At 74.5% G+C, this 54595-nt stretch carries 5 protein-coding genes; all 5 read left to right on the plus strand.

Annotated elements, in window-relative coordinates:
* On the plus strand, nucleotides 1-7352 hold a 7352-nt coding region (locus tag IE317_RS38725), incomplete at its 5' end, for a type I polyketide synthase (RefSeq protein WP_191316348.1).
* Between the two features lie 27 nt (nucleotides 7353-7379).
* A complete protein-coding gene (locus IE317_RS38730; RefSeq protein WP_373309227.1) occupies nucleotides 7380-17339 on the plus strand; it encodes a type I polyketide synthase in 9960 nt (3319 codons plus the stop codon).
* Nucleotides 17340-17392: 53 nt separating this feature from the next.
* On the plus strand, nucleotides 17393-27307 hold the full coding sequence (locus IE317_RS38735; protein ID WP_191316350.1) for a type I polyketide synthase: 9915 nt from the start codon (nucleotides 17393-17395) through the stop codon (nucleotides 27305-27307).
* Nucleotides 27304-40989: a type I polyketide synthase gene (locus IE317_RS38740; RefSeq protein WP_373309226.1), complete on the plus strand. Its 13686-nt coding sequence runs from the start codon at nucleotides 27304-27306 to the stop codon at nucleotides 40987-40989. Before IE317_RS38735 ends, IE317_RS38740 begins: the two co-directional genes overlap by 4 nt.
* Nucleotides 40990-41187: 198 nt before the next feature.
* Nucleotides 41188-54595: type I polyketide synthase (locus IE317_RS38745; protein ID WP_191316352.1), on the plus strand; the 13408-nt coding region annotated here is incomplete at its 3' end.

The raw sequence follows: 54595 nt of genomic DNA on the forward strand, positions 1-54595 counted from the left end.
CCTCGCGCGCGGGCGAGGCCGCCCCCGGTGCGGCCGAGCTGGCCGCCGAGCTGCGTGCGCTCGGCGCCGAGGTGACGATCGCGGCGTGCGACGTCGCGGACCGGGACCGGCTCGCCGAGGTGCTGCGTGAGCTGGCGGAGCGCGGCGAGCCGGTGCGGGCGGTGCTGCACGCCGCGGGCGTCGACGGCGTCGCCGCCCTCGCCGACACCACGCCCGAGGAGTTCGCCCGCGTCACCGCGGCCAAGGTCCGCGGGGCCGTCAACCTGCACGAACTGCTCACGGACACCGAACTCGACGCGTTCGTCCTGTTCTCCTCCAACGCCGGGGTGTGGGGCGGTGGCGGGCAGGGCGCATACGCCGCCGCCAACGCCTTCCTCGACGCGCTGGCCGAACGCCGCCGTGCCGACGGGCTGACCGCGACCTCGGTCGCGTGGGGCGCGTGGGCGGGCGACGGCCTCGCCGCGACCGACGTCGCGGAGCGGCACCTGAGCCGGCGCGGGGTGCGGGGGATGGCACCCGAGCTCGCCGTCCTCGCGCTGGCGCAGGCCATCGAGCACGACGAGACGTTCCTGGCCGTCGCCGACGTCGACTGGGGGCTGTTCGCGCCGAGCTTCGCGGCCGCCCGACGGCGGCCGCTGCTCGACGAGCTGCCGGAGGCCGTCCGCGCCCTGCGGGACGCCGAGCCCGCCGACGACCCGGCCGGCCCGTCGCTCACGTCCCGGCTGGCCGGGCTGCCGGCCGGGGAACGACGGCGGGCACTGCTCGAGATCGTCCGTGCGCAGGCGGCCGCGGTGCTCGGGTTCGACACCCCGGACGCGGTCGACGCCGATCGGGCGTTCCGCGAGCTCGGCTTCGACTCGCTCACCGCCGTCGAGCTGCGCAACCGCCTCGCCGGCGAAACCGGGCTGCGGCTGCCGACCACGCTCGTGTTCGACTTCCCGTCCGCGGCCCGGCTCGCGCAGCACCTCGCCGAGCTCGTCGCGGGCGAGCCGGCCGGGCGGGCCGCGCCGCCGGTGGTGGCGGTCGCCCCGGACGAGCCGATGGCGATCGTCGGCATGAGCTGCCGGTACCCCGGTGACGTCCGGTCGCCCGAAGACCTGTGGGACCTGGTGTTCCGCGGCGAGGACGCGCTGGGGGAGTTCCCGGCCGACCGGGGCTGGGACCTCGCCGGCCTCGACGACCCGAAGGCGAAGGACTACGCGCGGGTCGGGGCGTTCGTCCACGACGCCGCCGAGTTCGACCCGGCGTTCTTCGGCATCTCGCCGCGCGAAGCGACCGCCATGGACCCGCAGCACCGGCTGCTGCTGGAGACGGCGTGGGAGGCGTTCGAGCGGGCCGGGATCGATCCGCTGTCGGTGAAGAACAGCGCCACCGGCGTCTTCGTCGGGTGCGGCAGCCAGCACTACGGCGCCGGGCTGCGCGAGGTTCCCGAGGAGCTGCGCGGGCACCTGCTCACCGGCGGGTCGAGCGCGGTCGCGTCCGGCCGGATCGCCTACACGTTCGGGCTGGAAGGCCCCGCTGTCACGGTGGACACGGCGTGCTCCTCGTCGCTGGTCGCGCTGCACCTGGCCGCGCAGGCGCTGCGGCAGGGCGAATGCACGATGGCGCTGGCCGGCGGGGTGAGCGTGATGGTCACCCCCGGCGCCTACGCCGAGTTCGGCCGGCAGGGCGGGCTCGCCGCGGACGGCCGGATCAAGGCGTTCGCCGACGGCGCCGACGGCACCGGCTGGGGCGAGGGGGCCGGCATGCTGCTGCTGACCCGGCTGTCCGAAGCCCGGCGCCGGGGCTACCCCGTGCTCGCCGTCGTGCGGGGGTCGGCGGTGAACTCCGACGGCGCCTCCAACGGGCTCAGCGCGCCGAACGGCCCTTCGCAGCAGCGGGTCATCCGCCAGGCGCTCGCGAACGCCGGCCTGCAGCCGTCCGAAGTGGACGCGGTGGAAGGCCACGGGACCGGAACCGCGCTCGGCGACCCGATCGAGGCGCAGGCGTTGCTGGCCACCTACGGCGAGGACCGGGACCGGCCGCTGTGGCTCGGTTCCGTCAAGTCGAACATCGGGCACACGCAGTCCGCCGCCGGCGCGGCCGGCGTGATCAAGATGGTGCAGGCCCTCCGCAACGAGGTGCTGCCACGCACCCTGAACGTCGACGCCCCGTCGGCCCAGGTCGACTGGAGCGCCGGAGACATCGAGCTGCTGACCGAGCCGGTGCCGTGGCAGCGCAACGGACACCCCCGCCGGGCCGGGATCTCCGCGTTCGGGGTCAGCGGGACGAACGCGCACGTGATCGTCGAGGAGGCCCCGGCGCCCGGCGAGCCCGAGGTGGCCGAGCCGGAGCCCGCCGTCGGCGTGGTTCCGCTGGTGGTGTCGGGCCGTGGTGGCCCGGCCCTGCGGGCGCAGGCGGCGCGGTTGCTGTCGTTCGTGGACGGTCGGCCGGACCTGGGAGTGGCGGAGCTGGGTGCGGCGCTGGTGTCGTCGCGGGCGGTGTTCGAGGACCGTGCGGTGGTGCTGGCGGCCGACCGGGCCGGGGCGTTGACCGGTCTGGCCGCGCTGGCGAACGGCGAGCCGGTTCCCGGTGTGGTGCCGGGGACGGTGTCGGGTGGTCGTTCGGCGTTCCTCTTCTCCGGCCAAGGTGCGCAGCGGCTCGGTGCCGGACGGGAGCTGTATGAGTCGTTCCCGGTGTTCGCCGAGGTCGTGGATGCGGTGTGCGCGCAGGTTGAAGGCCTGCGTGAGGTGATGTTCGGCGAGGATGCCGAGTTGTTGAACCAGACGATGTATGCGCAGGCGGCGTTGTTCGCGGTCGAGGTCGGGTTGTTCCGCTTGGTCGAGTCGTGGGGTGTGACACCGGATTTCCTGGTGGGGCACTCGATTGGTGAGCTGTCGGCGGCCCATGTTGCGGGTGTCTTCTCTTTGGAGGATGCCTGTGTGCTGGTGGCGGCGCGTGGCCGGTTGATGCAGGCGCTGCCCGCGGGTGGGGTGATGGTGGCGGTACAGGCCACCGAGGCCGAGGTCTCAACGCTGTTGGTGGATGGTGTGTCGATCGCGGCGGTGAACGGGCCGTCGTCGGTGGTGCTCTCGGGTGACGAGGATGCGGTCGAGTCGGTCGTCAAGCAGTTCGGGGGTCGCAAGACCCGCCGGTTGTCGGTGAGCCATGCGTTCCACTCGGCCCGCATGGAACCGATGCTGGAAGAGTTCCGTCGGGTCGCGGAAACCCTTACCTATCAAGCTCCTTCGATTTCGGTCGTGTCCAATGTGACCGGGACCCTGGCCGAAGACCTGACCTCACCGGACTATTGGGTCCGGCACGTGCGCGGAACCGTCCGCTTCCACGACGGCGTGACCTACTTGGCCGATCAAGGCGTGACCCGGTTCCTGGAGTTGGGTCCGGATGGTGTGCTCACGGCGATGGCAGCGGAGTCCGTTGAGGGCACGTTGGTTTCGGCGCTGCGGAAGGACCGCGCGGAGGAAGAAAGTCTGCTGACGGTGGTGGCGTCGCTGTACGTCGCCGGGCAGGACGTGGACTGGACGACGCTGTTCACCGGCACCGCCCGGGTCGACCTGCCCACCTACGCCTTCCAGCGTCAGCGCTACTGGATCGACGCACCGGCGGGCTCGCTCGACGCGAGCGGCCTCGGGCTGACCGCGACCCGGCACCCGCTGCTCGGCGCGGCCGTGCCGCTCGCCGAGTCCGGCGGGCTCGTGTTCACCGGCCGCCTCTCGGTGGCGACGCACCCGTGGCTCGCCGACCACGTCATGCTCGGCAGCGCGCTGCTGCCCGGCACGGCCTTCCTCGAACTGGCCGTGCGCGCGGGCGACGAGGTCGGTTGCGCCCAGGTGGAGGAGCTGACGCTCGCGGCGCCGCTCGTGCTCCCCGGCGACGGGAGCGTGCGGCTCCAGGTCGTCGTCGGCGAGCCGGACGACGACGGGGCACGCAAGCTCACCGTCCACTCGCGACAAGACGACGACGCGCCGTGGACACTGCACGCCACCGGCGTGCTCGTCCCGCAGGCCGTCGCCCCGGACACGCGGCCGGTGCACTGGCCGCCGCGGGACGCCGAACCGATCGACCTCGACGGCTTCTACGACCGCGGCGAGGACTCCGGTGCCCAGTACGGGCCGAGCTTCCAGTGCCTGACGTCGGCGTGGCGGCTCGGCGACGAGGTGTACGCCGAGGTCGCGCTGCCCGAGCGGGCCGCGCGCGACGCCGCCTCGTTCGGCCTGCACCCGGCACTGCTCGACGGGGCCCTGCAGGCCCTGGTCTTCCTGCCGCTCGCCGACGGCGGAACCGGGCGGCTGCCGTTCTCGTGGTCGGCGGTCTCGCTGCACGCCGGCGGCGCGTCGAGCCTGCGGGTCCGCCTGGCGAAGGCCGGCCCCGAGTCGCTCTCCCTCGCCGTGGCCGACCCGGCCGGCCGCCCGGTGGCCTCGATCGGCTCGCTCGTGCTGCGCACGGTGCAGGCGATCGAGCTCCGGCACCGGCCGCTCGACTCGCTGTACCGGCTCGCCTGGCACCCGCCGGCGACCGAACCCGATGCCGGCGTCCGTGACTGCGTCGTCCTTGGTGACGACCAGCTCAAGTTGGCGGGCCGGGTGGGTGCCGAGGCGGAGGCGACCTCCCACCGCACCCTGGCCGACCTCGCCGCGGCGATCGACGGCGGCGCCCGCCCCGGCCTCGTGTTCGTGCCGTGCGTGCTGAACGGGCACGCCACCGGCCGCGTTCCCGCCGACGTCCGGACCGCCGTCGGCGGGGTGCTCGACCTCATGCGCGACTGGCTCGCCGACGACCGGTTCACCGGCGCGAAGCTCGCCTTCGTCACCAGGGGAGCGGTCGCCGCGCTGCCGGGCGAGGGCATCCGCGACCTGGCGTTCGCCCCAGCGTGGGGCCTGCTCCGCACGGCGCAGGCCGAACACCCGGACCGGTTCGTGGTCATCGACATCGACGACGAGGAAGCCTCCGTCGCCGCGTTGTTCGCCGCGATCGCCTCCGGCGAGCCCCAGCTGGCGGTGCGCGCGGGCGAACTGTCCGTGCCCCGGCTCGAGCGGGCCGGCACCGGGCTCCTCGAACCCCCGGCGGGCGGCCGGCCGTGGCGGCTGGACAGCACCGACAAGGGCACGCTGGACAACCTCCGCCCGTTGCCCGCGCCCGAGGCCGCCGCGCCCCTGCGCGCCGGCGAGGTGCGCATCTCGATGCGCGCGGCCGGCGTGAACTTCCGCGACGTCCTCAACGCGCTCGGCATGTACCCGGGCGAGGCGGGCCCGATGGGGCTCGAGGGCGCCGGGGTGATCGCGGAGGTCGGCCCGGGTGTCACCGGGTTCGTCCCCGGCGACCGCGTCCTCGGCATGTTCCACGGGGCGTACGGCCCGCTGGTGGTCGCCGACCACCGCATGGTGGTGCGGATGCCGGCCGGCTGGTCGTTCACCGACGCGGCGTCGCTGCCGATCGCGTTCATCACCGCCTACTACGCCCTCGTCGACCTCGCCGGGGTGCGGCCGGGCGAGTCGGTGCTGGTGCACTCCGCCGCGGGCGGGGTCGGCATGGCCGCGGCGCAGCTGGCCCGGCACCTCGGCGCCCGGGTCTTCGGCACCGCCAGCCCCGGGAAGTGGGGGGCGCTGCGCGAGCTCGGCCTCCCCGACGACCGCATCGCTTCCTCGCGCACGCTCGAGTTCGCCGAGACGTTCCGGAAGACCAACCGCACCGGCGTCGACGTCGTGCTGAACTCGCTCGCGGGTGAATTCGTCGACGCGTCCTTCGACCTGCTGGCCGACGGCGGCCGGTTCGTCGAGATGGGCAAGACCGACGTCCGGGCCGACGGCCGGCCCGGCCTGCGGTACCACCCGTTCGACCTCGGCGACGCGGGTCCCGACCGGATCGGCGAAATCCTCGCCCATGCCGTCGACCTGGTCGAACGCGGTGTGCTGCGGCCCCTTCCGGTGACGTCGTGGGACATCCGCCGGGCGCCGGAGGCGTTCCGGCACATGAGCCAGGCCAAGCACATCGGCAAGGTGGTGCTCACCCTGCCCGCGCCGCTCGACCCGGCGGGCACGGTGCTGGTCACCGGCGGCACCGGCGGCCTCGGCGCCCACGTGGCCCGGCACCTGGTCACCGAACACGGCGCGCGGAGGCTGCTGCTGCTCAGCAGGCGCGGTGTCGGCGCACCCGGCGCGGCGGAGCTGGCCGCCGAGCTGACCGGGCTCGGCGCCGACGTCACGATCGCCGCCTGCGACGTGGCCGACCGCGCCGAACTGGCCGCCGTGCTGGCCCGGGTCCCCGCCGAACACCCGCTGACCGGGGTGGTGCACACCGCGGGCGTGGTCGACGACGGCGTGCTCACCGCGCTCGACGCCGACCGCCTCGAACACGTGCTGCGGCCGAAGGTCGACGCCGCGGTCAACCTGGACGAGCTGACCGCCTACGACGACCTCGCGCTGTTCGCGCTGTTCTCCTCGGCCGCCGGGATCCTCGGCAACGCCGGGCAGGGCAACTACGCCGCGGCCAACGCGTTCCTCGACGCGCTCGCGGCGCACCGCCGGGCGGCCGGCCGCACCGTCACTTCGCTCGCCTGGGGCCCGTGGTCCGGCGGCGGGATGGCCGGCGAGCTCGGTGCGGCCGACGTGCGGCGGATGGCGGCATCGGGTGTGAAGCCGTTCGACGTCGCCGACGGCCTGCGGGCGTTCGACGACGCGCGGCAGCTCGACCTCGCCCTGGTCGTGCCCATCCGGCTCGACCCGGCCCGGCTGGGCGCGACGGCACCGGCACCGCTGCGCGGGCTCGTCCGCCCGGCCCGCGGCGCCGCGCGGCCCACCGCGTCGGGGGCGGCGAGCGGGGGTCCCGCGTTCGCCGAGCGGCTCGAGTCGCTGCCGGAGAAGGACCGCGGCCCGGCCGTGCTCGACCTGGTGCTGGCCGAGGCCGCCGCGGTGCTCGGGTACGCCCCGCACGAGGCCGTGCCCGCCGAACGCGGGTTCATGGAGATCGGGTTCGACTCGCTGACCGCCGTCGAGCTGCGCAACCGGCTCAGCGGCGCCACCGGGCTGAAGCTGCCGGCGACGACGTTGTTCGACTACCCGGCCCCGGTTTCGCTCGCGGCGCACCTGCTCGGCGAGCTGGCACCGCACCTCGACCCGGCCGGTGCCGGGGAGCCGGCCGTGCACGCCGAGCTCGACCGGCTCGCGGAGCGGCTGTCGGCCACGGCCGGCTCGGTCGAACACGAGGAGCACGACCGGATCGGCGCCCGGCTGCGTGCCCTGCTGTCGACGTGGAACGGAACGCGGCGCACCGGCGAAGGCACTTCCGCGGCCGAGGCCCTCAGCGGCGCCTCGACCGACGAGATCTTCGATTTCATCGACAGGGAGTTCGGCTGAATGTCCTCAGACGGATCTGAACGGAAGCTGGTCGAGTACCTCAAGCGGGTCACCACCGACCTGCACGAGACGAGGGCCCGGCTCCAGGAGCTGGAGGCGAGCGGCACCGAGCCGATCGCCATCGTCGGGATGAGCTGCCGGTTCCCCGGGGGCGCGAACTCGCCGGAAGAGCTGTGGCGGCTCGTCGACGAGGGGATCGACGCCGTGTCGCCGTTCCCCGGCGACCGCGGCTGGGACACCGCGGGCGTCTACGACCCCGACTCCGTCCGGCCCGGAACGTCCTATGTGGACCAAGGCGGCTTCCTCGACGACGTCGCCGGATTCGACCCGGCGTTCTTCGGCATCTCGCCCCGCGAGGCGGCGGCGATGGACCCGCAGCAGCGGTTGCTGCTCGAGACCGCGTGGGAGGCGATCGAGCGCGCCCGCATCGTGCCCGCGTCGCTGCGCGGCAGCCGGACCGGTGTCTTCACCGGGGTCATGTACGCCGGTTACGCCACCGACCTGCCGGGCCTTTCGGAGGAGGTGCTGGGGCACCTCGGCAACGGCAACCTGCCCAGCATCGCCTCGGGCCGGGTGGCCTACGCGCTCGGTCTCGAAGGTCCGGCCGTCTCGGTCGACACGGCTTGCTCCTCTTCGCTCGTCGCGCTGCACCTGGCCGTGCAGGCGCTGCGCAAGGGCGAATGCTCGCTCGCGCTCGCGGGCGGCGTCACGATCATGTCCTCGCCCGGCGGGTTCGTCGAGTTCAGCCGCCAGCGCGGGCTCGCGCGGGACGGCCGCTGCAAGGCCTTCTCCGACGACGCCGACGGCACCGGCTGGGGCGAAGGCGCCGGGATGCTGCTGCTCGAACGGCTCTCGGACGCGCAGCGGCGCGGCCACCCCGTCCTGGCCGTGGTCCGCGGCTCCGCCGTCAACTCCGACGGCGCGAGCAGCGGGCTCACCGCGCCGAACGGGCCGTCGCAGCAGCGGGTGATCCGGCAGGCGCTCGCGGACGCGGGACTCGCGGCGTCCGATGTGGACGTCGTCGAGGCGCACGGCACGGGCACCGCGCTCGGCGACCCGATCGAGGCGCAGGCGCTGCTCGCCGCCTACGGGACGGGCCGGGACCGGCCGCTGTGGCTCGGGTCGATCAAGTCGAACATCGGCCACACCCAGGCCGCCGCCGGCGTCGCCGGGATCATCAAGCTGGTGCAGGCGCTGCGCCACGAGACGGTGCCGCGCACCCTGCACGTCGAGCGGCCCACCACGCACGTGGACTGGTCTTCGGGTGCCGTGCGGCTGCTCACCGAACCGCAGCCGTGGCCGTCGGGCGACCGCGTCCGGCGCGCCGCGGTGTCGTCGTTCGGGGTCAGCGGCACGAACGCGCACGTGCTCGTCGAGCAGGCCCCCGAGCCGCCCGCGCCCGGCCCGGTGCCGGACACCGGCCCCGTGGTGGCCTGGCCGCTGTCCGGCCGGTCGGCGGACGCGCTGCGGGCACAGGCCGCGGCCCTGCTGGCGCAGGTGAACCGGACCGGCCATCGCCCGGTCGACCTCGGCTTCTCGCTGGCGACCTCGCGATCGGCCTTCGAGCACCGCGCGGTCGTCGTCGGGTCGACGCGGGCCGAGCTGGGCTCGGGGCTCGCGGCGGTGGCCTCGGGCGGGGCCGGCGTCACCCAGGGCGTGGCGGACGTGACCGGCCGGACGGTGTTCGTGTTCCCCGGCCAGGGCACGCAGTGGGCCGGGATGGCCACCGAGCTGCTGGGGAGCTCCGAGGTGTTCGCGGCGCGGATGCGGGAGTGCGCCGACGCGCTCGCCGAGTTCGTCGACTGGTCGCTGCCGGACGTGCTGGCCGACGCGGAGATGCTGGAACGCGTTGACGTCGTGCAGCCGGCGTCCTTCGCCATGATGGTCTCGCTCGCCGCGCTGTGGCGGGCGCACGGGATCGAACCGGACGCCGTCATCGGTCATTCGCAGGGCGAGATCGCCGCGGCGTGCGTGTCCGGGGCACTCTCGCTCGCCGATGCCGCGCGGATCGTCGCGCTGCGCAGCCGGGCGATCGGCGAGGTGCTGTCGGGCGACGGCGGGATGGTGTCGATCGCACTGCCCGAAGCCGCTGTCGCCGAACGACTTGCCCGCTGGGAGACGCGGATCTCGATCGCCGCCGTCAACGGCGTGTCCTCGACGGTCGTGGCCGGCGAGCCCGCCGCGCTGGACGAGCTCGTGGCCGCGTGCGAAGCCGACGGCGTCCGGGCGAAGCGGATCGCGGTCGACTACGCGTCGCATTCGGCCCAGGTCGAACGGATCGAAGAGCGGCTGCTGGCCGCGCTCGCCCCCGTCGCCCCGCGGGCCGGCGAGGTGCCGCTGTTCTCCACCGTGCACGGCCGGTGGCTCGACACCGCGACGATGGACGCCCGGTACTGGTACACCAACCTGCGGCAGCCGGTGCGGTTCGAGACGGCGATCCGCGCGCTGGCGGCCGAGGGCTACTCCGCGTTCGTCGAGGTCAGCTCGCACCCGGTGCTGACCGTCGGGGTGCAGGAAACGCTCGAGCGGGGCACGACCGGCCCGGCGGTCGCCGTCGGGACCCTCCGCCGCGGCGATGGCGGCCGCGACCGGTTCCTGACGTCGCTGGCCGAGCTGTACGTCCGCGGCGTGGCGCCGGACTGGGACGTCGTGTTCGCCGGGCACGAAGCCCGGCTGGTCGATCTGCCGACCTACGCGTTCCAGCGGGAGCGGTACTGGCTGGAGCCCGGCGCGGACGCGGCCCCGGCCGACCCGGTCGACGCCGAGTTCTGGGCGACCGTCGAGAGCGACGACGTCGAGCAGCTGTCCCGCGAGCTCGGTGTCGGCGAGGCGGAGCTCGGCACGGTCCTGCCCGCGCTGTCGGCGTGGCGACGGCGACGGCTCGAACGGTCCACAGTGGAGGGCTGGCGGTACGGGGTTTCGTGGTCGCTCGTGTCGCGGGACGAGGCCCGGCTGTCCGGTCGCTGGCTCGTGGTGACGTCCGGTACCGAGCGGCAGGCCCGGCTCGTCGAGGGCTTGTCGGCGGCCGGTGCCACCGTGGTGCCGCTCGACGCCGGTGAGGTCTGCCGCGAGCGCCTGCAAGCGGCCGCCGGTGACGAAGCCGTGAGCGGGGTGCTGTCGCTGCTCGCGCTCGACGAGACGCCGGACGCGGAGTTCACCGAGCTGCTCACGGCGAGCGTCGCCCTCGTGCAGGCGCTCGGGGCCGCCGGGCTCGACGCGCCGCTCTGGCTCGCCACCACGGGCGCGGTGTCCACCGGACGCGGTGACCTGGTGACGGCACCCCGGCAGGCGCAGCTCTGGGGACTCGGCCGGACGGCCGCGCTGGAGCTGCCCGGCCGGTGGGGCGGCCTGGTCGACCTGCCCGCGGAACCGGGCGAGCGCACGGTGGGACGGCTGTGCGCGGTCCTGTCCGGTACCGCGGGCGAGGACCAGGTCGCGGTCCGGGAATCCGGCGTGTTCGGGCGGCGGCTGACCAGGGCCGCCGCGCCAGCGGCCGAGTGGCGGCCGCGCGGGACCGTGGTGATCACCGGTGGCACCGGCGCGCTCGGTGCCCGGGTCGCCCGCTGGGCCGCGCACGCGGGTGCGGAGCGGATCGTGCTGGCGTCACGCCGCGGCCCGGCGGCGGACGGGGCGGCCGAGCTGGTCGCCGAGCTCGAAGAAGCCGGGATCGCCGTGACATCCGGGGCTCCGCCCCGGGCCGGGGGCTCCGCCACCCGGAACCCCCGAAAGACTGCCGTGTCCGTGATGGCCTGCGACGTGACCGACCGGGAAGCGTGCGGCGAACTGCTGGCCACGGCGGGTGCCGAGGTGCCGGTGTCGGCCATCGTGCACGCCGCCGCGGTGCTCGACGACGGCGTCTTGGAGTCCGTGACGCCGGAACAGATCGACCGCGTGGTGCGGGCGAAAGCGCTGACCGCCCGGAACCTGGACGAGGCGTCGCGGGAGCTCGCGCTGGACGCCTTCGTCGTATTCTCGTCCTTCGCGGCGACGATGGGTGCGGCCGGCCAGGGCGCCTACGCGGCCGCGAACGCCTACCTGGACGCGCTGGCCGAGCACCGGCGCGGGCTCGGCCTGCCCGCGACGTCGATCGCCTGGGGGCCGTGGGCGGAGACCGGGCTGGCCACGGCCGACGAGGTGGCCGGCCGGGCCCGCCGCGGCGGCCTGCCACCCATGGCGCCCGGATCGGCCATGAGCGCGCTGCCCGGTTCGATCGGCGAGGCGTTCGTGGCCGTCGCCGACGTCGACTGGGAACGCTACGCGCCGAGCTTCGCGGCCGTCCGGCCCAGCGCGTTGCTCGGCGACCTGCCGGAAGCCCGCCGGGTGCTCGCCGCGGCCGCTCCGGTGGCGAACGCGACCCTCGCCGGAGTCCCCGAAGCCGACCGGCCGCGTGCCGTGCTCGAACTCGTGCGGGCGCACGCCGCCGCGGCGCTCGGCTACGCGCGTCCCGAGGACATCGAGCCGACGCGGGCGTTCCGGGAACTGGGCTTCGACTCGCTGACGGCGGTGGAGTTCCGCAACGTGCTCGGCGCGGCGACCGGCCTGTCGCTGCCCTCGACGATCGTGTTCGACTACCCGACCGCCGAAGCGCTGGCCGGCATGCTGCTGGCCGAGCTGTTCGGGTCCCCGGCCGCGGTCGAGGCGCCGGAAGCGGGCCGGGTGCGCAGCGACGAGCCGGTGGCGATCGTGGGCATCAGCTGCCGGTTCCCCGGCGGCGCCGACACGCCGGCCGCGCTGTGGCGCTTGCTGTCCGAGGGGACCGACGCGCTGACGTCGTTCCCGGAGGACCGGGGCTGGGATCTCGACGACCTCTACGACCCGGAGCCGGGCAAGCCCGGCAAGGTCTACACGCGGCGCGGGGCCTTCCTCGACGGTGCCGCGGAATTCGACGCGGGCTTCTTCGGGGTCTCGCCCCGCGAGGCCACGGCGATGGATCCGCAGCAGCGGCTGCTGCTCGAAACGTCGTGGGAGGCGATCGAGGCCGCGGGCATCGATCCCACCTCGCTGCGGGGCGGCCAGGTCGGCGTGTTCGTCGGCACCAACGGGCAGGACTACTCCGTGCTCGTGATGGACCCGACCGCGGACACCGAGGGCCACGCGAGCACCGGAACGGCGGCCAGCGTGTTCTCCGGCCGGATCGCCTACGCGCTCGGCCTCGAAGGCCCGACCTTGACCGTGGACACCGCGTGCTCGTCTTCGCTGGTGGCGCTGCACCTCGCGGTGCAGGCGGTGCGGCAGGGCGAATGCGCGATGGCGCTGACCGGCGGGGCGACCGTGATGTCGACCCCGACCGCGTTCCAGGCGTTCAGCAGGCAGCGCGGGCTCGCGGAAGACGGCCGCGTGAAGGCGTTCTCGGACGACGCCGACGGCACCGGCTGGGGCGAGGGCGCCGGGATGCTGCTGGTGGAGCGGCTGTCGGACGCCCGGCGCAACGGGCATCCGGTGCTGGCGGTCGTGCGGGGTTCGGCGGTGAACCAGGATGGTGCCTCGAACGGGTTGACGGCGCCGAACGGTCCGTCGCAGCAGCGGGTGATCCGGGCGGCGCTGGCGTCGGCCGGGGTGACCGCGTCCGAAGTGGACGTGGTGGAGGCGCACGGCACGGGTACCGCGTTGGGCGACCCGATCGAGGCGCAGGCGTTGCTGGCGACCTACGGGCGCGACCGGGAACAGCCGTTGTGGCTCGGGTCGGTCAAGTCGAACATCGGGCACACGCAGGCCGCAGCCGGGGTCGCCGGCGTGATGAAGGTCGTGCTCGCGCTGCAGAACGAGCTGCTGCCCCGGACGTTGCACGTGACCGAGCCCTCGTCGCACGTGGACTGGAGTGCCGGTGACATCGCGCTGCTGACCGAGCCGGTCCCGTGGCCGGAGACCGGGCGGCCGCGCCGGGCCGGGATCTCGTCGTTCGGGATGAGCGGCACGAACGTCCACGTGATCGTGGAACAGGCACCCCCGCTCGGCGAGGGCGAAGCGCCGGAGCCGACCGACGTCACCGGCGTGACACCGTGGCTGGTGTCGGCGCGGAGTGCGGCGGGCTTGCGGGCGCAGGCGGGCCGGTTGGCGTCCTTCGTGGAGTCGCGTCCCGGACTCGGGGTGGCCGAGGTCGGGCGGTCGCTGGCCTCGACGCGGGCCCGGCTGGAGCACCGCGCAGTGGTGCTGGCCGATGACCGGGCCGCGGCGCTGGCCGCGTTCGCTGCCGGTGAGCCGGTTCCGGGTGTCGTGTCCGGAGTGGTGGATTCGGGTCGTTCGGCGTTCCTGTTCTCCGGCCAGGGTGCGCAGCGGCTCGGTGCGGGCCGGGAGCTGTGTGAGTCGTTCCCGGTGTTCGCCGAGGTCGTGGACGCGGTGTGTGCGCAGGTGGATGGTTTGCGTGCGGTGATGTTCGGCGAGGATGCCGAGCTGTTGAACCAGACGATGTATGCGCAGGCGGCGTTGTTCGCGGTCGAGGTCGGGTTGTTCCGGCTGGTCGAGTCCTGGGGCGTCCGGCCGGATTTCCTGGTCGGGCATTCGATTGGCGAGCTGGCGGCGGCCCATGTCGCGGGCGTTCTGTCGCTGGAGGACGCGTGTGCGCTGGTGGCCGCCCGTGGCCGCTTGATGCAGGCCCTGCCCGCGGGCGGGGTGATGGTGGCCGTGCAGGCGACCGAGGCCGAAGTGCTGCCTCTGCTGGTCGAGGGCGTGTCGATCGCGGCGGTGAACGGCCCGTCGTCGGTGGTGCTTTCGGGCGATGAGGATGCCGTCGGCTCGGTCGTGGAGCAGTTCGAAGGGCGGAAGACTCGCCGGTTGTCGGTGAGCCACGCGTTCCACTCGGCCCGGATGGAGCCGATGCTCGAAGAGTTCCGCCGGGTCGCGGAATCACTGACTTACCACGCTCCTTCGATTCCGGTCGTGTCGAACGTGACCGGCACCCTGGCCGAAGACCTGACTTCTCCGGAGTATTGGGTGCGGCACGTGCGCGGAACCGTCCGCTTCCACGACGGTCTGACCTACTTGGCCGAGCAGGGTGTGACCCGGTTCCTGGAGCTGGGTCCGGATGGTGTGCTGACCGCGATGGCGGCGGAGTCCGTTGAAGGCACGTTGGCTTCGGCGCTGCGGAAGGACCGTGCGGAGGAAGAGAGCCTGCTGACGGCGGTGGCGTCGCTGTACGTCGTCGGGCAGGACGTCGAGTGGTCGACCTTCTTCTCCGGTGCCGCGCGGGTCGACCTGCCCACCTACGCCTTCCAGCGCAAGCGCTACTGGGCACGAACCACCGCGAAGGGTGACCTTCGCGCCCACGGCCTGATGACGACCGACCACCCGCTGCTGGGCGCCGCGACCTGGCTCGCCGACACCGGCGGCGTCGTCTTCAGCGGGCGGCTGTCCCTCTCCGAGCAGCCGTGGCTCGCCGAGCACGTCGTGCTCGGTTCCGTGCTCTTCCCCGGCACGGCCTTCCTCGAACTCGCCATGCGCGCGGGCGGCGAGGTCGGCTGCGCGACCGTTGAGGAGCTGACCCTGGCCGCACCGCTCGTGCTGCCGGACCGCGGCGACGTCCGGCTGCAGGTGAGCGTCGGCGGCGCCGAAGACGGCGGCGGACGGCCGATCACCGTCCACTCGCGACCGGACGACGAGTCGCCGTGGACCCTGCACGCCGGCGGCCGGCTCGCCGTGGCCGCGCGCCCGCCGGCGAGCGCACCCGCCGAATGGCCGCCCGCGGGCGCCGAGCCGGTCGACCTCACCGGGTTCTACGACGCCTACGCCGAACGCGGCTTCGACTACGGGCCGGTCTTCCAAGGGGTCACGGCGGCCTGGCGGCTCGGCGACGACATCCTCGCCGACCTCGCGCTCCCCGCGGACCAGCAGGCCGAAGCCACCCGCTTCGGCGTCCACCCCGCGTTGCTCGACGCCGCCGTGCAGTCGGCGGCCCTGCGGGAGAAGCCCGGCGAGCGGTCCGCGGCCGGCCTGCCGTTCTCGTGGACCGACGTCTCCCTGCACGCGGCCTGCGCCGCGCCGGTGCGGATTCGGCTCGGCACCGGCGGCACCGGCGGCATTTCGCTCGCCGTGACCGACACCGCGGGCCGTCCCGTGCTGACCGCGGGATCGCTCGTGCTGCGGGAGGTTTCGGCCGCGCAACTGCGTGAAGCGCGGCCGGTCCACCACGACGCCCTCTTCCGGCTCGGCTGGACACCGGTCGAACTGCCCGGCGCAGCCGGGGAACCGGCGGTGCTCGACGTGGCCGGGACGTGGTCGCCGTCGAGCGGCACGACTGTCTACTCGGGACTCGACGAACTGCGGTCCGCGGACCCGGCACCCGCCGTCGTCGTGGTGCCCGTGCCCGGCCGGGAAACCGGCGACCTCGCCGGGGACGTCCGCGCGGCGACGACCTGGGCGCTGGACCTGATCCAGCGCTGGCTCACCGAAGACGCCTTCGCGGACACGAAGCTGGTGTTCGCGACCACGGCCGCGGTCCAGGCCGAACCCGGCGAAGCGCTCGGCGACCTGGTGAACGCGCCGCTCTGGGGCCTCGTCCGCTCCGCGCAGGCGGAGCACCCCGGCCGGTTCCAGCTCGTCGACGTCGACGGAACAGACGCGTCCGCGGCCGTCCTGCCCCGCGCGGCGGCCGCGGACGAACCACAGCTGGCGATCCGCGACGGCGAAATCCGCGCCGCGCGCCTCGGCCGCGTCGAGCCGCCGTCGGAACCGACGTCCCCTTGGGACGGCGACACGACCGTGCTCGTGACGGGAGCGACCGGCACCATCGGCCGCTCCGTCGCCCGGCACCTCGTCACCGAACGCGGAGTGCGGCACCTGCTGCTGGTCAGCAGGCGTGGCACCGGTGCGCCGGGTGCCGAGGAGCTGGCCGCCGAGCTGGCCGGGCTCGGCGCCGAGGTCCGGCTCGCCGCGTGCGACGTCGCCGACCGGGCGGCGCTGGCCACCCTGCTGGCCGACGTCCCGGGGGACCACCCGCTCGGCGCCGTCGTCCACGTCGCGGGCGCCCTCGACGACGGAGTGGTGACTTCGCTGACGCCGCAACGTTTCGACACGGTGCTGCGGACGAAGGTCGACGCGGCGCTGAACCTGCACGAGCTGGCCGGTGCCGACGAGCGGGTCGCGTTCGTGCTGTTCTCCTCGATCGCCGGCACGTCGGGCAGCGCCGGGCAGGCGAACTACGCGGCGGGCAACGCCTTCCTCGACGCGCTCGCCGTCCACCGCCGGACCCTCGGGCTGCCCGCCGTGTCGCTGGCGTGGGGCCTGTGGGACGAGCGCAGCGAGATGACCGGCAAGCTCGCGGGCGCCGACCGGTCCAGGATGGCGCGCGGCGGGCTCGTTCCGATGTCCACAGAGGACGGGCTGGCGCTGTTCGACCTCGCGGTGTCCGCCGGGCACCCGACGCTCGTCCCGGCGAGGTTCGACCTCGCCGGGCTGCGCGGCGAACCGGCGCCGCCGCTGCTGCGCGGCCTGGTGCGCGGCGCCGCGCGACCGGCGCGCACCGAACCGGTGCCGGTCCGGCACGAGCTCGCCGGGCTGACCGGAGCCGAGCGGGAGCAGCGGCTGCTCGAACTGGTCTGCGCGGAAGCGGCGGCGGTGCTCGGGCACGCCGACGCCAAGGCGATCGAGGCCGGGCGCGGGTTCCTCGCGCTGGGCTTCGACTCGCTCACCGCGGTCGAACTGCGCAACCGGCTGGGCTCGCTGACCGGGCTGCGGCTGCCCGCGACGCTGTTGTTCGACTACCCGTCGCCGAAGCCGCTCGCGAAGCACCTCGCCGGCGAGCTCGGCGGCGAGCGAGGCGCCGCGGCGGTCCCGTCGCTGGCCGAAGAACTGGGCCGGGTCGAGTCGCTGCTGCCGGCGGTCGCCGCCGACGAGGCGGCGCGCACGGCCGTGGCCCGGCGGCTGCAGGATCTGCTGTCCAAGTTGGACGAGGCCGCGGGTGAGAACACCGATGCGCAGGTCACCGACAAGATCGACGCTGCCTCGGACGACGAGATCTTTGAGTTCATCGACAACGAGCTCGGCATCTCTTGAACACGGGACGGGCGAGCTGTGCCGGCTCCCGCCAGAAAGGGTGACTCCGACCAGTGAGCGAGCAGAAGCTTCGTGACTACCTGAAGAAGGTGACCTCGGACCTGGCGCGCACCCGCGCCCGGCTGCGGGAGCACGAGGAGCGTGCGCACGAGCCCATCGCCATCGTGGGGATGAGCTGCCGGTACCCGGGCGGGGTCCGGTCGCCGGAGGACCTGTGGCGGCTGGTCGCCGACGGCGCCGACGCGATCGGCGGCTTCCCCGAAGACCGCGGCTGGGACCTCGGCGCCCTCTTCCACCCCGACCCGGACCACCCCGGCACCTCCTACGCACGCGAGGGCGGCTTCCTCCGCGACGTCGCGGACTTCGACGCCGAGTTCTTCGGGATGAGCCCGCGGGAGGCCCTGGCGACCGACCCGCAGCAGCGGCTGCTGCTGGAGACGGCCTGGGAGGCCGTCGAACGGGCCGGGATCGACCCGCGCTCGCTCGCCGGGAGCCGGACCGGCGTGTTCGCCGGCGTCATGTACCACGACTACGGTGCCCGGCTGCGGACCACGCCGGAGGGGCTCGAGGGCTACCTCGGCAACGGCAGTGCCGCGAGCATCGCGTCGGGCCGGGTGGCCTACACGCTGGGGCTCGAAGGGCCGGCCGTCACGGTCGACACGGCCTGCTCGTCGTCGCTGGTCGCGTTGCACTGGGCCGTTCAGGCACTGCGCAACGGCGAGTGCGAGCTGTCGCTGGTCGGCGGGGTCACGATGATGCCGACGCCGGGCACGTTCATCGAGTTCAGCAGGCAGCGGGGACTGGCCGCCGACGGCCGGTGCAAGTCCTTTTCGGACGACGCGGACGGCACCGGCTGGGGCGAGGGCGTCGGGATGCTGCTGGTGGAGCGCCTTTCGGACGCCCGCGCCCACGGCCACCCGGTGCTGGCCGTCGTGCGCGGCACCGCGCTCAACCAGGACGGCGCGAGCAGCGGCCTCACCGCGCCGAACGGTCCGTCGCAGCAGCGGGTGATCCGGGCGGCGCTGGCCGACGCGGGTGTCGGTCCGTCCGAAGTGGACGTTGTCGAGGCGCACGGCACCGGCACGACCCTGGGTGATCCGATCGAGGCGCAGGCCCTGCTCGCCACCTACGGTCAGGACCGGACCGCGCCGCTGCGGCTCGGCTCGATCAAGTCGAACATCGGCCACACCCAGGCCGCGGCCGGGGTCGCGGGGATCATCAAGATGGTCCAGGCGATGCGGCACGAGGTGCTGCCGCGGACGCTGCACGTGGGCGAGCGCTCGTCGCATGTGGACTGGAGTGCCGGTGCCGTCGAGCTGCTGACCGAGCCGGTTCCGTGGCCGGCGAACGAGCGCCCGCGCCGGGCCGGGGTGTCGTCGTTCGGGGTGAGCGGGACGAACGCGCACGTGATCGTGGAAGAGGCCCCGGCCGGTGCGGAGCCTCCTGCGGGCGCCGTGGACGCGGTGGTGCCGTGGGTGCTGTCGGCGCGGTCGCCGGAGTCGCTGGACGAGCAGGCGGCCCGGCTGGTGTCGCGGGTGTCGGGGTCGCCGGTGCGGCCGGTGGACGTCGGCTACACGCTGGCGAAGGGGCGGTCGATGTTCGAGCACCGGGCGGCGGTGCTCGGTTCGGACCTGGCGGACCTGGCCGCCGGGCTGGGCAACCCCGTGCGCGGGGTGGCCGATGTGGCCGGCCGGACGGTGTTCGTGTTCCCGGGGCAGGGTGCGCAGTGGGCCGGGATGGCCACGGAGTTGCTGGCCGGTTCCGAGGTGTTCGCGGCGCGGATGCGGGAATGTGCCGACGCGCTGGCCGAGTTCGTGGACTGGTCGCTGCTGGACGTGCTGGCCGATGCGGAGATGCTGGACCGCGTCGACGTGGTGCAGCCGGTGTCGTTCGCGGTGAACGTCTCGCTGGCTGCGTTGTGGCGGTCCTACGGGATCGAGCCGGACGCCGTGGTCGGGCATTCGCAGGGTGAGATCGCGGCGGCCTGCGTGTCCGGGGCGCTGTCGCTGTCCGATGCCGCGCGGGTCGTCGCGTTGCGGAGCCGGGCGATCGGCGCGGTGCTGTCGGGTAAGGGCGGCATGGTGTCGATCGCGTTGCCCGAGGCTGTCGTCCGGGAGCGGATCGCCGGCCGGGAGGCGCGGATTTCGGTGGCCGTGGTGAACGGTCCGTCGTCGGTGGTGGTGTCGGGGGAGCCCGGTGCCCTGGACGAGCTGGTGGCTGCGTGCGAGGCCGACGAGGTGCGGGTCAAGCGGATCGCGGTGGACTACGCCTCGCATTCGGCGCAGGTGGAGGAGCTGAAGACCCGGTTGCTGGCCGATCTGGCGCCGATCCGGCCGCAGTCCGGGGGTGTGCCGTTCTTCTCGACGGTGACCGGGGACTGGCTGGACACGGCCGGGCTGGACGCCGGGTACTGGTTCACGAACCTGCGGGAGACGGTCCGGTTCGAACCGGCGGTCCGCGCGCTCGCCGAAGCCGGGTATGCGGCGTTCGTCGAGGTCAGTTCGCACCCGGTGCTGACGATGGCCGTGCAGGAGACCTTGGCGGAAGCCGGTCCGTCGGTGGCGGTGGGGACGTTGCGGCGCGGCGAAGGGGGCCTGGAGCGGTTCCTGACGTCCGTAGCCGAACTGCATGTGCGCGGCATCAGCCCCGACTGGGACGCGGTGTTCGCCGCGCACGACCCGCGGCCGGCCGACCTGCCGACCTACGCCTTCCAGCGCCGCCGCTACTGGCTCGACGCCACCGACGGCGCGGGCGACGTGGCCGGTCTCGGCCTCGCGGCGGGCGGCCACCCGCTGCTCGGCGCGGCGACGACGCTCGCCGACTCCGAAGGCCTGCTGTTCACCGGCCGGCTTTCGCTCCGGTCGCACCGGTGGCTGGCCGACCACGCCGTGCTCGGGACGACCCTGCTGCCGGGCGCGGCCCTGGTCGAGCTGGCCGTCCGCGCGGGCGACGAGGTCGGCTGCGACCGCGTCGCGGAACTGACGCTCACCGCCCCGCTGATCCTGCCGGAGCACGGCGGCGTCCGCCTGCAGGTCATGGTCGGCGCCCCCGAGGAGAACCGGCGCTCGATCGCCATCTACTCCTGTCCGGAAGACGCCGGCGAGTGGCAGCTGCACGCCACCGGAGCCCTGGCCGCCGGTACCGGGACACCGGCGCCGGAGCTCGCCGAATGGCCGCCCGCGGGGGCCGAACCGGTGGCGGTCGACGACTTCTACGACCGGACCGCCCGGTCCGGCTTCGCCTACGGCCCGGCCTTCCAGGGCCTGCGCGCCGCGTGGCGGGCCGGTGCCGACGTCTGCGCCGAGGTCGACCTGCCCGAGGACCTCACCGGCGCGTTCGCCCTCCACCCCGCGTTGTTCGACGCGGCCCTGCACGCCACCGCACTGCTGCGCGAGGAGACGACGGCGGCGCTGCCGTTCACCTGGTCCGACGTCACGATCCACGCCACCGGCGCCGGCCGGTTGCGCGTGCGGCTGACCAGGACCGGTCCCGACACGCTCACGCTGCTCGCCACCGACGAGACCGGGGCGCCGGTGCTCACGGTCGGGACGCTCGTGCTGCGCGAGGTCGCCGAGGAGCAGCTCCGCGACGGGGGAGTGCCGAGGGACGCGCTCTACGGCATCGACTGGCAGCCGGTGACCTCGCCGGCCGACCCGGTCGAGCGCGTCGCGGTGCTCGGCCCCGATGCCGGTGTGTGGCCGTCCGCCGAAACGTACGCGGGCCTGGCGGAGCTGGCGGCGGCGATCGACGCCGGTGCCGCGGTACCGGAGCTGGTGGTGGTTCCCTGCCTGGGCAGCGAATCCGGCGACCTGCCCGAGGCGGCCCACGCGGCCACGCTCGCCGCGCTCGAAGCCGCGCGGGCGTGGCTGGCCGACGACCGGTTCGCCGGCAGCAAGCTCGCCTTCGTGACCAGCCACGCGGCCGGCCCCGGCGCGACCGATCTCGGGCACGCCCCGCTGTGCGGCCTCGTGCGGTCCGCGCAGGAGGAGAACCCCGGCCGGTTCCTGCTGATCGACGTGGACACCCCGGCCGGGCTGGCCGCGGCCGTCCGGTTCGGCGAACCGCAGGTCGTGCTGCGCGGCACGACGGTCACCGTGCCGAGGCTCGGCCGGCGGACCGCGGCGGCGGGCGAGCCCGGCTTCGGTTCCGGCACGGTCCTCGTGACCGGCGGCACCGGCGTGCTCGGCACCGTGTTCGCCCGGCACCTCGTGCGTTCGTGCGGGGTCCGGCACCTGCTGCTCACCAGCCGCCGGGGGCCGGACGCGCCCGGCGCCGCGGACCTGGTGGCCGAGCTGCGCGACCTCGGCGCCACCGTCGATCTCGCCGCGTGCGACCTCACCGACCGCGGCGCGCTCGCGGACCTGCTCGCCGGCGTTCCGGCGGACCGGCCGCTCTCGGCCGTCGTGCACGCCGCGGGCGTGCTCGACGACGCGCTGCTGACCGCGCTGACGCCCGAACAGGTCCACTCGGTGCTGCGTCCCAAGGTCGACGCGGCCTGGCACCTGCACACCCTCACCCGGGAAGCGGAGCTGAGCGCGTTCGTGGTGTTCTCGTCGGCGGCCGGGATCCTCGGCGCGGCGGGGCAGGCCCACTACGCGGCGGCCAACGCCTTCCTCGACGCGCTGGCCGGGCACCGGCGCGCGGCCGGCCTGCCCGGGAAGTCGCTCGCGTGGGGCTTCTGGGACGAAGCGAGCGACATGACCGGCGCGATGACCGAGGCCGACCGGGCCCGGCTGGCGCGGGGCGGCGTGCTGCCGCTCACCGCCGCCGAAGGAACCGCGCTGTTCGACGCCGCGCTCGCCTCGGGCGAACCGGTGCTCGTGCCGGTGAAGCTCGACCTCGCGGCGGTGCGGCGGCTCGACCCGGTGCCCGCCCGGCTGGCCGGGCTCGTCCCGGTCCGACGTCGCCGCGTCGACCCCGCGGCCGCGCGATCCGGTTCGCTCGCCACCCGGATCGCCGCACTGTCCACCCAGGACCGTGTGGCCGTGCTGGCCGACGTCGTGCGGGAGCAGGTCGCCGCCGTGCTCGGCTACGACGGCACTCAGGCGGTGGACCCGGAGAAGGCGTTCAAGGAGCTCGGTTTCGACTCGCTGACCTCGCTGGAGCTGCGCAACCGGCTCGCCGCCGCGACGGGGCTGTCCCTCCCGGCGACCCTGGTCTTCGACTACCCGAACACCGCGGTGCTCGCCGGGTTCCTCACGCGGGAACTCACCGGGGCCGACGCGCAGGCCGCGCCTCGGCAGCGGACAGCCGCCGCCGACGAACCGATCGCGATCGTGGGGATGAGCTGCCGCTTCTCCGGCGGGGTACACACCCCGGAGGACCTGTGGCGGCTCGTCGCCGGCGAGCGTGACGCCGTCGGCGAATTCCCCGCCAACCGCGGGTGGGACGTCGAAACACTGTACGACCCGGACCCGGACTCCTCCGGCAAGACCTACACGCGCACGGGCTGTTTCCTCGACGAGCCGGGCGGGTTCGACCCCGCGTTCTTCGGTGTCTCGCCGCGGGAAGCGACCGCGATGGACCCGCAGCAGCGGCTGCTGCTGGAAACCGCGTGGGAGGCCGTCGAACGGGCCGGGATCGACCCGCGCTCGCTCAAGGGCAGCCGGACCGGCGTGTTCGCCGGGCTCATGTACTACGACTACTTCACCCAGCTCGAATCGATGCCCGAGGGGCTCGACGCCCACCTCGGCATGGGCAACGCGGGCAGCGTCGCCTCGGGCCGGATCGCCTACACGCTCGGGCTCGAAGGACCGGCGATGACCGTCGACACGGCGTGCTCGTCGTCGCTGGTGGCGCTGCACCTCGCGGCACAGGCCCTGCGCCGGGACGAGTGCACCCTCGCCCTCGTCGGCGGCGCGACGATCATGTCGACCCCGTCGCTGTTCGTCGAGTTCAGCAGGCAGCGGGGACTGTCGGCCGACGGCCGCTGCAAGTCCTTCTCGGACGACGCCGACGGCACCGGCTGGGGCGAGGGCGTCGGCGTGCTGCTGGTGGAGCGGCTGTCGGACGCGCGGCGCAACGGGCACCCGGTGCTGGCCGTCGTGCGCGGTTCGGCGGTGAACCAGGACGGCGCGTCGAACGGGTTGACGGCGCCGAACGGCCCGTCGCAGCAGCGGGTGATCCGGGCGGCCTTGGCCGACGCCGGTGTCGAAGCGTCCGATGTGGACGCTGTGGAGGCGCACGGGACCGGGACGACCTTGGGTGATCCGATCGAGGCGCAGGCGCTGCTCGCCACGTACGGGCGGGACCGGGAACAGCCGTTGTGGCTGGGCTCGGTGAAGTCGAACATCGGGCACACCCAGGCCGCGGCCGGGGTGGCCGGGATCATCAAGATGGTGCAGGCGTTGCGGCACGAAGTGCTGCCGCGGACGTTGCACGTGTCGGAGCCGTCGTCGCACGTGGACTGGAGCGCGGGTGCCGTCGAGCTGCTGACGGGTTCGCGGGAGTGGGCACGCGGCGAGCGGGTGCGGCGGGCGGGCGTGTCGTCGTTCGGGGTCAGTGGCACCAACGCGCACGTGATCCTGGAGGAGGCGCCGGACGGCGTCGAGCCGGTGCCGGACCAGGGCCCGGCGGTGGTGGTGCCGTGGGTGCTGTCGGCGCGGTCGCCGGAGTCGCTGGAGGAGCAGGCGGCCCGGCTGGCGTCGTGGGTGGCGGAGTCGCCGGTGCGCCCGGTGGACGTGGGCCACACGCTGGCGACGGGCCGGTCGATGTTCGAGCACCGGGCCGCGGTGGTGGGCTCGGACCCGGCGGATCTGGTCGCGGGCCTGGGTAATCCCGTGCGTGGCGTGGCCGATGTGACCGGCCGGACGGTGTTCGTGTTCCCGGGCCAGGGTGCGCAGTGGACCGGGATGGCGGTGGAGCTGGTGGAGTCTTCGCCGGTGTTCGCGGCACGGATGGCGGAGTGTGCCGACGCGCTGGCCGAGTTCGTGGACTGGTCCCTCCTCGACGTGCTCGCCGACGCGGAAATGCTGGAGCGGGTCGACGTCGTGCAGCCCGTGTCGTTCGCGGTCAACGTCTCGCTGGCTGCGTTGTGGCGGTCCTACGGCATCGAGCCGGACGCCGTGGTCGGGCATTCGCAGGGTGAGATCGCGGCCGCGTGCGTGTCGGGTGCGTTGTCACTGGCGGACGCCGCCCGGGTGGTGGCGTTGCGGAGCCGGGCGATCGGCGAGGTGCTGTCGGGCCAGGGCGGCATGGTGTCCGTTGCGCTGCCCGAGCAGGCGGCGCGGAAGCGGATGGCCCCGTGGGAGCCGCGGATCTCGGTGGCGGCGGTGAACGGCCCGTCGTCGGTGGTGGTGTCGGGCGAGCCCGGCGCGCTGGACGAGCTGATGGCTGCGTGCGAGGCCGACGGCGTCCGGGCCAAGCGGATCGCGGTCGACTACGCGTCGCATTCGGCGCAGGTCGAGGCCGTGGAGCAGCGGCTGGCCACCGACCTCGCCCCGATCCGGCCGCGGTCCGGGACCGTGCCGTTCTTCTCGACGGTGACCGGCGACTGGCTGGACACGGCCGAGCTGGACGCCGGGTACTGGTACACGAACCTGCGGCGGACCGTGCGGTTCGAACCGGCGGTCCGCGCGCTCGGCGAGGCGGGCCACGCGGCGTTCGTCGAGGTGAGCGCCCACCCGGTGCTGACGATGGCGGTGCAGGAGACCTTGGAGGAAGCCGGTCCGTCGGTTGCGGTGGGGACGCTGCGGCGCGGACAGGGCGGCCTGGACCGGCTCCTGATCTCGGTGGCCGAACTGCACGTGCGCGGCATCAGCCCCGACTGGGACGCGGTGTTCGGCCCGCACCAGCCGCGCCGGGTCGACTTGCCGACCTACGCCTTCCACCGCCGCCGCTACTGGCTCGACGTCCCGGACCGGCCCGCGCCGGCCGCGGACCCGGTCGACGCCGAGTTCTGGGCCGCGGTGGAACGCGCCGACCTGCCGTCGCTGGCCGGCGAGCTGGCCGTGCCCGAGGACGAGCTGGGCGCGGTGCTGCCCGCGCTGACGTCGTGGCGGCGACGGCGCCGGGAAAGCGCGACCGTCGATTCGTGGCGGTACGAGATCACCTGGCGGCCGGCGGCCGTCCCGGCGGCGGCCGTCACCGGGCACTGGCTCGTCGTCACCGGCGGCCAGGTGCCCGAACCGATCCTCGCCGGAACGCGGGAAGCCCTGCGCGGCAAGGGCGTCGACGTGACGGTGCTGGCGGTCACCGACGTCGAGCGCGACGCCCTCGCGAAGCTGCTCGGCGACCTGGAGGTGACGCCGGACGGCATCGTCTCGCTGCTCGCGCACGACGAGCGCGCTCACCCGGTGTTCTCGTCGGTGTCGCTCGGGCTGTGCGGCACGGCGGCGCTGATCCAGGCGCTGGGCGACGCGGGCATCGACGCGCCGCTGTGGCTGACGACCTCGGGCGCGGTGACGACCGGCCACGGCGACCCTGTGGGCCACCCGGCGCAGGCCCCGGTGTGGGGGCTGGCGCGGGTCGCGCGGATCGAGCACCCCGAACGCTGGGGCGGCGTCGCCGACCTGCCCGGGGAGTTCGGCGAGCCGGCGCGCGAGGCGTTCGCCGCGGCCCTCGGCGGTCCCGAGCGGGCCGTCGCCGTGCGCACGGCGGGCACCTTCGTCCCGCGGCTGACGCGTGCGGCGAGCAAGACCGCCGGGCCGGACGCCGGCTGGGCGGCCGGGGGCCGGGTGCTGATCACCGGGGGCACCGGCGCCCTCGGGGCGCGGGTCGCCCGCTGGGCCGCCGAGCACGGCGCCGCCCACCTGGTCCTGGTGAGCCGGCGGGGTCCCGACGCTCCGGAGGCCGAGGCCCTGCGGACCGAACTGACCGGCCTCGGCGCCGGCGTCACCATCGCGGCGTGTGACGTGGCCGACCGCGAGCAGCTCGCCGGACTGGTGCGTGACGTCACCGCCGACGGCCCGCTCACCGCGGTCGTGCACACGGCGGGGGTGCTCGACGACGGCGTGCTCGACTCGCTCACCCCGGACCGGTTCGAGCACGTGCTGCGGCCGAAGGTCGCCGCGGCGCGGAACCTGCACGAGCTGACCGCGGACCTCGACCTGTCCGCGTTCGTCCTGTTCTCGTCGGCCGCCGGCACGCTCGGCAACGCCGGGCAGGCGAACTACGCGGCGGCGAACGCCTACCTCGACGCGCTGGCCGCCCACCGCCGCGGCTCGGGGCTGGCGGCCTGTTCCGTCGCGTGGGGGCAGTGGGGTGGCGGCGGTCTCGCGGAGCAGAGCACGCGCCAGGAGTCGTTGCGGCGCGGTGGTTCCTCGCCGATGGATCCGGCGACGGCGCTCGCCGCGATGCACCGGGTGCTGGCCGACGGCGCGGGGTTCGCGCTGATCGCCGACGTCGACTGGGCCCGTGCCGCCGCGGACGCGGGCGACTCGCTGGTCGCCGACCTGCCCGAGGTCCAGCGGGCCCGGCAGGCCGCGCCGCCGGTGGAGCGGGACGAGCCGGGACGGTTCGCCGGCCTGCCGCCCGGACAGCGGGAGCCGGCGCTGCTCGACCTGGTGCGTTCGGCGGCCGCCGCCGTGCTCGGCTACCGCACCGCGGCGGAGGTGCCGGTCGATCGCGCGCTGCGCGACCTCGGCTTCGACTCCGTCACCGCGATGGAGCTGCGCAACCGGCTCGCCGCGGCGACCGGCCTGCGCCTGCCGACCACCCTCGTGTTCGACCACCCGTCCGCCGGAGCGCTCGCCGGGTACCTCGGCGCCGAGCTCTTCGGCGGCCCGGAGACCGCCGAGGACGGCGAGGAGGCGCGGCTGCGCGCCGCGCTCGCGTCCATCCCGCTGGCCCGGCTGCGCTCGGCCGGACTGGCCGACCTGCTGCTCGACCTCGCCGAAGGCGGCGAACCCACCGACCGGAAGAACGAGAACGGCGAAGACGCGGAAGCGGCCGCGCCGGTGGACTCGATCGACGACATGGACGCCGACCGGCTCATCGCGCTGGCCCTGGACGGCGGAACAACCTCGTGAGCCCGACCCCGCGTGCCGATACGGAGAAAGCGATGCCGAACCCCGCTGACAAGATGGTCGAGGCGCTGCGTGCGTCGCTCAAGGAGGTCGAGCGGCTGCGCGAGCAGAACCGGGAGCTGGTCACCGCCTCGAACGCGCCGATCGCGATCGTCGGGATGAGCTGCCGGTTCCCCGGCGGCATCGGCTCGCCCGAAGACCTGTGGGAGGTGCTCGCCGAGGGCCGCGACGTCATCTCCGGCTTCCCCGCCGACCGCGGCTGGGACCTCGGCGCGCTCTCCGGGCCGGGGCACGCCCGCGGCGGCGGGTTCCTCTACGACGCGGCGGACTTCGACGCCGGATTCTTCGGGATCGCGCCGCGGGACGCCCTCGCCATGGACCCGCAGCAGCGGCTGCTGCTCGAAGGCGCGTGGGAAGTGCTCGAGCGGTCCGGGATCGACCCGGCGAGCCTGCGCGGCAGCCGGACCGGCGTGTTCGTCGGGCTGATGACCCAGTACTACGCCTACGTCCGGCGGGACTGGGACGAGGACCTGGCGGGCCGGTTCCTCGCCGGCAACGCCTCGTCGGTCGCCTCGGGCCGGCTCTCCTACACCTTCGGCTTCGAAGGGCCCGCGATCACGGTGGACACCGCGTGCTCGTCGTCGCTGGTGGCGCTGCACCTCGCCGCGCAGGCGCTGCGGCAGGGCGAGTGCTCGCTGGCACTGGCCGGCGGGGTCACGGTGATGGCCACCCCCGGCGCGTTCCAGGAGTTCAGCGAGCAGGGCGGGCTGTCGCCGGACGGCCGCTGCCGGGCGTTCGCGGCCGGGGCGAACGGGACGGGCTGGAGCGAGGGCATCGGGATGCTCGCCCTCGAACGGCTGTCCGACGCCCGGCGCAACGGCCACCAGGTGCTCGCGGTCGTCCGCGGTTCGGCGGTGAACCAGGACGGCGCCTCGAACGGCCTCACCGCTCCCAGCGGCCCTTCGCAGCGCCGGATGATCGCCGCGGCGCTGGACAACGCGGGTCTCAAACCGGCCGACATCGACTTCGTCGAGGCCCACGGCACCGGCACCACGCTCGGCGACCCGATCGAAGCGCACGCGTTGCTGGCCACCTACGGCAAGGACCGGCCGGCCGGGCAGCCCCTGCGGCTCGGCGCGGTCAAGTCGAACCTCGGGCACACCCAGGCCGCCGCCGGGGTCGCCGGCGTGATCAAGACCGTGCTCGCGATGCGGCACCGGCAGCTGCCGAAGACGCTGCACGTGGACGAACCGTCCCCGCAGGTCGACTGGTCGGCGGGGGACGTGCGGCTGCTCACCGAGGCCGAGCCGTGGCCGGAAACGGGGAAGCCGGCCCGGGCCGGCGTGTCGGCGTTCGGCGTCGGCGGCACGAACGCCCACGTCGTGCTGGAGCAGGCGCCGGAGGAGGAAGCGGCGACCGGCGTCACCCCGGTGTCCTCGGTGGTGCCGTGGCTGCTTTCGGCCAAGACCGCGGACGCCCTCCGCGCACAGGCGGGCGCTTTACGATCCATTGTGGACACCGAAGACCCGGCTGCGGCAGGCTTCGCGCTGGCCTCGACGCGCGCGCGGCTGGAGCACCGCGCGGTGGTGCTGGCCGACGACCGGGCCGCGGCGCTGGCCGCGTTCGCTGCCGGTGAGCCGGTTCCCGGCGTGGTGTCCGGTGCGGTGGCGGAGGGAAGCTCGGCGTTCCTCTTTTCGGGCCAGGGTGCGCAGCGGCTGGGCGCGGGCCGGGAGCTGTACGACTCGTTCCCGGTGTTCGCCGAGGTCGTGGACATCGTGTGTGCGCACGTGGACGGCTTGCGTGCGGTGATGTTCGGCGAGGATGCCGAACTGTTGAACCAGACGAAGTACACGCAGGCGGCGTTGTTCGCCGTCGAGGTGGCGTTGTTCCGGCTGGTCGAATCCTGGGGTGTCCGGCCGGACTTCCTGGTCGGGCATTCGATCGGGGAGCTGGCGGCGGCGCATGTCGCGGGTGTTTTCTCGTTGGAGGACGCGTGTGCGCTGGTGGCCGCGCGTGGCCGGTTGATGCAGGCCCTGCCCGCGGGTGGGGTGATGGTGGCCGTGCAGGCGACCGAGGCCGAAGTCGAACCGCTGCTGGCCGAGGGTGTTTCGATCGCGGCGGTGAACGGCCCCTCGTCGGTGGTGCTCTCCGGTGACGAGGGTGCGGTCGAGTCGGTCGTCAAGCAATTTGAGGGCCGCAAGACTCGTCGGTTGCCGGTGAGCCACGCGTTCCATTCGGCTCGCATGGAGCCGATGCTCGAAGAATTCCGCCGCGTCGCGGAAACTCTTACCTACCACGCTCCCACCATTCCGGTCGTGTCGAATGTGACCGGCACCCTTGCCGAAGACCTGACCTCACCGGAGTATTGGGTCCGGCACGTGCGGGGAACCGTCCGCTTCCACGACGGCGTGACCTATCTGGCCGAGCAGGGCGTGACCCGGTTCCTGGAGCTGGGCCCGGATGGTGTGCTGACCGCGATGGCGGCGGAGTCCGTTGAAGGCACGTTGGTGTCGGCGCTGCGGAAAGACCGGGCCGAGGAAGAGAGCCTGCTGACGGCGGTGGCGTCGCTGTACGTCACCGGCCAGGACGTCGACTGGACGGCGCTGTTCACCGGTGCCGGGCGGGTCGACCTGCCCACCTACGCCTTCCAGCACCAGCGCTACTGGCCGGACGCCGACGACACCGCCGCGCCGGTCGACTTCGCGCCGGGCACCGTCGTCGACGACGCGTTCTGGAGTGCCGTCGACCGCGCCGACCTCGACGCGCTCGCCGAGACCCTGGAACTGTCCTCGCCCGAGCAGCGCTCGTCGCTCGCCGCGATGGCCCCCGCGCTCGCCTCGTGGCGCCGGCGCACCCAAACGGCGTCCACAGTGGAATCCTGGAGCTACCGGGTCCGGTGGAAGCCGGTGCACCAGGCCCGCGCCGACACGGTCGAGCTGCCGGGCCGCTGGCTGCTCGTCGTGCCGCCCGCCGAGGCCGCCGCGAGCCTCGTCGCCGACGTCGAGGAAGCGCTGCGCGAGCACGGCGCCGAAGTCGTGCGCGTTCCCGGCGATCCGGACCGCCTGCGCGAGGTGGCCGCCGGTGCGGCCGGTGTCCTCTCCCTGCTCGCGCTGGACGAAACCCCCACCGGGGACGCCGGGGTTTCCCGCGGCCTCGCGGGCACCCTCACCCTGATCCAGGCCCTCGGCGACGCCGGGGTCACGGCGCCGCTGTGGTGCGCCACCAGCGGCGCGGTCTCCGTCGGCCGGTCGGACCCGCTGCCCCACCCCGGACAGGCCGCGACCTGGGGGCTCGGCCGCAGCGCGGCGCTGGAGCACCCGGACCGCTGGGGCGGGCTGATCGACCTGCCCGCGACCCTCGGCCGCCGGGACCGCGCCCGGCTCGCGGCCGCCCTGCGCGGCCTCGACGGCGAGGACCAGCTCGCCGTCCGGCCCTCGGGCACGATGGTCCGCCGGCTCGTCCCGGCGGCGGACGCGGGCGCGGAACCGGCCGTCGGCTGGCAGCCGGCGGGGACCACGCTGATCACCGGCGGCACCGGCGGTCTCGGTGCGCTCCTCGCCCGGTCGCTCGCCGAACGCGGCGCCGAACACCTCGTGCTGGCCGGCCGCCGCGGTCGCGACGCGGCAGGCGCGGCCGAGCTCGAAGCCGACCTGGTCGCGCTCGGCAGCGACGTCACGATCGTCGCCTGCGACGTCGCGGACCGGGACGCGGTCGCCGCGCTGCTGGCCCGCATCGACACCGCGGACCGGCCGCTGCGCTCGGTGGTGCACGCCGCGGGCGCCACCCGGTTCACCCCGCTCGCCCAGACGACCGTGTCCGAGCTGTCCGATCTGCTGGCGGGCAAGGCCGACGGCGCACGGCACCTCGACGAGCTCCTCGCCGACCGGCAGCTGGACTCGTTCGTCCTCTTCTCCTCGATCGCCGGCGTCTGGGGCAGCGGCAACCAGGGCGCCTACGCGGCGGCGAACGCGGTCCTCGACGCGCTGGCCACCCACCGCCGCGGCCGCGGCCTCGCCGCGACGTCGATCGCCTGGGGACCGTGGTCGAGCGCCGGCATGGCCGCCGACGACGCGACCGAGGCCGAACTGCGGCGGCGCGGGCTCGGCGCGATGCCGCCGTCACTCGCCCTCACCGCGCTCCTGACCGCCACCGGCCGCACCGAGCCGGCGCCGGTCGTCGCCGACGTCGACTGGCCCGCGTTCGTCACCGGGTTCACCTCGGCCCGGCCGAGTCCGCTGCTCGCGGACCTGCCGGCGGCCCGGGAACCGGCGGCCGGCGGCACGCCGGGACAGCCGTCCTCGTGGCGTGACGAACTGGCGGCCCTCCCGGCGCCGGAGCGGGAACGGCGCCTGCTCGACCTCGTGTGCGCCGAAGCGGCCACCGCCCTCGGGCACGCCTCGGCGGACGCGGTCGATCCCGCACGCGCGTTCCGCGACCTCGGTTTCGACTCGCTCTCCGCGGTCGAGCTGCGCAACCGGCTCGCCGCGGCCACCGGGCTCGAACTCGGCGTCGGCCTCGTCTTCGACCACCCGACCCCCGCCGAGCTGGCCCGGCACCTGCGGGCCGAGCTGGAGGGGGCGATCGAGCCACCGCCCGCCGCGGCACCCGTGACGCGGGCCGGCGCGGACGACGAGATCGCCATCGTGTCGATGGCCTGCCGCTTCCCCGGCGGGGTGGGCTCGCCCGAAGAGCTCTGGCAGCTGGTCGCCGACGGCACCGACGCGGTGGCGGGCTTCCCGGTCGACCGGGGCTGGGACCTCGCGGCGCTGTACGACCCCGAGTCGACGCGGCCGGGCACCTCGTACGCGAACACCGGCGGCTTCCTGTACGACGCCGGCGAGTTCGACCCGCTGTTCTTCGGCATCTCGCCGCGCGAGGCACTGGCGATGGACCCGCAGCAGCGGCTGCTGCTCGAAGTGTGCTGGGAGGCGGCCGAGCGGGCCGGCATCCCGCCGGCCACCCTGCGCGGCGGCACCGGCGGGGTGTTCATCGGGGCGTCGTCGTCCGGGTACGCGGCGGGCGCGTGGGACCCCGCCGACGAAGCGACGGCGCACCTGCTCACCGGCACGTCGTCCGCGGCGCTGTCCGGCCGGATCGCCTACACCTTCGGCATGGAGGGCCCGGCCGTCACGGTGGACACCGCGTGCTCCTCCTCGCTGGTGGCGCTGCACCTCGCGGCGCAGGCGCTGCGGCAGGGCGAGTGCTCGCTGGCCGTGGTCGGCGGCGTGACCGTGATGGCCGGGCCGGGCGGGTTCATCGAGTTCAGCCGGCAGGGCGGGCTGGCCAGGGACGGCCGTTGCAAGCCGTTCTCGGCCGCCGCCGACGGCACCGGCTGGGGCGAGGGCGTCGGCGTCCTGCTCGTCGAACGGCTTTCGGACGCGCGGCGCAACGGGCACCCGGTGCTCGCCGTCGTCAAGGGTTCGGCGGTGAACCAGGATGGCGCCTCCAACGGCATGACGGCGCCCAACGGGCCGTCGCAGCAGCGGGTGATCCGGCAGGCGCTGGCGAACGCCGGTCTCGAGCCGTCCGATGTGGACGCCGTCGAGGCGCACGGGACGGGCACCACGCTCGGCGACCCGATCGAGGCGGAGGCACTCCTGGCCACCTACGGCCGCGATCGGGACGCGCCGCAGTGGGTCGGCTCGGTCAAGTCGAACCTCGGGCACACCCAGTCCGCGGCCGGCGTCGCCGGGATCATCAAGATGGTGCTCGCGATGCGGCACGGCGTCCTGCCGAAGACGTTGCACGCCGAGACGGCGACCCCGCACGTCGACTGGTCGGCAGGCAACGTGCGGCTGCTGACCGAGGCACGGGACTGGCCCGAGACCGGCCGCCCGCGCCGGGCCGCCGTGTCGTCCTTCGGGCTCAGCGGCACGAACGGCCACGTCATCCTCGAACAGGCCCCCGAGGAGCAGGCGCGGCCCGAGGTCGCGCCCGTGGGTTCGCTCGTTCCCCTGGTCGTGTCGGGGCGTGGTGGCTCGGCTCTGCGGGCCCAAGCCGCCCGGTTGCTGTCGTTCGTGGACGGTCGCCCGGACCTGGGTGTGGCGGAGCTGGGTGCGGCGCTGGTGTCGTCCCGGGCGGTGTTCGAGGACCGTGCGGTGCTGCTGGCCTCCGGCCGGTCGGAGGCGTTGGCGGGGCTGGCTGCGCTGGCCGCGGGCGAGTCGGCGGTCGGCACGGTCTCGAGCGGTCGTTCGGCGTTCCTCTTCTCCGGTCAGGGGGCGCAGCGGTTGGGTGCCGGTCGTGAGTTGTATGACTCCTTACCGGTGTTCGCCGACGCGGTGGATGCGGTGTGTGCGCATGTGGACGGTGCGCTGGATCGTCCTCTGCGTGAGGTGATGTTCGGTGACGACGCCGAGCTGTTGAACCAGACCGTGTACACGCAGGCGGCGTTGTTCGCCATCGAGGTGGGTCTGTTCCGGCTGGTCGAGTCGTGGGGCGTGACCCCGGATTTCCTGGTGGGGCATTCGATTGGTGAGCTGGCGGCGGCGCATGTCGCGGGTGTGTTCTCGCTGGAGGACGCGTGTGCGCTGGTGGCGGCGCGTGGCCGGTTGATGCAGGCCCTGCCGAGTGGTGGGGTGATGGTGGCGGTGCAGGCCACCGAGGCCGAGGTGGTGCCGCTGCTGGTCGACGGGGTGTCGATCGCGGCGGTGAACGGTCCGTCCTCGGTGGTGCTCTCCGGCGATGAGGATGCGGTCGCGTCGGTCGTGGAGCAGTTCGAGGGCCGTAAGACTCGTCGGCTGTCGGTGAGCCATGCGTTCCACTCGTCGCGGATGGAACCGATGCTGGCGGAGTTCCGCCGGATCGCCGAAGGGCTGACGTTCCACGCTCCTTCGATTCCGGTCGTGTCCAATGTGACTGGAACCCTGGCCGAAGAGCTGACCTCACCGGAATACTGGGTCCGGCACGTGCGCGGAACGGTCCGCTTCCACGACGGCGTCGGCTATCTGGCCGAGCGAGGGGTGACCCGGTTCCTGGAACTGGGGCCGGACGCTGTACTGACCGCGATGGCCGCGGAGTCCGCCGAGGGCACGGTGGTGTCCGCGCTGCGCAAGGGCCGGGCCGAGGAAGAGAACCTGCTGGCCGCGCTGGCGTCGCTGTACGTCGTTGGGCAGGACGTCGACTGGACGGTGTTCTTCACCGGCACCGCCCGGGTCGACCTGCCCACCTACGCCTTCCAGCACCAGCGTTACTGGATCGACGCGGTGCCCGCCGGCCGGGCCGCGGCCACCGCGGAATCCGCTTACTACGAAGAGCGGTGGCAGCCCCTGGCCGCCCGCACCGCTGAACCCGGGCTGCCGTGGCTGGTCACCGTCCCCGAGGACGAGGCCGCCCTGCGGATCGCGGAACTCCTGAACCGGCAGGGACTCGAGGCCCGGGCCCTGCCGGTGGGGCCGGGCGACGCGCCGGCCGCCGTCGCCGAGCGGCTGCGGGACGCCGCCGCCGGGGAACCGGTCGCCGGGATCCTGTCGCTCGTCGCGTTCGACCCCGCCGCGGGGCTCGCGGCCACCACGGTGCTGCTCCGCGCGCTCGACGACGCCGGGCTCGACGGTCCACTGTGGTGTGCCACCACCGGCGCCGTCTCGGTCGGGGACACCGACGACGTCCGCAACCCCGCGCAGAACGGGATCTGGGGCCTCGGCCGGGTCGCCGCGATGGAGCGGCCGGACCAGTGGGGCGGGCTCGTCGACCTCCCGGCCCGGATCGACGACGGCGCGGTCGCCGCGCTGGCCGCCGTCCTGACCGTCCCCGGCGGCGAGGACCAGCTCGCCATCCGCGACGCGGGGTTGTTCGCGCGCCGGCTCGCTCACGCCGAGCTCGCCGACGCGCCGGACGCCGAGCTGTGGCGGCCGAGCGGGACGGTCCTCGTCGTCGGCGGCACCGGTGCCCTGGGCGCGCAGACCGCGAAATGGGCCGCCCGCACGGGTGCCGCCCACCTCGTGCTCACCAGCAGGCGCGGGCCCGCCGCCCCCGGCGTGCCCGAGCTGACGGCGGAGCTCGAAGAGCTCGGGGCCGAGGTCACCGTCGTCGCTTGCGACGCGGCCGACCGGACCGCGCTCGCCGAGGTCCTGGCCGCCGTCCCCGCGCAGCACCCGCTGACCGCGGTCGTCCACGCGGCCGGTGTCGTCGACGACGGCGTGCTCGCGTCGCTGACGCCCGAGCGGCTCGCCGGTGTCCTCGGCCCGAAGGTCGACGCCGCCCGCCACCTCGACGAGCTGACCGACGCGCTCGACCTCGACGCCTTCGTGCTGTTCTCGTCGTTCGCGGGCACGTTCGGCGGGCCGGGACAGGGCGCCTACGCCGCCGCGAACGCCACCCTCGACGGGATCGCGCAGGCCCGCCGCGCCCGCGGACGGCGCGCGACCTCGATCGCCTGGGGGCCGTGGGCCGGCGGCGGGATGGCCGCCGAGCAGTCGGCCGCCGAACGGCGGCACCGCACCGGCATGACCCCGCTGACGCCGGAAAAGGCGTTCACCGCGCTGCGGCGCGCGGTGACCGACGGCAGGCCGCTGCTCGCCGTCGTCGACGTCGACTGGTCGCGGATCCCGCCGATCCCGCTCGTCGCCGACCTGCCCGAGGTCGCGGCGGCGGCCGAGCGGGCGAAGTCCGCGGCCGCCGAGCCCGCGCTGCGCCGCGAACTGGCGGGTCTGCCGGCGGCCGAGCGGACCCGCCGGGTCCGCGAGCTGGTCGCCGCGCAGGTCGCGCGGGTGCTCGGCTTCGCCTCCGGGGACGACATCGGCGTGTCGAAGCCGTTCTCGGACCTCGGCTTCGACTCGCTGACCGCGATCGAGCTGCGCAACGCGCTCGGCGCCGCGGCCGGGCTGAACCTGCCCGCGACGCTGATCTACGACTACCCGACCACCGCGGCCCTCGCCGACCACCTGCGCGACGAGCTCACCGGCGCCGCCGCCGAGGAGGTCCCGGTCGCCGCGGCCGCGGCCGACGAGCCGATCGCCATCGTCGGGATGAGCTGCCGGTTCCCCGGCGGCGTCGACTCGCCCGAGTCGCTGTGGCGGCTGCTGGCCGAGGGCGGCGACGCGATCGCGCCGTTCCCCGCGGAACGCGGCTGGGACCTCGAATCGCTCTACGACCCGGACCCGGACCACGCCGGCACCTCGTACGTGCGGGAAGGCGGTTTCCTCAGCGGAGTCGCGGACTTCGACCCGGCGTTCTTCGAGATCTCGCCGCGCGAGGCGCTGGCGATGGACCCGCAGCAGCGGCTGCTGCTGGAGACCGCGTGGGAGACGATCGAGCGGGCCGGGATCGACCCGCGGTCGCTCAAGGGCAGCCGCACCGGCGTCTTCGCGGGCACCAACGGGCAGGACTATGGTTCGCTGCTGCACCATTCGGAAGACCGGGTCGACGGCTACCTGGCCACCGGCAGCTCGGCCAGCGTCGTCTCGGGTCGGCTCTCCTACACCCTCGGTCTCGAAGGACCGGCGGTGACGGTCGACACGGCGTGCTCGTCTTCGCTGGTGGCACTCCACCTCGCCGCGCAGGCGCTGCGGGGCGGCGAGTGCGACCTGGCCCTCGCCGGCGGCGCGACCGTCATGTCGACCCCTTCGGTGTTCATGGAGTTCAGCCGGCAGCGCGGGCTCTCGACGGACGGCCGCTGCAAGCCGTTCTCGGACGACGCCGACGGCACCGCGTGGGGTGAAGGCGTCGGGGTGCTGCTGGTCGAGCGGCTGTCGGACGCCCACCGCAACGGGCACCCGGTGCTGGCCGTCGTCCGCGGTTCGGCGGTGAACCAGGACGGCGCGTCGAACGGCCTGACCGCGCCGAACGGCCCGTCGCAGCGGCGGGTCATCCGCCAGGCACTGGCGAACGCCGGTCTCGAACCGTCCGATGTGGACGTCGTCGAGGCGCACGGCACCGGCACCACCCTGGGTGACCCGATCGAGGCGCAGGCCCTGCTCGCCACCTACGGTCAGGACCGGACCGCGCCGCTGTGGCTCGGCTCGATCAAGTCGAACATCGGCCACACCCAGGCCGCCGCCGGCGTGGCGGGCGTGATGAAGATGGTGCTCGCCCTGCAGCACGGGTCGGTGCCGCGGACGTTGCACGTCACCGAGCCGTCGTCGCACGTGGACTGGTCGGCGGGGGCGGTCGAGCTGCTGACCGGGGCGCGGGAGTGGGTGCCGGGCGAGCGGGTCCGGCGGGCCGGGATCTCCTCGTTCGGCGTGAGCGGCACGAACGCGCACGTGATCGTGGAAGAACCGCCGCCGGCCGGGGAACCCGAGAGCGACGGCGACACCTTCCCGGTGGTGGCCTGGCCGCTGTCGGCCCGCTCCCGCGAGGCGCTGCGTGCGCAGGCCGGATCGCTGGCGGCCCGGCTCGCCGTCCGGGCGGACCGCCCGGTGGACGTGGGTCACTCGCTGGCGACAGCACGGTCCTCCTTCGAGCACCGTGCGGTCGTCGTGGGCGCCGACCCGGCCGGGTTGCTGACCGGCGTGACGGCGCTCGCCGACGGCAGGGCGGGCGCGGTGGAGGGCATCGCGGACGTCGACGGCCGGACGGTGTTCGTGTTCCCGGGTCAGGGTGCGCAGTGGGCCGGAATGGCCGTGGAACTGCTGGAGTCTTCGCCGGTGTTCGCGGCGCGGATGGCGAAGTGTGCGGACGCGCTCGCCGAGTTCGTCGACTGGTCGCTCGTGGACGTGCTGGCCGACGAGGAGATGCTGGCGCGGGTCGAGGTCGTGCAGCCGGTGTCGTTCGCGGTCATGGTGTCGCTGGCCGCGCTCTGGCGGTCCTACGGCATCGAGCCGGACGCGGTCGTGGGGCATTCGCAGGGCGAGATCGCCGCCGCGTGCGTGTCGGGTGCGTTGTCACTGGCGGACGCCGCCCGGGTGGTGGCGTTGCGGAGCCGGGCGATCGAGGAGTCGTTGTCCGGCAAGGGCGGCATGGTTTCGGTCGCGCTGCCGGAAGCCGCCGTCCGCGACCGCATCGCCCGGTGGGAGCCGCGGATTTCGGTTGCCGTGGTGAACGGCCCGTCGGCGGTCGTGGTGTCCGGCGAGCCCGGGGCGCTCGAGGAACTGATGGTCTCGTGCGAGGCCGACGGCGTGCGCGTGAAGCGGGTGCCGGTGGACTACGCGTCGCATTCGGCGCAGGTGGAGGAGCTGAAGGGCCGGTTGCTGGCCGATCTGGCGCCGATCCGGCCGCGGTCCGGGGGTGTGCCGTTCTTCTCCACGGTGACCGGGGACTGGCTGGACACGACCGAGCTGGACGCCGGGTACTGGTTTACCAATCTGCGGGACACGGTGGTGTTCGCGTCGGCGGTCCGTGCGTTGTCCGGTGCGGGATATGCGGCGTTCGTCGAGGTGAGTTCGCACCCGGTGCTGACGATGGCCGTGCAGGAGACGTTGGAGGAAGCCGGTCCGTCGGTGGCGGTGGGGACGTTGCGGCGCGGCGAAGGGGGCCTGGAGCGGTTCCTGACGTCGGTGGCCGAGCTGCACGTGCGGGGGGTGAGTCCCGAGTGGGACGCGGTGTTCGCCGCGCACCACCCGCGGCGGGTCGACCTGCCGACGTATCCCTTCCAGCGGCAGCGGTACTGGCCGACCCTCGCCGTCGGCGCGTCGGCGGCGAAGGCCGGGGATCCCGTCGACGCGGAGTTCTGGGCCGCCGTCGAACGCGGCGATCTCGCCTCGCTGGCCGACGAACTGGCCGTCGAAGAGGGCGAGCTCGGCGTGGTGCTGCCCGCGCTGTCGACCTGGCGGCGCAAGCAGCGGGAGACCACCACCATCGACTCCTGGCGCTACCGCATCGCCTGGAAGGCGAAGCCGGAAGCCCCCGCCCCGGCGCTCGGCTCGCGGGCGTTCCTGGTCGTGGTCCCCGCGACGCTGCGCGAGCACGACTTGGTGCAAGGCTGCGTGGACGCGCTCACCGCGGCGGGCGGCGAGGTGACCACGGTGGCCGTCACCGGCAGCGACGCCCCCGCTCTGGCCGGGCGAACCCCGGACGCCGTGCTGTCCCTGCTGGGCCTCGACGAAGAGCCGGACCCGGTGGAACCGGAGCTGTCCCGCGGCCTCGCCGCGACCCTGCGCCTGATGCAGGCGCTCGGTGAGGCCGGTGTCACGGCGCCGCTGTGGCTCGCGTCCCGGGGCGCGGTGGCCACGCACCGCGCCGATCGCCTCGTCTCGCCGGGCCAGGCGCAGCTCTGGGGGCTCGGCCGGGTGTTCGGCCTCGAGCACCCCGACCGCTGGGGCGGGCTCGTCGACCTGCCCGAGACGTGGGACGAGACCGCGCACCGGCGGTTCGCGGCCGTCCTGTCCGGTGTGGACGGCGAGGACCAGGTCGCCGTGCGCGACTCCGGGGTGTTCCTGCGCCGGCTCGTGCACGACCCGCTCGGCGACCGGGTCCCCGGGCGCTCCTGGCAGCCCACGGGCACGGCACTGGTCACCGGCGGCACGGGCGCCATCGGCGGCCACCTCGCGCGGTGGCTCGCCGAGGCCGGAGCCGAGCACCTGGTGCTGACCTCCCGGGCCGGCTCGGCCGCGCCGGGTGCGACCGAGCTCGCGGCGGAACTGGCCGCCCTCGGCGCCCGGGTGACGATCGCGGCCTGCGACGTCGCCGACCGCGACGCGCTGGCGAGCCTGCTGGGCCGGCTCGAGGCCGACGGCGAGCGGGTCCGCACGGTGATCCACGCCGCCGGTGTCTCGACCCCGGCCGTGCTCGCGTCGACCACCCCGGCCGAGGTCGCGGCCACCATGGCGGCGAAGGTCGCCGGTGCGCGCAACCTCGACGAGCTGCTGGACGGCGAGCACCTCGAGACCCTGGTGTTCCTGTCGTCGAACGCGGGGGTCTGGGGCAGCGGCAGCCAGGGCGCGTACGGGGCGGCCAACGCCTACCTCGACGCGCTCGCCGAGCACCGGCGCGCGCGGGGCGTACCGGCGACCTCGGTCGCCTGGGGCGCCTGGGCCGGCGGGGGGATGGTCTCCGACCAGGCGGACGAGGAGCAGCTGAGCCGGCGCGGTGTCCACGCGATGCCGACCGGGCTGGCGCTGGCCGCGCTGCGGCAGGTGCTCGACCACGACGAAACCTTCGTCGCGGTCGCCGACGTCGACTGGGCCCTGTTCGCACCCGGCTTCACGATGGCGCGGCCGCGGCCGTTGCTGGACGAGCTGCCGGAGGTCCGTGCGGCGCTCGCGGAGGCGGAGCCCGCCGCGGCGCCGGACCGGGGCGCGGCGCTCACCGCCGAGCTCGCCGGGCTCCCGCCCGCCCAGCGGCGCGGGGTCCTGCTCGACCTCGTGCGCGACCACGTCGCCGCGGTGCTCGGCCACTCCGCCGGCAGTGTGCTCGACCCGGAACGGCCGTTCAAGGAGCTCGGGTTCGACTCGCTCACCGCGGTCGAGCTGCGCAACCGGCTGACCGGGGCCACCGGGCTGAAACTGCCCGCGTCGCTCGTGTTCGACCGGCCGACGCCGAGCGCGCTGGCCGAGTTCGTCGACGGCGAGCTGGGCGGCGGCGGTGAGCTGTCGGTGCTCGCCGAGCTGGACCGGATCGAGGCCCTGATTTCAAGAATTTCCCCAGATGATGGTGCGCATCCTCTGGTCGTCTCCCACCTTCGGACCATGCTGTCGGTGTTGGGAGAAGGTCAGGACAGGACGGATGGCGCCACCGTTGCGGAAAAGCTCGACTCAGCCACCGATGACGAGATTTTCGAGTTCATCAACAAGGAACTCGGCAGGTCTTGACTGCTCTTTTTCGGGGGGTCCGGGTGGCGGAGCCCCCGGCCCGGGGCGGAGCCCCGGTTATCACTGCCGCGCATGGCGGAAGCCCCGCCGTGCGCTCGGAGGCGAGCCGGCCGCGACCGCGGTTCCGGCTCGCCCCCGCCGCATGCTTCCGGCCGTTTCGGCATCCACCCGGCGCAGTAGTGCACAGGCGAGGTTCGCATGGTGAACGAGAACAAGCTTCGCGAGTACCTGAAGCTGGTCACGGCGGATCTCCACGAGACCCGCCGCCGGCTCGAAGAGCTGGAGTCCGGCGCACGCGAGCCGATCGCGATCGTCGGGATGAGCTGCCGGTTCCCCGGCGGCGTGCGGTCGCCGGAAGACCTGTGGGCGCTGCTGTCCGACGGCGTCGACGCGGTCGGGCCGTTCCCCGCGGACCGCGGCTGGGACCTCGACGCGCTGTACGACCCCGACGGTGCGCGGTCCGGCTCCAGCTACGTCGCCGAGGGCGGTTTCGTCGACGGCGTCGCGGAATTCGACCCGTCGCTGTTCGGGATGTCGCCGCGCGAGGCCACGGCGACCGACCCGCAGCAACGGCTGCTGCTCGAGGCGTCCTGGGAGCTGTTCGAGCGGGCCGGGATCGATCCGCTGTCGGTGAAGGGCAGCCCCGCGGGCGTGTTCATCGGCGCGGGCCCGTCGGGCTACGGCCACGGCGCGCAGGCGCAGGACGACGTCGAAGGTCACTTGCTGACCGGCAATTCCGGCAGTGTGCTCTCGGGCCGCATTTCCTACACCTTCGGGCTCGAGGGCCCGTCGGTCACCGTGGACACCGCGTGCTCGTCTTCGCTGGTGTCGCTGCACATGGCCGCGCAGGCGCTGCGGAACGGCGAGTGCTCGCTCGCGCTGGCCGGCGGCGTCATGGTGATGGCGGCCCCCGACGGTTTCGTGGAGTTCAGCAGGCAGGGCGGTCTCGCGCGCGACGGGCGGTGCAAGCCCTTTTCCGACGACGCCGACGGCACCGGCTGGGCCGAAGGCGTGGGCCTGGTGCTGGTCGAGCGGCTTTCGGACGCCCAGCGCCGCGGCCACCGCGTGCTCGCGCTGCTGCGCGGCTCCGCCGTCAACTCCGACGGCGCGTCCAACGGGCTCACCGCGCCCAACGGGCCCTCCCAGCAACGGGTCATCCGGCAGGCGCTCGCCGACGCGCGGCTGGGCATCGCCGACATCGACGCGGTGGAGGCGCACGGCACGGGCACCAAACTCGGCGACCCGATCGAAGCGCAGGCCCTGCTCACCACCTACGGTCAGGGCCGCCAGGCCGCCGAGCCGCTGTGGCTCGGCTCGGTCAAGTCGAACTTCGGGCACGCGCAGACCGCCGCGGGCGTCGCCGGCGTGCTCAAGATGGTCCTGGCGCTCCAGCACGGGATCCTGCCGAAATCACTGCACGGCGACCGGCCGTCGACCGAGGTGGACTGGACGGCCGGGAACGTCCGGCTGCTCACCGAGGCCCGGCCGTGGCCGTCGACCGGGAGGCCGCGCCGCGCCGCCGTCTCGGCCTTCGGGGTGGGCGGCACCAACGCGCACGTCGTGCTGGAGCAGGCGCCGGACGAGGAAGCGGAGACGGGGGTCACCACCGCGTCTCCGGTGGTGCCGTGGCTGCTTTCGGGCAAAACCGCGGACGCCCTGCGCGCACAGGCACGCGCCCTTCGATCCATTGTGGACACAGAGGACACGGTGGCGGCAGGCTTCGCGCTGGCCTCGACACGGGCGCGGCTGGACCACCGCGCGGTGGTCCTGACCGACGATCGCGCCGCGGCGCTGGCCGCGCTCGCGGACGGCGAGTCGGCCCCGGGCGTCGTGTCCGGTGTCGTGTCGGGTGGTCGTTCGGCGTTCCTGTTCTCCGGCCAGGGCGCGCAGCGGCTCGGTGCCGGGCGGGAGCTGTATGAGTCGTTCCCGGTGTTCGCCGAGGTCGTGGATGCGGTGTGCACGCAGGTTGAAGGCCTGCGTGAAGTGATGTTCGGCGACGACGCCGAGCTGTTGAACCAGACGATGTATGCGCAGGCAGCGTTGTTCGCGGTCGAGGTCGGGTTGTTCCGGCTCCTCGAATCCTGGGGCATGACAACGGACTTCCTGGTCGGCCACTCGATCGGTGAGCTGGCTGCCGCGCACGTCGCGGGGGTGTTCTCCTTGGAGGACGCGTGTGTCCTGGTGGCCGCGCGTGGCCGGTTGATGCAGGCCCTGCCGAGTGGTGGGGTGATGGTGGCCGTGCAGGCCACTGAGGCCGAGGTCGAACCGCTGCTGGTCGACGGCGTGTCGATCGCGGCGGTGAACGGCCCCTCCTCGGTGGTGCTCTCGGGTGACGAGGATGCGGTCGAGTCGGTCATCAAGCAGTTCGAGGGCCGCAAGACCCGCCGGTTGCCGGTGAGCCATGCCTTCCACTCGGCCCGCATGGAACCGATGCTCGAAGAATTCCGCCGGATCGCGGAAACCCTGACCTACCACGCTCCCGTGATTCCCGTGGTGTCGAACGTGACCGGCACCCTGGCCGAAGACCTGACCTCCCCGGAGTACTGGGTCCGGCACGTGCGCGGAACCGTCCGCTTCCACGACGGCGTGACCTATCTGGCCGAGCAGGGCGTGACCCGGTTCCTCGAACTGGGCCCGGACGGCGTGCTCACGGCGATGGCGGCGGAATCCGTTGAAGGCACGCTGGTCTCGGCGCTGCGCAAGGACCGCGCGGACGTCGAGAGCGTGCTGACCGCGGTGGCGTCGCTGTACGTCGTCGGGCACAAAGTGGACTGGACGGCGCTGTTCACCGGCACGGCCCGGGTCGAGCTGCCCACCTACGCCTTCCAGCGCCGGCGCTACTGGCTCGACGCGGCACCCGCGGCCCGGGAACCGGTCGCGAGCGGCGGCGCGGACGGCGAATTCTGGGACGCCGTCGAGCGCCGTGACCTCGACACGCTCAGCGCGGAACTCGGGCTCGGCGAGGCCGCCCTGAGCACCCTCGACGACCTCCTGCCCGTGCTGTCGTCGTGGCGTCGCAACCGCGACGAACAGAGCCTGGTCGGCTCCTGGCGGTACCGGGTGACCTGGAAACCGCTCACCGGCGACCTCACCGCACCGGCCCGGGGCACCTGGCTGGTCGTCGCGCCCCCCGGCGAACCCGCCGGCCGGCTCGTCGCGGGCATGCGCGAGAACGGCCTGGCGGTCGTGCACCTCCACCCCACCGAGACCAGCCGCGAAGCACTCGCGGCGCAGCTTCGCGAAGTGGCCGAGACCGGAATCCCGTTCGACGGGGTGTTGTCCCTGCTGGGCCTCGACGAAAATCCCCACCCGGAGTTCCCCGAACTGGCCATGGGACTCACGCTGAGCGTCACGCTCCCGCAGGCGCTCGGCGACGCCGGGATCGACGCGCCGCTCTGGTGCGCGACCCGCGGCGCCGTCTCGGTCGGCCGCTGGGACGGCGTGCTCCGGCTGAGTCAGGCGACGCTCTGGGGCGTCGGCCGGGTGACCGGGCTCGAGTTCCCCGACCGCTGGGGCGGCCTGCTCGACCTGCCGGAGGAGCTCGACGCGCGCGCGGTGCGCCGGGTCTGCGGCGTGCTGGCCGGTGCCGGGGAGAACGACCAGGTCGCGGTCCGGCCCTCGGGCGTCTTCGGGCGGCGGCTCAGCCGGGCCGAACCGGCAGGCGACCGGGTCTGGCAGCCGCACGGGACCGTGGTGATCACCGGGGGCACCGGAGCGCTGGGCGCGCGGGTCGCGCGGTGGGTCGCCGAGGCGGGCGCCGAGCACGTGGTGCTGTCGTCGCGGCGGGGCATGGACGCGCCGGGCGCGGCGGAGCTGAAGGCCGATCTGGCGGAGACCGGCGTGCGGGTGAGCGTCATGGCCGCCGACGTCGCCGACCGCGAAGCGTGCCGGGCGCTGCTGGCCTCCGCGGGCCGGGACATCCCCGTGTCGGCGATCGTGCACGCGGCGGGCGTGCTGGACGACGGCGTGCTGGACTCCGTGACACCGGAGCGGCTCGCGGGCGTGGTGCGGGCGAAGGCCCACGCGGCGCGGAACCTGCACGAGCTGTCGCTGGAGCTCGACCTCGAGCTGGACGCGTTCGTGCTGTTCTCGTCGTTCGCCGGCACGGTCGGCGCGGCGGGACAGGGCAGCTACGCGGCGGCCAACGCCTTCCTCGACGGGCTGGCCGAGTACCGCGCGGCGTCGGGCCTCTCGGCGACGTCGATCGCCTGGGGGCCGTGGGCGGGCAGCGGCATGGCCACCGACGCGAAGGTCGACGCCCGGATGCGGCGCGGCGGCACGCCGCCGATGGCCGCCGAAACCGCGCTGCTGGCCCTGCGGCAGGCGGTCGCGCACGACACGTTCGTCGCCGTCGCCGACGTCGAGTGGGAACGGTTCGCTCCCGGCTTCACCGCGGCCCGGCCGAGTGCGCTCATCGGCGACCTGCCCGAGGTCCGCCGGGTCTTCGCCGCCGCGGCCGCCGACGACACCGGGCACGGCCCCTCGTCCGTGCCGGACCGGATCGGCTCGCTGCCGGACGCCGAGGCCCGCCGCGCGCTGCTCGACCTGGTGCGCGCCCACGCCGCCGCGGTGCTCGGCCACGCCGGTCCCGAGCACATCGAGCCGGGCCGGGCGTTCCGCGACCTCGGCTTCGACTCGCTGACCGCCGTCGAGCTGCGCACTTCCCTGGGCGCGGCCACCGGGCTGCGGCTGCCGGCCACGATGGTCTTCGACTACCCGAACGCCACCGTCCTCGCCGGTTACCTCGCCGGGGAACTGCTGGGCGCGCCCGCGGACACCGGCGAGCAGCCGGCCGTGCCCGCCGGCCCCGAGACCGACGGCGATCCGATCGTGATCGTCGGGATGGGGTGCCGGTTCCCGGGCGGGGTGCGTTCGCCGGAGGGCCTGTGGGACCTGCTCGAAGCGGGTGCCGACGCGATGGCCCCGTTCCCGGCCGACCGCGGGTGGGACGGCGAGGGTGTCGGCGGGTTCGTCGACGGCGCCGCGGAGTTCGACGCGGACTTCTTCGGGGTTTCGCCGCGCGAGGCGGTGGCGATGGACCCGCAGCAGCGGCTGCTGCTCGAGACGTCGTGGGAGGCGCTCGAAGACGCCGGCATCGATCCGTTGTCGCTGCGCGGCGGCCCGGTCGGCGTCTTCATGGGGTCGAACGGCCAGGACTACCCGTGGCTGCTGCTGGGCACCGACGCGGACTCCGGCGGGTTCGCGGGCACCGGCAACGCGGCGAGCGTGCTGTCCGGCCGGGTCGCGTACGTGCTGGGCCTGGAAGGGCCCGCGGTGACGGTGGACACGGCGTGCTCCTCGTCGCTGGTGGCCCTGCACTGGGGCGCCGAGTCGCTGCGGTCCGGTGACTGCTCGCTCGCGCTGGTCGGCGGGGTGACCGTGATGTCGACGCCGGGCTCGTTCGTCGAGTTCGACCGGCAGGGCGGGCTGGCCCCCGACGGCCGGGTGAAGGCGTTTTCCGAGGACGCGGACGGCACGGCCTGGGCCGAGGGTGCCGGCGTGCTGGTCGTCGAGCGGCTGTCGGACGCCCGGCGCAACGGGCACACCGTGCTGGCGGTGGTGCGCGGCTCCGCGGTGAACCAGGACGGTGCGTCCAATGGCTTGACGGCGCCGAACGGCCCGTCGCAGCAGCGGGTGATCCGCGCGGCGCTGGCGTCGGCCGGCGTGAGCCCGTCCGATGTGGACGCGGTCGAGGCCCACGGAACCGGGACGACGCTGGGCGACCCGATCGAGGCACAGGCGTTGCTGGCCACGTACGGGCGGGACCGGGAACAGCCGTTGTGGCTGGGTTCGGTGAAGTCGAACTTCGGGCACACGCAGGCGGCCGCGGGAGTCGCCGGCGTCATGAAGATGGTGCTCGCACTGCGCCACGGCGTGCTGCCGAAGACCCTGCACGCGGAGGAGCGATCGTCGCACGTGGACTGGTCGGCGGGGGCCGTCGAGCTGCTGACGCAGGACCGCCCGTGGCCGGCCGGCGACCGGCCGCGCCGGGCCGGTGTGTCGTCGTTCGGGCTCAGCGGAACCAACGCACACGTGATCCTGGAAGAAGCACCCACGGTCGCCGCGGCCGGGCAGCCGGTTCCGGAGCGGGCGGACGGCCTGGTGCCGCTGGTGCTCTCGGCCCACGACGACGTGGCGCTGCGGGCCCAGGCCACCCGGTTGGCCGCGGTCCTGGACGGAGCGGCGCCGCCGCGGCTGGTGGACGCCGGGTGGTCGCTCGCGACGACGCGGGCCGCGCTCGGCTGCCGCGCGGTGGTGGTGGCGGCCGACCGGTCCGAGGCCTTGGCGGGGCTGGCTTCGCTGGCTGCCGGTGAGTCTTCCGCGGGTGTGGTGTCGGGCGTCGTGGCGGAGGGGAGCACGGCGTTCCTCTTCTCCGGTCAGGGTGCGCAGCGGCTGGGTGCCGGTCGTGAGCTGTACGACTCGTTCCCGGTGTTCGCGGACGTCGTGGATGCGGTGTGTGCGCATGTGGACGGTGCGCTGGATCGTCCTCTGCGTGAGGTGATGTTCGGCGACGACGCCGAGTTGTTGAACCAGACCGCGTACACGCAGGCGGCGTTGTTCGCCGTCGAGGTGGCTTTGTTCCGGCTCTTCGAGTCCTGGGGTGTCCGGCCGGACTTCCTGGTCGGACACTCGATCGGCGAACTGGCGGCGGCCCATGGTGCGGGCGTTCTGTCGCTGGAGGACGCGTGTGCGCTGGTGGCCGCCCGTGGCCGGTTGATGCAAGCCTTGCCGAGTGGTGGGGTGATGGTGGCCGTGCAGGCCACCGAGGCCGAGGTGACTCCTCTGCTGGTCGACGGGGTGTCGATCGCCGCGGTGAACGGCCCCTCCTCGGTGGTGCTCTCGGGTGACGAGAACGCGGTCGACGCAGTCGTCAAGCACTTCGAGGGCCGCAAGACCCGCCAGCTGCCGGTGAGCCACGCGTTCCACTCGGCGTTGATGGAGCCGATGCTGGCGGAGTTCCGCCGGGTCGCGGAAACCCTCACCTACCAGGCCCCGTCGATTCCGGTCGTCTCCAATGTGACCGGGACCCTGGCCGAGGACCTGACCTCCCCGGAGTACTGGGTCCGGCACGTCCGCGGAACCGTGCGGTTCCACGACGGCGTGACGTACCTCGCCGAGCACGGTGTCACCCGGTTCCTGGAACTCGGCCCCGACGGCGTGCTCACGGCGCTGGCGGCGGAATCCGTCGGCGGGACCTTGGTGTCGGCGCTGCGCAAGGATCGCGCCGAGGAGCGGAGCGTGCTGACGGCGGTCGCGGCGCTCGCGGTGTCGGGACAGCACGTGGACTGGGCGCCGTTGTTCCCCGGTGCCCGCCGGATCGCCCTGCCCACCTACGCCTTCCAGCGACAGCGCTACTGGCCGGAGCGCGCGGCGGGCACGACCACGGCGGCCTCGAACCCGGCCGACTCCGCGTTCTGGGCGGCCGTCGAAAGCGCGGACCTCGAAGCCCTCGCCGGCACCCTCGACGTGTCGGAAGAAACCACGCAGGAGTCGCTCCAGGCGCTGCTCCCGGCGCTTTCCTCCTGGCGCCGCAAGCAGGACCGGCAGGCGAGCATCGACGGCTGGCGGTACCGGATCGGCTGGCAGCCGGTCACCGGGCTCGAATCGGCCACTGTGGACAGTGCGCTGCCCGTCGTCGTGCGGCGCGGCGGGCTCGCCGCCGAGCTCGCCACCGCCCTCGGCGGTACCGCGATCGAGTTCGGCACCCCCGGCTTCGCCGATCGCCTGCGCGAAGCCGCCGAGACGTCCGGCCGGGGCGTCGTGCTCTCGCTGCTCGCCCTCGACGTCGAACCGCACCCGGACAGCCCGTCCGTGCCCGCGGGGCTCGCGCACACCGTGTCGTTGCTGCGGACCATCGAAGACGCCGGACTCGACGTGCGCCTCTGGTCGGTCACCACCGAAGCCGTCTCGATCGGCCGCTCCGACGAGCCGCCCGTGCCCGCGAAGGCCGCCGTCTGGGGCCTGGGCCGGGTGGCGGCGCTCGAACAGTCCCGCCGCTGGGCCGGGCTCGTCGACCTGCCCGCGCGGCCGGACGAGCGCGCGGTGCGCCGGCTGGCCGCCGTCCTCGCCGGCTCCGACGAGGACCAGCTGGCCATCCGCGACTCCGGCGTGTTCGCCCGCCGGCTCCGGCGCGCGAGCTTCCCCGGCACCGGGCCGGGCTGGACGCCGAGCGGAACCGTCCTGATCACCGGCGGCACGGGAGCGCTCGGCGCACACGTCGCCCGGTGGGCCGCCGCGCGCGGGGCCGGACACCTCGTGCTGACCGGACGCCGCGGCCCGGCCGCACCCGGCGTGGCGGAGCTCGAAGCCGAGCTCACCGCGCTCGGCACGCGGGTGACCGTCGCCGCCTGCGACGTCGCCGACAAGGCCGAACTGACCGCGCTTGTCGACCGCCTCCGCGCCGAGGGCGCGGACATCCGCGCGGTCGTGCACGCGGCGGGCGCCACCGAGGGCACCGCGCTGCTGGAATCCACTGTGGACGACCTGGCCGCGATGCTGCGGGCCAAGGCCCAGGGCGCCGCCCATCTCGACGAGCTGTTCGGCACCGAGCCGCTGGACGCGTTCGTCCTCTTCTCGTCGATCGCCGGGACCTGGGGCAGCGGCTGGCAGTCCGGCTACGCCGCCGCGAACGCGTTCCTCGACGCGCTCGCCGAGCGCCGCCGGGCGGCGGGACTCGCGGCGACCTCGATCGCCTGGGGCCCGTGGGGCGGCGACGGCATGGCCGCGTCGGACGGCGAACAGCAGCGCCTCGCGCGGCAGGGCCTGACCGTGCTCGACCCCGGGACCGCGCTCGACGCGCTGGCGCAGGCCGTCGGCACGGACGAGGCCACCTGCGTGCTCGCCGACGTCGACTGGGCGCGGTTCGTGCCCGGGTTCACCGCCGTGCGGACGAGCCCGCTGCTCGGCGCGCTCCCCGAAGCCGTCGCGGCCCTCGCGGACGCCCCCGTGCCGTCTGCTTCGGACGGTTCCGCACTGCTGGCCAAGTTGCGGCCGCGCACCGAACGCGAGCGGGCCGGCATCCTGCTGGACCTCGTCCGCACCGAGGTCGCCGCCGTGCTCGGGCACGGCACCGCCGGCGCGATCGCCGCCGACCGCGCGTTCCGGGACCTCGGCCTCGACTCGCTCACCGCGGTGGAGCTGCGCAACCGGCTCGCCGCCGAGACCGGCGTCGCCCTGCCCGCGGCGCTGGTGTTCGACTACCCGAACGCCGCCGCCCTCGCCGAGCACCTGCTGGGCGAACTGCTCGGCTCCGCGAGCGCGGCCGGACCCGCGCTGCCGCAGGCGCCGGTGGCCGACGACCCGATCGTCATCGTCGGCATGAGCTGCCGGCTGCCCGGCGGCGTCCGCGGCCCCGACGACCTGTGGCGCCTGGTCGCCGACGGCGCCGAAGGACTGTCGACCTTCCCGGCCGACCGCGGCTGGGACGTCGACGCGCTCTACGACCCCGAACCGGGCGTCGAGGGCAAGACCTACTCGGTGACCGGCGGTTTCCTCGACGACGCCGCGGAGTTCGACCCGCTGTTCTTCGGGATGAGCCCCAAGGAAGCGCTCGCCACCGACCCCCAGCACCGGCTGCTGCTGGAGACCGCGTGGGAGCTGTTCGAACGCGCCGGGATCGACCCGCACTCGCTGCGCGGCAGCCAGACCGGCGTGTTCGTCGGCGCGGGCGCGTCGGGCTACGGCGCCGGGCTCGCCGAGGTGCCCGACGGGCTGGCCGGCCACTTCCTCACCGGCAACTCCGGCAGCGTGGCCTCCGGCCGGATCTCCTACACACTCGGCCTCGAAGGGCCGACGCTGACCGTCGACACCGCGTGCTCCTCGTCGCTGGTGGCCCTGCACCTGGCCGCGCAGGCCCTGCGCGACGGCGAGTGCACGATGGCGATCGCCGGCGGCGTGACCGTGATGGCGACCCCCGCGTCCTTCCTCGAGTTCAGCCGCCAGCGCGGGCTGGCCGCCGACGGGCGCTGCAAGCCGTTCGCCGCCGGCGCCGACGGCACGGGCTGGTCCGAAGGTGCCGGGCTGCTGCTGGTCGAACGGCTTTCGGACGCGCGCCGCCACGGCCACACCGTGCACGCGGTCCTGCGCGGCTCCGCGGTCAACTCCGACGGCGCGTCCAACGGCCTCACCGCCCCGAACGGACCCGCCCAGCAGCAGGTCATCCGCCGGGCGCTCGCCGACGGCGGCCTCTCGCCCGCCGACGTCGACGCGGTGGAGGGCCACGGCACGGGCACCACGCTCGGCGACCCGATCGAGGCCGGGGCCCTGCTGGCGACCTACGGCCAGGACCGCGAGCAGCCGTTATGGCTCGGCTCGGTCAAGTCGAACATCGGGCACACGCAGGCCGCGTCCGGTGTCGCGGGCGTCATCAAGATGGTGCTGGCCATGCGCCACGGCGTGCTCCCGCCGAGCCTGCACGCCGCGGAACCCACCCCGCACGTCGACTGGTCCGCGGGCCACGTGCGCCTGCTCGCCGAGGCCACCCCGTGGCCCGAGCACGACCGGCCCCGGCGCGCCGGCATCTCGTCGTTCGGGATCAGCGGCACCAACGCCCACGTCGTCATCGAAGCGCCCGCCGCCACCCCGGACGACCCCGAGCCCGGCGGCCGGACCGTGCCACCGGTGCTCGCCTGGCCCGTCTCCGGCCGGACCGCGGCCGCCCTGCGCGCGCAGGCGGACCGGCTGCTGTCCGCCCTCGACGGGGCACCCGCGGCCGACCTCGCTCACTCGCTGGCCACGACCCGGTCGAGGTTCGAGCACCGCGCCGTGGTGCTCGGGCGGGACACCGCGGACCTCGCGGACGGCCTCGAGGCGCTGCGGGCCGGTGCGAAGGCGCCCGGCGTGTTCAGCGGGACCGCGACGGCAGGCGGCCGCACCGCGTTCCTCTTCTCCGGCCAGGGCTCGCAACGGCCCGGCATGGGCCGCGAGCTGTACGACGCCTTCCCGGCGTTCGCCGACGCCCTCGACGCGGTCACCGCGCACCTGGACCTGCACCTCGACCGTCCACTGAAGACGGTCATGTTCGCCGAGCCGGACAGCGCGGACGCGGAGCTGCTGAGCCAGACCGCCTACACGCAGCCGGCGCTGTTCGCCATCGAGGTGGCGCTGTTCCGGCTCGTCGAATCGTGGGGCGTGACCCCGGACCACCTCGTCGGCCACTCCATCGGCGAGCTCGCCGCCGCGCACGTCGGCGGGGTGCTGTCGCTGTCCGACGCGGCGAAGCTGATCGCCGCGCGGGGCCGGCTGATGCAGGCGCTGCCGGCCGGGGGCGCGATGGTCGCGCTGCAGGCGGCCGAGCACGAGGTCGTCGCCGCACTGGACGGCCGCGGAGCCGAGGTGTCCATCGCCGCGGTCAACGGCCCTTCGGCGGTCGTGATCGCCGGCGCCGAAGCGGCGACGCTGGAAGTGGCCGCCGGGTTCGAGGACCTCGGCCGGATGACGAAACGGCTGCGGGTGAGCCACGCGTTCCACTCGCCGCTGATGGCCCCGATGCTCGACGAGTTCCGCGCGGTCGCCGAGTCGCTGACCTACGGCGAGCCGTCGATCCCGATCCGCTCCAACGTCACCGGCGAGCCCGCGAACGCCCGCGAGCTCGGCAGCCCCGAGTACTGGGTGCGGCACGTCCGGGAAGCTGTGCGCTTCCACGACGGCATCCGCGGCCTCGCCGAAGACGGCGTGACCCGGTTCGTCGAACTGGGCCCCGACGCCATCCTGACGCCGATGGCCGAGCAGTGCCTCGACCCGCTGCCGGCGGACACCGTGCTGGTGCCGCTGCTGCGCCGCGATCGCGGCGAGGCGGACGCACTGCTCACCGCGCTGGCCCGGCTGTACGTCAGCGGCCTGGCCCCCGACTGGGGCACGCTGCTCGGCGGCGCCGGCGCCCGGCGCGTGGAGCTGCCGACCTACGCCTTCCAGCACGAGCGGTACTGGCTCGAAGCCACCGACGGCGGCGGCGACCCGGCCGCCGCCGGGCTGGGCGCCTCCGGGCACCCGCTGCTCGGCGTCGTCACGGCGGTCGCGGGGTCCGGGGAGACGCTGTTCAGCAGCCGGCTGTCCGTGCGGTCCCAGCCGTGGCTGGCCGACCACGTCGTCGGCGGCCGGATTCTGTTCCCCGGCACCGGGTACGTCGAGCTCGCGCTGGGCGCCTGCGAGGTGCTCGGCTGCGACGGCGTCGAGGAACTGGTCCTCGAAGAGCCGCTGACGCTGCCCGAGACCGGCGCGGTCCGGCTGCAGGTGCGCACCGGTGCTCCCGACCCGGCCGGCATCCGGTCGTTCGCCGTGTACTCCCGCCACGAAGACGGGGACGGCACCTGGGCGCGGCACGCGAGCGGCACGCTCCTGCGCGAGGTCGCCGAGCGCACCGGAACCGCACTGGCCGAGTGGCCGCCGCCGGGCACCGTGGCGATCCCGGTGGGCGACCACTACGACCGGCGCGCCGACGGCGGGTTCGACTACGGCCCGGCCTTCCGCGGACTGCGGGCGGCCTGGCGGCTCGGCACCGTCGTCTACGCCGAGGTCGCGCTGCCGAAGTCCGCCGACGCGGCCGGGTTCGGCCTGCACCCCGCGCTGCTCGACGCGGCGCTGCAGGCGCTGGCGTTCCTGCCTGCCGGCGACGGCGCGAGCGGACCGAGGCTGCCGTTCTCCTGGCGCGGGATCACCCTCGGCGCGCCCGGGGCGACCGCGCTGCGCGTGCGGCTCTCGCCCTCGGACAACGGGGTCGCCGTCACGCTCGCCGACCCGGCGGGCCGCTTCCTCGCCGCGGCCGACGAGCTCGTGCTGCGCACCGTCTCGGCCGGGCAGCTGGCCGCGTCCGGGGACGCCGGCCGCGGCGCGCTCTACCGACTGGACTGGCAGCCGGCCGAGGGCGGGGGCACGCCGGTCCTGCTCGACACCGACCTCGCGGCACTGGCTTCCCGGGAGCGGACGGCCCCGGTTGCCGCGGCAGTGTCCACAGTGGAGGAAATCGCCTCGCTCGCCGAAGCGTGGCTGGCCGAACCCGCGTTCGAGGGGGAGACGCTGACGTTCGTCACCACCGGGGCTGGTGCGGACGGCGAGTGGACCGAGGACGGTGCCGCGCTCTGGGCCCGCGTCCGCGCCGCCGAGGCCGCACACCCCGGCCGGTTCGCCGTGGTCGACACGGACGAGACGGCGGTCGTGGTCCCCGGCGAGCCGGAAGCCGTGGTGCGGCAGGGCGAAGTGCTCGTCTCACGGCTGGTGCGCGCCGCCGTCGAGGCCGTCGAACCGGGCGGCCCGGTGCTGGTCGCGGACGCCGGTGCCGACGCCGTGGCGGCCCCGCTCGCCCGGCGGCTGCGCGCCCTCGGCCACGAAACCGTGCTGCTCGCCGCCGGTTCGGTGCAGCGCGCGGCGGAGCTGGGCGCCGAACTCGACGGCCTCGACGGGGTTTCCGTCGCCGAGACCGACCTCGCCGACGCCGCTTCCGTTTCGGCGCTGGTGACCGAGCACGCCGTGACCACCATCGTCCACACGGGAACGGATCCCGGGACGCTGCGAGCCGTGGAAACGGCGATCCCGGCGTCGGCGCGGCTGCTGCTCCTGGCGGCCGGACCGTCGGCTCCGGCCGACGCGCTGGCGCGGCGGCGTCGCGCGG

The organism is Amycolatopsis bullii (assembly GCF_014654205.1).
Classification (GTDB): Bacteria; Actinomycetota; Actinomycetes; order Mycobacteriales; family Pseudonocardiaceae; genus Amycolatopsis; species Amycolatopsis plumensis.